The sequence below is a fragment of the Nonomuraea sp. NPDC050783 genome (assembly GCF_040802095.1).
GTDB lineage: Bacteria > Actinomycetota > Actinomycetes > Streptosporangiales > Streptosporangiaceae > Nonomuraea.
Window position 1 is genome coordinate 411783 of the sequence record NZ_JBFAHK010000006.1, and the last position, 55938, is coordinate 467720.

A 55938-nucleotide genomic window follows, 5' to 3' on the forward strand; every position below is an offset into this window, starting at 1 on the left:
ACCCGGGGCAGCTTGGCCGCCAGCACGGCCGCCATGCGCGGGTCGGGCTCGACGCAGGTCACCTCCACGCCGCGCGCGGCGAAGGCGGCCGTCGCCTTGCCGGTGCCCGCGCCGACCTCCAGCGCCGGGCCGGTCGGCGCGTACGCCACCACGTCGTCGACCAGCTCCGCCGGATAGCCGGGCCGGGCGGCCTCGTATTGGTCCGCCGCCTCCCCGAACACCACGTTACGTCCACCGTTCGTCATGAACCCGATTCTGTCCCGGCGCTCCCGGCGGCCGGCGGCCGGGCCCGCCCGCGAGCGGCCCGGGCGGGCGCGGTAGAAGAGGGGCCATGCCGTTCCACCCCGATCTCGCCAAGAAGCTGGAGCCGCTGCGCGGCCTGACCCGCGAGGGGCTGGCCGCGGACCCGGAGGCCCAGCGCCTGTTCGCCGCGTACGCCCGCGACCCGTCCCCGTGGACGATGCCGCCCGGCGTCACCGTCGAGGACCTCGCCGTCGGCGGCCCGCACGGCCCGGTCCCCGTCCGCGCCTACCGCACCCGGCGGGACCCGCGGGCGGCGCTGCTGTGGGCGCACGGCGGCGGCTTCGTCCACGGCGACCTGGACATGCCCGAGGCCCACCAGGTCAGCGCCGAGCTGGCCGCCCGCACCGGCGCGCTCGTCGTCTCGGTCGGCTACCGGCTGGCCCAGGACGGCGTACGCCACCCGGTGCCGATCGACGACGTCGAGGCCGCCTGGCGGTGGCTGACCGAGCGGGCCGCGCCCGGCGTCCGCGCCGGCCTGGGCGGGGCGAGCGCGGGCGCGGCACTCGCCCTGGCCACCGCCCTGCGCGACCGCGACCGCGGCGGCCGGGCCGCGTCGCTGCTGCTGGCCTATCCGTTCGCGCACTACCCGAACCCGGCGCTGGACGACGCCCTGGCCGCCGAGATGCGCGAGCTGCCCCCGTTCCTGCGCTTCCGCCCCGCCGACGTCGAGCGCATGGTCCGCGCCTACGTGGGCCGCATCAGCGACCTGCCGCCCGACGCGCTGCCCGGCGCGGCCCGCCTGGACGGCCTGCCCGCCACGTACATCCTGCTGTCGGAGTACGACGACCTGCGTGCCTCCGGCGAGCTGCTGGAACGCCAGCTACGCGAAGCCGGGGTGCCGGTGAGCACGTACCTCGCGCGCGGCCTGCCGCACGGGCACCTCAACCGGACCCCGGCGCTGGAGGAGGTGGACGCCTCGCTCGGCTACTTCGCCGCCGCGATCTCGTCCGCCGGCTGACCCGCCGCCGTCCCATCCGCCCCTGTCCCGTCCGCCCCTGTCCCGTCCGCCGCGGAGGGGGCGGCGGCCGGCCGGCGCAGGACGGCGAGCGCCACCGCGAACGCCGCCACCAGCAGCCCGGCCGCGATGCCGAACGCCAGCCGGTACCCGCCGGTCAGCGCCGCCGCCTGGGAGGCCCCCGCGGCCAGCAGCTCGCCGGTGCGCCCGGCCGCCATCGTGGACAGCAGCGCGACGCCGACCGCCATGCCCACCTGCTGGGTGGTGTTGAACAGCCCGGAGGCCAGCCCCGCGTCGCTCTCCCGCGCCCCGGACATGCCGAGCGTGGCCAGCGCGGGCAGCACCAGCCCGCCGCCCGCGATGAGCACCATCGACGGCAGCAGGTGGGCGGCGTACGTGGCGTCCACGGGCACCCGCGCCAGCAGCACCAGCGCCGCCGCCAGCAGCACCAGCCCCGCCATCAGGACCGTGCGGGCGCCGAGGCGGGCGGCCAGCCGGGCGGAGACGAACAGCGAGATCGAGCCGATGCCCACGGCGGCCGGCAACATCGCCAGCCCGGTCTCCAGGGCGCCGTAGCCGAGCACCCGCTGCATGTAGAGCGCGACGAGCACCTGGAAGGCGAACATCCCGGACAGGGTCAGCATCTGGGCGAGGTTGGCCCCGACGACGTTGCGCGAGCGCAGGATCCGCAGCGGCATGAGCGGCGTCCTGGCGGTGGCCTGCCGGGCGGTGAACGCGCCGAGCAGGGCCAGCGCCACCGCGCCGAGACCCAGCGTGTGGGCCGACAGCCAGCCGTGCTCCTCCACCTTGACCATGGCGTAGATGCCCAGCATCAGGCCGGAGGTGACCAGCGCCGCGCCGAGGACGTCCGCGCCGGCCCGCAGGCCGGTCCCGCGGTCGGCGGGCAGCACGCGCAGCGCGAGCGCCACGGTGGCCGCGCCGATCGGCACGTTGATGAGGAAGATCCACGGCCAGCTCAGGGCGTCGGTGAGCACCCCGCCCAGCACCTGGCCGATCGACGCGCCCGCCGCGCCGGTGAAGCTGAAGATCGCGATGGCCTTGCCCCGCTCGGCCGGTTCGGTGAACAGCGTCACCAGGATCCCCAGCACCACGGCGGAGGCCAGCGCGCTGCCCGCGCCCTGCAGGAACCGGGCGGCGATGAGCATCCAGGGGTCGCCGGCCGCGCCGGCCAGCAGGGAGGCGGCGGTGAAGACCGCGTTCCCGGCGAGGAACATCGCCCGCCGCCCGATCAGGTCGCCGAGCCGGCCGGCCAGCAGCAGGAAGCCGCCGAAGGGGATCAGGTAGGCATTGACGATCCAGCTCAGGCCGGCGGCCGTGAAGCCCAGGTCCCGCTGGATGGCCGGCATCGCGACCGTCACGATGCTGCCGTCCAGGATGGTCATCAGTCCCGTCGCGGACAGCACGCCCAGGGCCGTCCAGCGCGAGTCGAGCACGTTCGACATGGTCTCTCCCGTGTGAGGTCAACGGGAAAGACCGTAGCAGATAGTTTTGTTGTAGACGATCCTCTTCGGATTTATTTTGCGCGCTCGCGCGGCCTGCGGGTCGGCTGCGGGCTCTCGACGGGGGCGGCCAGGTGGCCGGAGACCAGGCGGTTCAGGGCGCGGACCAGGACCTCGCGCTCGTCGGCCGGCAGCGACTCCAGGGCCGCGCGGTGCACGCCGTCCACGATCTCCTGGCTGCGCCGGGCCACGGCCGCGCCCTCGTCGGTGACCGCGATGATGCGCGCCCGCCGGTCGGTGCTGGACGGCCGGCGCTCGGCGTAGCCGGCCTTCTCCAGCGCGTCCACGGTCACCACCATCGTGGTCTTGTCCATGTCGCCCAGCTCGGCGAGCTGGATCTGGGTGCGCTCCGCCTCCAGCGCGTGCACCAGCACGCAGTGCATGCGCGTGGTCAGGCCGATCTCGGCCAGTGCCGCGGACATCCGCGAGCGCAGCACATGGCTGGTGTGGTCGAGCAGGAAGGACAGGTCGGTCTCGGTACGGGCCGGAGCCATGGCGGTCATGGCTCCAGCCTACCCAAACCGTCCCGGCGCGGATTATCCGCGAGCGGACGATAGGGGGGAGCGGGCATCAGGACCGGTTCTCCGGACGGGACCCGGCCGGGAGGGCGGACCTCAGGGCCGCCTCGACGATGCGCAGCGCCTCGTCCGGGTCGAGGCCGAGGGCGGCGACGGCGGCCGCGTAACCGGCGGCGGCCACGCGGGCGCGCTCGCGTGCCTCCTCCCCGGCCGCCGTCACGAAGGACCCGGCCCGCCCCCGGGTCTCGATCAGGCCCGCCTCCTCCAGCTCCCGGTAGGCGCGCCCGACCGTGTTGACGGCCAGGCCCAGGTCCGCCGCGAGCCGCCGGATGGTCGGCAGCCGCGCTCCCACGGCCAGCGTGCGGTCCTGGATCTGCCGGGCGAGCTGGGCCCGCAGCTGCTCGAACGGCGGCACCGGCGAGCCGGCGTCGATGACGATCATCGCGGCGGTCATCGTGCTCCCACGAGACGCCGCGCCGCGGCCGCGCTGCCCGGCGTGCGGAGCTGGACCAGGACGACGGCGGCCACCCCGAGCGGCACCAGGCCGACCGAGGTGAGGCTCCACCAGGCCGGCGCCGTGCCGCACAGCAGCACCACCGGCAGCGACCAGGCCATGCCGGGCGAGACGGCCTCGTGGGCGTCCTCGATCCGCATGATCACGTCGGCGGTCAGCGAGACCTCGTCCTCGGCCACGACCGGCCGGGCCAGCAGGTCGCGCAGCTCCAGGGCGGCGGCCACGCCGACCCCCGCCAGCGCGATCAGCAGCACGACCGCCGCGTACCTGACGCGGGTGTCGTCGATCGCCAGCGCGCCGGCCGCCAGCACGAACGCCGCCGCGTGGATCCCGGCGGCGCAGGCGGCGTACGGGCGCCCGAGCAGCTCCCGCCAGCTCACCTGCACCGGATGGGCGGCGCGCCGGGTCAGCGCCGCCCCCGCCTGGCGGTCCACCCGGCGTACCCAGGACTCCAGCAGCGCCCGCCCCGCGAGCAGCGCGGCGACCAGCCCGGTCAGGGCCACCAGCGGCCAGGGCCATCCCCGCCCGGACCCGTCGGGGGTGACGGACACCAGGTTGTGCAGCTGCACCAGCGCCGCCGCCAGGATCAGCACGGCCAGCATGACGTGGTGGGCCAGCCGGGCCCGCCGCCGCACCGCCAGCCGCCTGGCCAGTAAGGGCGTCGGCGTCGCCTCGCCCAGGCCGTGCCACCCCAGCCACTCCCGTGCCCGCCGCACGTCCAGTGGACGCTCCCGTTCCGATCCGCTCGCCATCACGCGCTCCCTTTTGTCGCAAACTTTGTCTCAATATCGTGCGACAAAAGATGGGACAAAGTCAACACCCGGTCATCCGGTCGCCCCGGCTCGGCACGCTCTCCTACGCTCATGGCCATGCGCCTTTACCCGTGATCCGCGCTCAGCGGCCAGGGCCGCGGCGAGCCGCGCCGCGGAGCGCTCGACGGCGGCGTCCCAGAGCGCGTAGAGCTCCTCCGGGGTGTTGTACGCGGCCGAGGTGAAGTCCCAGTCGGGATCGGCGTCCCAGTCCGCGGTGTCCCACGGCGCGCCGGGCGGCGCGCCGGCGAGCTGCTCGGCCTCGGTGCCGGCGAGCGGCGGCTCCCACCAGTGATCGTTCTGGGGCATGCCCGTCACGGTGGACGCGGTTCCGGACGCTCCGCTTCCGGAGACGGGCGGAGGGCTGCGGCTGCTCTATGATCATGGAGTCATGAGCCCGTTGCCCACGCTGTCCGCCGAGGAGATCGCCACCGGACGGCTCCTGCTGCGCAAGGCGCGCGACGCCGACCGCGACGGCCTGGTCGAGCTGTTCACCGACCCCGAGGTACGGGCCCATCTCGGCGGCCCGCGCCCCCGGGAGGAGGTCGAGCGGTTCCTCGACGCGATCGGGACCGCCGGCGCGACCGCCGTCCCCGGCAGCTACGTGATCGCCGACCGGGCGACGGACCGCTTCCTCGGCACCCTGATGCTCGACCGCCGCCCGTCCGCCCGCCCTGGGCACCTCACCGAGGAGGGCGAGGAACTGGAGCTGTCCTACGTGCTGCGGCGCGGCGCGTGGGGCCAGGGGTTCGCCTTCGAGGCCGCCACGGCCGCGTTACGCGCCGCCGCGGCCGAGCTGCCCGACCAGTCGGTCCTGATCGTCACCCAGAGCGCGAACGAGCGCTCCCTGCGGCTCGCCGCCCGCCTCGGCTTCCGCCCCGTCGGCACGTTCGAGGAGTTCGGCGCCGAGCAGACCCTCGGCGCCGCGCGCCTGTCCGCGTTCGCGGGCGGGCCGCGGTGACGGCGGGCCGGACGGCGGCGGGCTGAGCGACACGCCACCCCAAATCCGTACAAAACTTGAATGATTCCAGTTTATGGGGATATGTTGGCTTCATGGCGTCCGACTTCGAGGCACAGTTGCGAGCCGCCTCGCTGCGCGTGACCCGGCCGCGGCTGGCGGTGCTCGCCGCGCTGCGCGACCACCCGCACGTCGACACCGACACGGTGATCTCCCTGGTACGGGCCGACCTTCCGAGCGTCTCCCACCAGGCGGTGTACGACGTGCTGCGTGCGCTCACCGACGCCGGCCTGGTCCGGCGCATCGAGCCGGCCGGCGCGACCGCCCGCTACGAGTCCCGGGTGGGTGACAACCACCACCACGTGGTGTGCCGCTCCTGCGGCGCCATCGCGGACGTGGACTGCGCCGTCGGCCACACCCCTTGTCTGACCGCCTCCGACGACCACGGCTTCGTGATCGACGAGGCGGAGGTCGTCTACTGGGGCACCTGCCCCGACTGCGCGAGCAGACGCATCGCCCAGTGATCCGGCAGTTTGGAAGGAAACAATGAGCGACACCCAAGACCACACCCCCTCCAGCGCCCAGGGCGTGGACGAGAAGGCGGCGGCCGGCTGCCCGGTCGCGCATGACTCCGTGACCGCGCACGGCAGCGAGAGCGAGAACCCGGGCATCGACTCGCCCACCCCGAAGACCGGCGGCCGCCCGCGCACCAACCGCGACTGGTGGCCCAACCAGCTCGACCTGTCGGTGCTGCGCGCCCACTCGTCCAAGAGCAACCCTCTGGGCCCGGACTTCAGCTACGCCAAGGAGTTCGAGAAGCTCGACGTCGAGGCGCTCAAGCAGGACATCGTCCAGGTCCTCACCACCTCCCAGGACTGGTGGCCGGCCGACTTCGGCCACTACGGCGGCCTGATGATCCGGATGAGCTGGCACGCCGCCGGCACCTACCGCATCCACGACGGCCGCGGCGGAGCCGGTGACGGCGGCCAGCGCTTCGCGCCGCTCAACAGCTGGCCCGACAACGCCAACCTCGACAAGGCCCGCCGCCTGCTGTGGCCGGTCAAGCAGAAGTACGGCCAGAAGATCTCCTGGGCCGACCTGCTGGTGCTCGCCGGCAACGTCGCCCTGGAGTCGATGGGCTTCAAGACCTTCGGCTTCGCCTTCGGCCGCGAGGACGTCTGGGAGCCGGAGGAGATCTTCTGGGGCCCCGAGGACGCCTGGCTCGGCGACGAGCGCTACGTCTCCGACAAGGAGATGGCGGCGGACGTCGGCGCCACCGAGATGGGCCTCATCTACGTCAACCCCGAGGGCCCCCGCGGCAACGCGGACCCGGCCGCGGCGGCGCACTTCATCCGCGAGACCTTCGCCCGGATGGCGATGAACGACGAGGAGACCGTCGCCCTCATCGCCGGCGGCCACACCTTCGGCAAGACCCACGGCGCCGCCGTCGCCGACGACCACGTGGGGCCGGAGCCCGAGGCCGCGCCGCTGGAGGCGCAGGGCCTGGGCTGGCTGAGCACCCACGGCACCGGCAAGGGCGGCGACACGATCACCAGCGGCCTCGAGGTGACGTGGACCGACCGGCCGACGCAGTGGAGCAACCGCTTCTTCGAGATCCTCTTCGGCTACGAGTGGGAGCTCACCACGAGCCCCGGCGGCGCCAAGCAGTGGGTGGCCAAGGACGCCGAGGCGATCATCCCGGACGCCCACGACCCGTCGAAGAAGCACAAGCCGACGATGCTCACGACCGACCTGTCGCTGCGCGTCGACCCGGAGTACAACAAGATCTCCCGCCGCTTCCTGGAGAACCCCGACGAGTTCGCGCTGGCCTTCGCCAAGGCCTGGTACAAGCTGCTGCACCGCGACATGGGCCCGGTCAGCCGCTTCCTCGGGCCGTGGGTCCCCGAGCCCCAGCTGTGGCAGGACCCGGTGCCGGCCGTGGACCACGAGCTGGTGGGCGAGGCCGACATCGCCGCGCTCAAGGCGAAGGTCCTGGAGTCCGGCCTGACGACCGCCCAGCTCGTCTCCACCGCGTGGGCCTCGGCCGCGAGCTTCCGCTCCACCGACAAGCGCGGCGGCGCCAACGGCGCCAGGATCCGGCTGGAGCCGCAGCGCAACTGGGAGGTCAACCAGCCCGAGCAGCTCGCGAAGGTCCTGGACGCCCTGGAGAACATCCGGCGCGAGTTCAACGACGCCGGCGGCGCCAGGATCTCGCTCGCCGACCTGATCGTGCTGGCCGGCTCGGCCGCGGTCGAGCAGGCGGCCCGCGAGGCCGGCGTGGAGGTGACGGTGCCGTTCCACCCGGGCCGCACCGACGCCACCCAGGAGCAGACCGACGTCGAGTCCTTCCGGGTCCTGGAGCCGCGCGCCGACGGGTTCCGCAACTACCTGCGTGCCGGCGAGAAGACCCAGCCGGAGGTGCTGCTCGTCGACCGCGCCTACATGCTCAACCTGACCCCGCCGGAGATGACCGTCCTCGTCGGCGGCCTGCGCACCCTCGGCGCCACCTTCGGCGGCACCCGGCACGGCGTCCTCACCGACCGGCCCGGCGTGCTCACCAACGACTTCTTCGCCAACCTGCTCTCCCCGGGCACCCGGTGGAAGGCGTCGGAGTCCGAGGAGCACGTGTACGAGATCCGCGACGCGGCCACGGACGAGCCGAAGTGGACCGCCACCGCGGTGGACCTCATCTTCGGTTCCAACTCCGAGCTGCGCGCCCTCGCCGAGGTCTACGCGAGCCAGGACGCGCGCGAGAAGTTCGTGAGCGACTTCGTCGCGGCCTGGACCAAGGTCATGGAGCTCGACCGGTTCGACCTCGCCTGACCTGCCCCGCACGCCGAGCCCGGCCGAGCCTCCGCGCCCGGCCGGGCTCGCCCGTCGATCGGCACCCCCGCCCGGACGGCCGTCCGCAGCGGCTCGGTGATCCGCCCGGCCCGATGTGGTGGAATGGTGATCACGGCAGAGAGGCGGTGCGCATGTCCGGCACGCAGCTGTACGACTCCATCGGGGCCACCTACACCCTGACCCGGCGCACCGACCCGCGCATCGCCGCGCGGATCTGGGCCGCGCTCGGCGACGCCGGGACCGTCCTGAACGTCGGGGCGGGCACCGGCTCCTACGAGCCTCCCGGCCGCTACGTCCTGGCGGTGGAGCCGTCGGCGCTCATGCGCGCGCAGCGCCCTCCCGGCGCGGCGCCGTGCCTGGCCGGGTCGGCCGGGGAGCTGCCGTTCGACGACCGGTCCTTCGACGCCGCGATGGCCGTCGCCTCCGTCCACCACTGGCCCGACCCGGTCGCCGGGCTGCGCGAGCTGCGGCGGGTCGCCCGCCGCGTGGTGGTGTTCACGCACGACACCAGCGCCGAAGGGTGGCTCCACCGGTTCTGGCTCACCCGCGACTACCTGCCCGAGGTCGCGGGCCTCCTGGCCGGGCGGCCCTCGGTGAGCGAGCTGGCCGGCGCGATCGGGGCCCGCACGGAGCCGGTGCCCGTCCCGTGGGACTGCGCCGACGGCTTCTTCGAGGCCTACTGGCGCCGGCCGGAGGCGTACCTGGACGAGAGCGTGCGCCGCGGGATGTCGGTGTGGACCAGGGTCGGGCCGGAGGCCGAGCGGCGCGCGGTGCGCGACCTCCGCGACGACCTCGCCTCGGGCCGCTGGGCCGGGCGCAACCGGGACCTCCTCGACCTCGACGAGGCCGAGCTGGGTCTCCGCCTGCTGATCGCCTGACCCGCCCCGCGCGGCGGGATCAGGAGGCGTGGGCCGCCCGGTGGGCCTCCTCCAGGGAGGTGCCGGCCAGGAGCGCCGCCATGCCGCCGGTGAAGGTGGGGCACTCCAGGGGGTCCTGGTGCGGGCAGGCCAGGCCGTGGGCGATGGCGGTGCGTACCGTCTGGATCTGGGAGATCCGCTGGTCCAGCTCGGCGAGCTTGCGCCGGTACAGCTCCCGCCAGCCGTCGCCGGCCGGCGAGCGGGCCGCGGTGAACGCCTTGACCTCCCGCAACGTGAAGCCGGCGGCCCGCAGCACCACGACCAGGCCGACCAGCTCGACCGCCGACGGCGGGTAGCGGCGCCGGCCGGAGACCCGCTCGGGCGCCGGCAGCAGGCCCAGCTCCTCCCAGTAGCGCAGGGCGGAGGTGGCGACCCCGGTGCGGCTCGCCAGCTCGCCGATCGTCAGCAGCTCGTCCATGGGGCTCCAAGCGTAGTTCCCTCGATCTCCCCTGAGAACGGGCCTCCCGCGGCCGCCGGAAAAGTGATATCACTTTGATAGCAGGCGACGGCACGGCGAAGGGACGGACGATGGCGAACACATCCGGCGGGGCCGCGCTCGAGGCCACCGTCGTGGACATGCCCGCGCCGCGCACGAGCGAGCGCCCGGTGCGGGCGGCCAACGGGTTCGTGATGGCGGGGGCGGCGACGGCGCTGGTCCTGGCGGGGACCGCGCTGCTCGTCGGGGGGATCGCCATGCTCGCCTCGGGGGCCGGGCAGGGCGGCTCGTGGGCGGTCGTCGTGAGCGTCCTGGTGATCCTGCTCGGGTCCCTCACGTACTTCGGCCTCACCGCGGTGGCGCCGGGCGAGGCCAGGGTGGTGCAGCTGCTCGGCCGCTACGTCGGCACCCTGCGCACCCCCGGCCTCCAGTGGGTCAACCCGATCACGGTGCGCCGGCGGGTGTCCACGAGGATCCGCAACCACGAGACGGACGTGACGAAGGTCAACGACGCGGACGGCAACCCGATCCAGATCGCGACCGTGGTGGTCTGGCAGGTGCAAGACACCGCGCAGGCGGTCTTCGAGGTGGACGACTTCGTGGAGTTCGTGGCCATCCAGGCGGAGACGGCCGTGCGGCATATCGCGGGCAGCTATCCGTACGACGCGCACGGCGAGCCCCGGCTGTCCCTGCGGGACAACGCCGACGAGATCAACGAGCGGCTGGCCGCGGAGATCACGGCCAGGGTGTCGTCCGCCGGGGTCAGGGTCATCGAGTCCCGTATCATCCACCTGGCGTACGCGCCCGAGATCGCCCATGCCATGCTGCGCCGCCAGCAGGCGGGCGCCGTGGTGGCGGCCCGGCAGCGGATCGTCGAGGGGGCGGTCGGCATGGTGGAGATGGCCCTGGCCAGGCTCGCCGAGCACGACGTGGTCGAGCTGGACGAGGAGCGCAAGGCGGCCATGGTGAGCAACCTGCTCGTGGTGCTGGTCGGCGACCGCGACACCCAGCCCGTGGTCAACACGGGCACGCTCTACCAGTAACCGCCGTGGAGCGGAAGAAGATCCTGCTGCGGCTCGACCCGGCGGTCCACGACGCGCTGGCCAGGTGGGCGTCCGACGAGCTGCGCAGCACGAACTCCCAGATCGAGTTCCTGCTGCGCAGGGCGCTGTCCGAGGCCGGGCGCCTGCCCGAGGGGGTGGGGCGGATCCGCCCGCGCGGACGGCCGAGGAAGGCCCCGGAGGACGGCACGGCTCAGGAGGAGGAGCAGGCGGATGGAGACGCGAGCGAAGCAGGGTGAGTCGCTGGCCCGGTCGGCCTTCCTCCTGGCCCTCGACCCGCGGAAGGAGAGGCTGACGCAGCGCGGCGAGCTGGGCCTCCTGCTGCGCGCGGCCGCCCTCGCCGAGCTGCTGCTGGCGGGCAACCTGGCGGACGAGTCGGGCAGGGCACGCGCTCTCACCGCCCCGGCCGCCGAGCCGGGCTCCCTGCGGGCCGTGGTCTGGGAGCAGATCGCGAGCTCGCCGCCCCGCTCGTGGCGGCGGTGGGTGCGCAAGGACAAGGGCAAGGCGGTCGGCGTGGTGCGCGACGAGCTGGCGGCCGCCCGGATGATCAGCGTGGAGCGGCGCCGGGTCCTGCTGTTCCCGGTCGAGCGGATCACGGCGCGCAAGGCGTACCTGTCGCGCAGGCTGGCCGAGCGCGTCGGCCGGGCCGTCCGCGGCGGCGGGCCGGTCGGCCGCCTGGACGAGGACGTCCGCGTCCTGGCGGCGCTGGCCGCGGCGGCCCGGCTCAGGACGGTGGTCCCGTCCAGGCGGGAGGCGCGTCCGCGCCGGGACCGGATCCGGCAGCTCTCCGCGCCCGTCGAGCCGATCGTGACGGCACTGCGCAGGAGCGTCGACGAGGCCAGATCGGCGAGCGCGGCCGGCTGACCCGCCGGGCCCGGGCGGCACTCCGGGCCCGGCTGACGTGCCCGTCGTCCGCCCGTGCCTCTTGACGCAACAAATGAACGCTCATTTAATTCGCTCATGGGGCGAATCGCGGGTGTGACCGCCGCGGAGACCCGGGAGCGGCTGCTGCTGGCCGCCGCCGAGGTCTTCGCCGAGCGTGGCTACGACGGCACGCGCGTCGCCGACATCGCCGCGGCGGCCGGCGTCAGCAACGGCGCCCTGTACGCCCACTTCGGCTCCAAGGCCGAGCTGATCGTGGCCGCGCTGCGCGCGCACGGGCGCCAGCGGCTGGCCAGGCTGGTCGCCGCCGATCCCGGCCGGTCGGCCACCGAGCTGCTGCTCGTCCTCGGCCGCTCGCTGCCGCGCCGCCGCGACGCGTCCGGCTACCTCATCGTGGAGGCGCTGACCGCCGCCCGCCGCGACGAGGACATGGCCCGCCCGATGCGCGACTACGTCGGCGAGCGCGCCGAGTGGCTCGCCGGGCTGGTCCGCGCCGCCCAGGACGACGGCGAGCTGGACCCCGCGCTGCCGGCGGGCGCGCTGGCCCACCTCTGCCTGCTCCTGGCCATGGGCAGCGCGCTGATCACCCCTGACCTGCACGCCGTCGACGACGAGGAATGGACGGCGCTGCTGACCCGTGTCGTCCGGGCGTTCGCCCCCGGCGGCGGACCACCACAGAGCGGAGCACCACAGTGAAACTCAAGATCGACCCGGAACGCTGCCAGGGGCACGGCCGCTGCTACGACCTGGCCCCCGCTCTGTTCGGCGAGGACGACGAGGGCTACGGCCGGGTCCTCGGGGACGGCGTCGTGCCCGAGGACGAGGCGCGGACGGCCCGCCTGGCCGTGGCCAACTGCCCCGAGCGGGCGATCGAGATCCTCTAGGGAGGCGTGGCATGTCCATCGACGACCGTTTCGTCCGGAGCTTTCAGGAGGACCGGGAGGATCAGCCCCTCGGCACGCGCAACGAGATCATCACCGGCCCCGTCGCCGACTGGGCGACCGACTTCTCCCACTTAGAGCCCGAATGGGCGGCCGATCCGTACCCCATCCAGGACGAGCTGCGCGAGCGCTGCCCGATCGCGCACACCGGCCGCTTCGGCGGCGGCTGGCTGCCCACCCGCTACGAGGACGTCGCGGCCGTCGCCTACGACACCGAGCGCTTCTCGTCCCGCTCGATCATCATGAGCAACTTCCGCCCGCCGCGCGAGATCGCCCCCGTGGGCGGCACCCCGCCCATCTCCTCCGACCCGCCCTTCCACCACGACGCCCGCAAGCTGCTGCTGCCGGCCTTCACCAAGACGGCCGTCTCCCGGCGCGAGGAGTCCACCCGGGCGTTCTGCCACGCGCTCATCGACTCCTTCGAGGGCCGCGAGGTCGTGGACGCCGCCCGCGACTACGCCCAGCACATCCCGGTACGCGTCATCGCCGACATGCTGGGCTTCCCGCAGGAGGACGGGCCGCGCTTCCGCGAGTTCATCGAGAACGCGCTCGAAGGCGTCAACCTGCCGCCCGAGGCGCGCATGGCCAACATGGGCAAGCTGTTCGACTACCTGCTCGCCCAGATCCGCGACCACGTCGACCACCCGCGCGACGACCTGACCAGCTACCTGATCGACGCCGAGCTGTACGGCCGCAAGCTGGAGGCCTCGCACGTGGCCGGCACGATGGCACTGCTGCTCATCGCCGGCATCGACACCACGTGGAGCGCGATCGGCGCGTCCCTGTGGCACCTGGCCAGGACGCCCGCCGACCGCGAGCGGCTGGTCGCCGAGCCGGGGCTGCTGCCGACCGCGATGGAGGAGTTCCTGCGCGTGTACGCGCCGGTGACGATGGCCCGGCTGGTCAAGGAGGACATGCACTGGCGCGGCGTGGACATGAAGGCCGACGACTGGGTGCTGCTGTCGTTCCCGGCCGCCAACCGCGACCCCGCCCAGTTCGAGCGGGCGGGCGAGGTGGTCATCGACCGCGCGGTCAACCGGCACGTGGCCTTCGGGCTCGGCATCCACCGCTGCGTGGGCTCCCACCTGGCGCGGATGGAGCTGCGGGTGGCGCTGGAGGTGTGGCTGGAGCGGGTGCCGGTCTTCGCCCTCGCCGACCCGGCGGCGGTGACGTGGGCCGCCGGGCAGGTACGCGGGCCGCGCTCGCTGCCCGTCCGCATCGGCTGACCGCGCCCGTCCCGCACGGGCCCGTCCCGCACGGGCCCGATCGATCGGGCGCGATCAACAGGTCGGCAGGAGGCGTCAGCCGGGCGGCAGAAGGGAAGGCTCGTCCCGGAGCCGACTGAGGAGGTAGACCATGCGCGCCCTGCGGCCGCCCGCCCGGATACCCGGCCCCGGGCCGGCCGGGGTATCCGGCCCCGGGCCGGTCGGGGTATCCGGCCCCGGGCCGGTCGGGATGCCCGGCTCCAGGTCGGTTGGGGTGCCCGGCTTCGGGCCGCCCGGGGTATCCGGCTTCGGGCCGGCCGGGGTGCCCGGCCCCGGCGGCACCCGCGCCCCGGCGGTCGCCGCCGTCCGCGTGCCCGGCGATCCCACCACCCCCGGCTGAACGGCCGGTCCGCCGCGGCGCCCCGGCGCGCGGGGCACGTTCACACGGGGTCACCCCGGCCCCGCCAAGGGTCATTCAGCGAAGAGGTGAGACACGACATGCCGTCCGTCGTACTGATCGGCACGCTCGACACCAAGGGCGAGGAGTACGCGTGGCTGCGCAACCGGCTGGTCGAGCTGGGCAGCGACGTCATCGTGGTCGACGCGGGCGTCGGCGAGCACGACCACGACCTGCTCGCCGACATCCCCGGCCGGCAGGTCGCCGAGGCGGCCGGCACCGGCCTGCGCGAGCTGCGCGAGGCCGGCGACCGGGGCGCGGCCGTGGCCGCCATGGGCGAGGGCGCCGCCGCGGTCCTGGCCGGGCTGCACGCCGACGGCCGCGTGGACGCGGTGCTGGCGCTGGGCGGCAGCGGCGGCACCTCGATCGCCGCGCGGGCCGTCCGCGACCTGCCGATCGGCCTGCCCAAGCTCATCGTCTCCACGATGGCGGGCGGCGACGTCTCGCCGTACGTGGGGGCCAAGGACGTCACGCTGATGTACAGCGTGGTCGACATCGCCGGCATCAACCGGCTCTCGCGCGCCATCCTCGGCAACGCGGCCGCCGCCGCCGCGGGCATGGCCAGGGCCTACCAGCTCGCCAAGGCCGTGCAGACCGCCGGGCTGCCGGACCGGCCGCTGGTCGGAGCGTCCATGTTCGGGGTCACCACCCCGGCCGTGGACGCCGCCCGCGAGCGGCTCGGCGAGCTGGGCTACGAGGTGCTGGTCTTCCACGCCACCGGCTCCGGCGGCCGGGCGCTGGAGGGCCTGGCCGAGAGCGGCCTGCTGGCCGGCGTGCTCGACCTGACCACCACCGAGCTGGCCGATGACCTGGTGGGCGGCGTGCTGTCGGCCGGCCCCGGCCGCCTCACCGCGGCCGGCCGCCACGGCGTGCCGCAGGTGGTCGCGCCCGGCGCGCTCGACATGGTGAACTTCGGGCCGCGCGACACCGTGCCCCCCGAGTTCGCCGGCCGCCTGCTGTACGTGCACAACCCCACCGTGACGCTCATGCGCACCACGCCGGAGGAGATGGGTGAGCTCGGCGCCCGGGTGGCCGCCAAGCTGCGCGCGGCGACCGGGCCGGCCGCGCTGTTCCTGCCCCGGCAGGGGGTCTCCGCGCTCGACGCGCCCGGCGGCGCCTTCGCCGACCCCAAGGCCGACGCCGCCTGCTTCGAGGCGATGGAGGAGGGCCTGCGCGGCTCCGCCGTCGCCGTCGAGGACCTCGACCTGCACATCAACGATCCCGCCTTCGGCCGCGCCATGGCCGAGCGGCTCCACGACCTGATCACCGGAGGTACCTCATGAACAGGCAGGACGTCCTCGACCGGCTGCGCGCCACGGTGGCGGCCGGCCGGCCCGTCGTCGGCGCGGGCGCCGGCACCGGCCTGTCGGCCAAGTGCGCCGAGGCCGGCGGCGTCGATCTGATCATCATCTACAACTCCGGCCGCTACCGCATGGCCGGGCGCGGCTCGCTGGCCGGGCTGCTGCCCTACGGCGACGCCAACCAGATCGTCGTCGAGATGGCCGCCGAGGTGCTGCCGGTCGTCCGGGACACGCCGGTGCTGGCCGGGGTGTGCGGCACCGACCCGTTCCGGGTCATGCCGTACTTCCTGGACCAGCTCAAGGCGATGGGCTTCGCCGGCGTCCAGAACTTCCCGACCGTGGGCCTGTACGACGGGACCTTCCGCCAGAACCTGGAGGAGACCGGCATGGGCTACGACCTGGAGGTCGAGATGATCCGGCTGGCCCGCGAGCGCGACCTGGTCACCGCCCCCTACGTCTTCGACGAGGACCAGGCGCGGGCCATGACCGAGGCCGGGGCCGACGTGCTGGTGCCGCACGTCGGGCTGACCACCAAGGGCAGCATCGGGGCCGGCACCGCGCTCGGCCTGGACGAGGCCGCCGAGCGCGTGCAGGCCATGCGCGACGCCGCCGCCGCGGTGCGGCCCGACGTGCTCGTCCTGTGCCACGGCGGCCCCATCGCCGAGCCGGACGACGCCGCGTACGTGCTGGCGCGCACCAAGGGCGTGTCCGGCTTCTTCGGCGCGTCGTCGGTGGAGCGGCTGCCCACCGAGCGGGCCATCACCGAGCAGGTCCGCGCGTTCAAGTCCCTGAGCCTGTAGGAGGAAGCGCCCATGCACGTCAGCCCGGACGCCGTGCCCACGATGGCCTTCGACTGGGGGTCGATCAAGTGGTTCGTGACGCCGTCGGCCGTCCCGGGGGCGGCCAGCACGCTGGGGGAGGTCATCGTCAACCCCGGCAAGGGCCACGCCCGCCACAACCACCCCGACGCCGAGGAGATCATCTACGTGATCTCCGGGGAGGGGCGGCAGACCGTGGGGGACGGCGCCGAGTTCCCGATCAGGGAGGGCGACACGGTGCACATCCCGACCGGGGTCTACCACTCGACGTACAACACGACCTGGCGGCCGCTGCGGCTGATCGTCACCTACACGCCGGGAGGAGCGGAGAAGGCCCTGGAGGCGGCCCCCGACCTCACGCTGTACGAGCCGGGCGCCGTCGCGGAGTGGCGCCGGCCCTGACCGGCGCGCTCCCGCTCACCGGGGGGCCGGGGCGAGCGCGGGCCGGTCGCGGTCGCGGGCGCCCGCGCGCAGCTCGCGACGCAGCCGCCCGGCCCGCTCCAGGTAGTGGCCGGCCAGCGTGGCCCGCCCGGCCGCCCGGTACAGCTCGCCGAGCGCCTGGGAGGCGTCCGCCTCGCCGCTGCGGTCGCCGAGCTGCTGGAAGATCTCCAGGGAGCGGCGCAGCTCGGCCGAGCCGTGCGAACGGTCCCCGCGCGCCGCGTGCAGCCCGCCCAGGCCGCGCAGCGCGTACGCGCCGCAGTGCCGGTCGCCGAGCGCCTGGAAGATGTCCAGCGCCCGCCCCTGGAGCCGCATCGCCTCCTCCGGCCGCGCCGCCAGCGTGTGCAGGCGGCCGAGCTGCATGGACACGCAGCCCTCGCGGTGGTCGTCGCCCAGCTCCCCGGCCAGCCGCAGCGCCCGCCCGAGCCAGCGGGAGGCCCGCCCGAGGTCGCGCAGCGACAGGTGGACGCGGCCGATCGCCTGCCGCGCGTACGCCTCCCCGTCGGCGTCCCCCTCGGCCAGGAACATGGCCAGGGCGTGCCGGAAGCGGCCGAGCGCCCGCAGGTGCCGGCCGGAGAACTCGTCCACCGCGCCCAGCCCGCAGATCGAGATCGCCTCGCCGCGGGCGTCCCCCAGCTCGCGGAAGATCGTCCTGGCGCGGCGCAGCATGTCGCCGGCCTCGGCGTAGCGGTCCTGGTAGAGGCTGACCTGGCCGAGGCCGCGCAGCATGGCGGCCTCGCCGCGCCGGTCGCCGGCGGCGCGGGCGGCCTCCAGCGCCAGGTGGTGGGTGAGCCGCCAGTCGTCCAGGCGGCAGTGCAGGTCGAAGTACGGGACGAGGGTCGCGGCCAGCCCCCACGCCGCCTGCGCCGCGCCCGTGCCCGCCGCCAGCCGTACCGCCTGCACCAGCGCCTCCCGCTCGGCGTCGAACCAGGTCAGCGGGTCGGCCGTGAGGCGGCCCAGCGTCTCGCGCTCCAGGCTCCACCGGGGCGCGGCTGCGGCGGGGACGGTGAACAGCGTGGTCGGCAGGCGGGCCGCGGCGTGCTCGGCGGCGCTGGTCCAGCCGCCCAGCACCCGCGCCAGGGCCTGCCGCTCGGCCTCGCCGCCCGCCGCCCGCTCCCTGGCGGTGCAGCGCACCAGGTCGGGCAGCCGGTAGCGGGGCCGGCCGAGGGGGTCGGTGCCGGCCAGGCGCAGCAGGCTGGCGTCCACGAGGGTGTCCATCACGGCGTCGCTGCGGTGCCGGTCGAGCACGGCGTCGGCCACCCAGGCGGGGACGGTCGCTGGGCCGAGCAGGCCCAGCGCGCGCAGGGCCAGCGCGGCCTCGCCGGGCAGGCGGCGGTAGCTGAGGTCGAAGCAGGCGCGTACCTCCAGGTCGCCGGCGCGCAGCTCGTCCAGCAGGGTGGTCTCGTCGGCGAGGCGCCGCCGCAGCTCCTGCAACGACCAGCCGGGGCGGGCGGCCAGCCGCGCCCCGGCCACGCGCACGGCCAGCGGCAGTCCGCCGCAGGCGGCCACGATCGCCCGCGCGGCCTCCGGCTCGGCCGCCACCCGGGCGGCGCCGGCGATCCTGGCCAGCAGCTCGCCGCCCTCGGCGGGGGTGAGCGCGTCCAGCTCCAGCAGCAGGGCGCCGGGCAGCTCGGTGATGCGGCGGCGGCTGGTCACCAGCACCGCGCAGCCGCTGCCGGGCAGCAGGGGGCGTACCTGGGCGGCGTCGGCGGCGTCGTCGAGGAAGACCAGCATGGGGCGGCCGGCCAGGAGGGAGCGGTAGAGCGTGGCGCGCTCGTGCGCGGAGGCGGGCATCGCGCCCTCGGCGACGCCCAGCGCCCGCAGCGCCTCGGCCAGCAGGTCGGCGGGGTCGGCCGGGGTCTCGGCCGTGCCGCCCAGGGCGAGGTGGAGCTGGCCCTGCGGGTAGGCGGCGCGGACGGCGTGCGCGCAGTGCACGGCCAGCGCCGACTTGCCGACGCCGGGCGGCCCGGTGACGACCGCGATCGACGGCGGCCCGCCCGGCCCCCGACCGGCGGGCGACAGCGCCCGGGTGAGCGCGGCCGACTCGGCGGCCCGTCCGGTGAAGTCCGGCACGTCGGCGGGGAGCTGGTGGGGGACGGGCGGCTGGTAGGAGGGCTGGCGCGGCACCAGAGGCAGGCCGCGCGGCGGGCCGGGGGGCCGGTGCGGGGGCTCGTCGGCGAGGACGGCGGCGTGGGCGTCGCGCAGCTCCTGCCCCGGCTCGATGCCGAGGTCGTCCACGAGCTGCCGGCGGATCTCGGTGTAGGCGTGCAGCGCCTCCGCGCGCCGCCCGCTGCGGTGCAGCGCGAGGATCAGCCGCTGCCACAGGTCCTCCCGGTACGGGTGCTCGCCGATCAGCTCCCGCAGGTCGTCCACGGCCGCCGTGTACTCCTCGCGGGCCAGCTTCGTCCCGACCAGCTCCTCGGCCGCGCCGAGGCGAGCCTGCACCAGCGCGCGCAGCCGCGCGTCCCACACCGGGCTGGCGGGCAGGTCGGCCAGCGGGGTGCCGCGCCACAGCGCCAGGGCGTCGCGCAGGTGCCCGGCCGCCTCCCCGGGCCGCCCGGCCGCGCGTGCCCGCGCCACCAGGTCCTCGAACAGCAGCACGTCGAGCTGCCCGGTCCGCAGCTCGACCGCGTAGCCGGAGGGGTGGGCGACGATCCGGCCGCCGGCCTCGCCGACCGGGCCGCGCAGGGCGCTGACGTACGTGCGCAGGTTCGCCACGGCGGACGACGGCGCGCGGGCCGGCCACAGCACCTCGATGAGCGCGTCCGAGCCGACGACCTGGTTGGCCTCCAGCAGCAGCGAGGCCAGCAGCAGCCGCGGTTTGCGCCCGGCGACGCGCAGCGCCCGTTCCGCCGTGCGGACCAGCAAGGGCCCGAGAACGCCGAAATTCGGCTGGTCAACCACTACGAACGCACCTGCTCCTCCGCCGGCGCCGGACGCCGGTTCGTGGGGTCGTCGTTCAAGCCGGCTCGGCCTTTATACCGATTTTGGATGTTCTCTGTATGCCGGATCCGCAATCTGGGTCGCCAGCGAGAGCGCAGCACCGTTCGATCCAGAAAGGATCCGTATGAGACCCACCCGGGTGCTTACGGTGGTACTTGCCCTGTCTGCCGGGCTCGTCGGCGGCCAGGCCGCCTGGGCCGCGCCGGACCCGAACGACCCGCCGGACCAGGTGGACGTGCCCGAGGTGTCCACTCTGGCCGCGCCGAGCTTCCAGCTCCCCTTCCCCTGCGGCCAGAAGTGGACCGGCAACTCCAGCAACAGCAGCGCCCACCAGTCGTACGAGATCGACTTCAACCGGGGCAGCACGGCCGACGCCGACCTCGGTGACACCGTCGTGGCCGCCGCGGCCGGCACCGTCGTGATCTCGGCCCACCAGGGCTCCACGAACGGCTACGGCAACCTGGTCAAGATCGACCACGGCGGCGGCTGGACCTCGTACTACGCTCACCTGGACACGCGCGCGGTCTCCGCCGGCGCCGCCGTCAAGCAGGGCCAGAAGATCGGCACGGTGGGCAACACCAGCAAGCCGGGCAACAACATCAGCCCCCACCTGCACTACGAGGTCCGCGAGGGCACCGGCTACCCCTCCAACATCCGCAAGGCGACCTTCGACGGCGTCACCTTCGGCTACCCGACCGCGACGGTGACGTCCAAGAACGCCTGCGGCACCACCCCGGCCAACCCGCACACTCCCGAGGAGGTGTGCGGGTCGGGTTACAAGGTGATCGACAAGGCGGCGCTGGGTTCGGCGGGCACGGTGTATCTGCTCTACAACTCGGGCAACGGTTACAACTGCGTGGCCACGATCAAGGCGACCTCGCTGGGGACGGCCACCGCGACCAGTGCCTACCTGGAGGTCCAGGGCAAGGCCCGGGTCACCGACAGCGGCAGCTTCACTTACTACGCCGGTCCGGTGCGGGCCGCCGCCGCGGACAAGTGTGTCCGGTGGGGCGGCAAGGCGGGCTCGGCCGTCTACGACAGCCCCTTCGAGCACTGCGGCTGACCGCACCCCGGCACCCCCGGCCCGGAGCGGCCGCCGCCCCCCTCCACGCACTCCGCGGCGGCCGCTCCTTCCCCCTGATCCGTTGAGGAGACAATCCGTGCAGTCCCGACTCCGCCGCGGCGCCGCCGTCCTGCTGGCCGGCACGCTGATCCCCCTGGCCGCCGCGCAGCCCGGCGCGCAGGCCGCCCTCGCGGGCGTCACCACGAGCGCAGGCACGAGCGCAGGCACGAGTGCAGGTACGGGCGCCGGCATCCTGGCCGCCGCGTTCGTCCGGGCCGCCACCGCCTACGAGGTCCCCCGCGACCTGCTGGTGGCGCTCGCCTACGCCGAGACCCATCTCGACGGCCACGGCGGCGAGCCCAGCGCCAGCGGCGGCTACGGCGTGATGCACCTGGTCAGCAACCCGTCCAACCACGCGCTGGAGCGCGCCGCCACGCTCACCGGCAAGCCGGTCGCCACGCTGAAGAGCGACCCCGCCGCCAACATCGCCGGCGGCGCCGCCGTGCTGCGCGCCCACGCCGACGAGCTGGGCCTGGGCGCCGCCGCCCGCAAGGACCCCGCCCAGTGGTACCAGGCGGTCGCCGAGTACGGCGGCGCCGCCTCGGCCGACGTGGCCCGCCTGTACGCCGACACCGTCTACGACCTGCTGGCCGCCGGCGTGCGCGCCACCACCCCCGCCGGCGAGACGGTCACCGTGCCGGCCCGCGCCGTCCAGCCCGAGCGCGGCCCGTACGCCAAGGCCAAGGACCTCGACGCGCCCAACACGCTCGCCGCCGCGGCCACCGACTACCCCGGCGCGGCCTGGGCGGCGGCCAGCAGCAGCAACTACGCCGTCTCCAGCCGCCCGTCGAGCGACGCCATCGACCGCATCGTCATCCACGTGACGCAGGGCTCCTACGCCGGCACCATCTCCTGGTTCCAGAACCCCAGCGCCAAGGTCTCGGCCCACTACGTGGTCAAGTCCTCCAACGGCGCCATCACCCAGATGGTGCGCGAGAAGGACCGCGCCTTCCACGCCGGCGACTACAACCGCCGCTCGGTCGGCATCGAGCACGAGGGCTACGTCAGCGACGCCTCCTGGTTCACCGACGCCATGTACCGCTCCTCGGCCGCGCTGACCAGGAACATCGCCGACCGCTACGGCATCCCCAAGGACCGCTCCCACATCGTCGGCCACAACGAGGTGCCCGGCGCCGACCACACCGACCCCGGCTCCCACTGGAACTGGACGACGTACATGCAGTACGTGACGGGCGGCGGCACCACCCCGGCCAACCCGCACACTCCTGAGGAGGTGTGCGGGTCGGGTTACAAGGTGATCGACAAGGCGGCGCTGGGTTCGGCGGGCACGGTGTATCTGCTCTACAACTCGGGCAACGGTTACAACTGCGTGGCCACGATCAAGGCGACCTCGCTGGGGACGGCCACCGCGACCAGTGCCTATCTGGAGGTGCAGGGCAAGGCCCGGGTCACCGACAGCGGCAGCTTCGCCTACTACGCCGGTCCGGTGCGGGCCGCCGCGGCGGACAAGTGCGTCCGGTGGGGCGGCAAGGCGGGCTCGGCCGTCTACGACAGCCCCTTCGAGCACTGCGGCTGACCCCGGACCGGTGACCCCGGACCGGTGACCCCCGCGGCCAGGTGGTCAGGCGGACAGCACGAACCCCTCGTAGCCGTCCGCCGCCACCTGGTCGCACTTCTGCCGGTAGGCGCCCACGCCGCCGGCGTACGGCATGAACACCCGCGGCTTGCCGGGGATGTTGGCGCCCATGTACCAGGAGTCGGCCCGCGGGTAGAGGGTGTAGCTCGCGACCTCGTTGACGTGCGCCACCCAGGCGTCCTCGGCCGCCGGGTCGGCGTCGATGGTGGCGATCCCGCCGGCGCGCAGCCGGGCCAGGCAGTCCGCGATCCAGTCCACGTGCTGCTCGATCGAGACGAGCATGTTGCTCAGCACCGACGGGCTGCCCGGGCCGGTGATGGTGAAGAGGTTGGGGAAGCCGGCCGTCATCAGCCCCAGGTACGCGCGCGGCCCGGCCCGCCACTTGTCCCGCAGCGACCGCCCGCCCTCGCCGGTGATGTCCACGGCCAGCAGCGGGCCGGTCATCGCGTCGTAGCCCGTGGCGTAGACGATCACGTCCACCGAGTGGTGGCCGCCCGCGGTGCGCACGCCGGTGGGGGTGATCTCCTTGATGGGGTCGCGCCGCACGTCCACCAGGGTCACGTTCGGGCGGTTGTAGGTGGAGTAGTAGCCGGTGTCCACGCAGATGCGCTTGCTGCCGATCGGGTGGTCGCGGGGGGAGAGCCGCTCGGCCACCTCCGGGTCGCGGACGATCTCGCGGATCTTGCCGCGGACGAACTCGGCGGCGACCTCGTTGGCCTCCGGGTCGATCGACATGTCGCCGTACGCGCCGAGGAAGGCGAAGCCGCCCTCGGCCCAGCGGGCCTCGAACTCCCGGGCCCGCTCCTCCTCGCCCGCCTCCAGCACCGACCTGTCGTTGAACGCGACCAGCAGCCCCACCGGCGAGGTCCGCATGTCCTGGCGCAGCGCGGCGTAGTTGGCCTTCACCCAGCGGGCCTCCTCGGGGTCCAGCGGCCGGTTCCAGGCGGGCAGGCTGAAGTTCGGGGTGCGCTGGAAGACCGTCACGTGCGCCGCCTGCCCGGCGATCACCGGGATGGCCTGGATGCCGGAGGAGCCGGTGCCGATGACGGCGACCCGCCTGCCGGTGAGGTCCACGCCCTCGTGCGGCCAGCGGCCGGTGTGGTAGCTGGCGCCACGGAAGGAGTCGGCGCCGGGGAAGCCGGGCACCCGCGCGGCCGACAGGCAGCCGACCGCCGCGATGAGGAACCCGCACTCCACCCGGTCGCCGCGGTCGGTCTCCACCCGCCACCGGCGCGTGCTCCCGTCGTAGGCGGCCCTGGTCACCCGCGTCCCGAACCGGATGTCGCGGCGCAGGTCGAAGCGGTCGGCGACGTGCTCGGCGTAACGCAGGATCTCCGGCTGGGACGGGTAGCGCTCGCTCCACTCCCACTCCTGCTCCAGGTCCTCGTCGAAGGAGTAGGAGTACTGGACGCTCTCGACGTCGCAGCGGGCACCGGGGTAGCGGTTCCAGTACCAGGTGCCGCCGACGCCGTCGCCGGCCTCGTAGACCCGCGCGGACATGCCGAGGCCGCGCAGCCGGTGCAGCATGTACATGCCGGAGAACCCGGCGCCGATCACGACGGCGTCGTACCGGGCGCCCGGCTCCCCGCCACCGCCGCCCGCCGTCACGACAGGCTCCTGACCACGGCCTCGCCCACCGCCGTCAGGCCCGCCCGGCTGCCGGGCAGCACGTTGACCATCGTGAAGAAGCCGTGCATCTGGCCGGCCAGCCGCTGGTGCTCGACCGGCACCCCGGCCTGGCGTAGCCGCTCGGCGTACGCCTCGCCCTCGTCGCGCAGCACGTCGTGCTCGGCGGTCAGGACGAGCGCGGGCGGCAGCCCGGACAGGTCGGCGGCCCGCAGCGGCGAGGCGTCCGGGTCGGCGCGTACGGCGTGGTCGGGCGCGTAGTGGTCCCAGAACCAGATCATCGAGTCCCGGCTCAGCAGGAGCTGGTTGTCCGGGTCGGTGTAGGAGGCGTTGTCCAGGTCGCAGTCGGTCACCGGGTACACCAGCACCTGCATCCGGATCGGCGGCCCGCCCTCGTCGCGGGCGCGCCGCGCCACGACCGCCGCCAGGTTGCCGCCCGCGCTGTCGCCCGCCACCACGACCGGCAGGCCGGGGAACGCCGCGGCGGCCCAGACCAGCGCGGCGCGGGCGTCGCGGACGGCGGCCGGGAAGCGGTGCTCGGGAGCCAGCCGGTAGTCCACCAGCACCACCGCGCAGCCGGTGCGGGCGGCCAGCTCGCGCCCCAGCGTGTCGAACTCGTCGAGGGCGCCGACCACCCAGCCGCCGCCGTGGTAGTAGACGATCACGCCGCGCGGCGTCGCGGACGGGACCAGGACGCGCGCGCCGAACGAGCCGCCGTCCTCGCCCGCCACGACGGCCTCCTCGACGCGGTGCATGCCGGGGCCCGCGCCGTACAGCTCGCGCAGCGCGCCGAGGGTCAGGCGCGCCTCCTCGGGGGTCATCTCGTGCAGCGGCTTGACGCCGCTCTCGCCCATGTGCTTCAGGAACTGGACCGTCGCTTCGTCAAGGGACATGGACGCCACCTCACGCGGGAGCCAGGAGCGATGCGCATCACCCCGTCATGATGCTCAACGTAGGATGCGCGCCCCGGCCCGTCAACGGACGCTTCCCGTCCGATTCCGCGGGCCCGGCCAGAGCGGACGATCATGCCGTGGCGCAGATCCACCGGCCGGTCGGCGGCGAATGGAACACAGGCGAATGGAACACAGGCGAATGGAACACGGTGGAACGCCTCTCCACGGGAGCGGGGGAAGGAACGCCGAAGCATGAGGAGGTCCGGTGTGTCACGACTCCAGTTCGTCCGCAACGCGCGTCGGGGCCGGCGGCGGGCCGCCGGAGCGGTTCGGCCGGGACGTCGCGGCGCTGCTCGACGGCCCCGTCGGCGCGGACACGCTGCGCATGCTCTGGGACGCCACCCAGGGGGACCGCGCGCTGGCCGGTGAGCTGATCGGCGTCGGGCGCGAGCTGGGGGTGCTCGCCCGCCACGGGGGCACGTGGAGCTGGGCGCCCGGGCTGGGCTGCCGGGCCGTCCGGCTGGCGGAGCTGATCGAGGCCCGGGCCGAGGGGCTGGAGAGCCCGCAACTGGAGGCGCTGGAGAAGCTCATGGGCCCGCTCAGCCGGCCGTGCGCCGCGCTCGCGCGGATCCGGCGCGACCGGGTGGCTCCCAGCACGCTGACCCCGCGCGAGCGGGACGTCCTGCGGCTGCTGGGCGAAGGGCTCAGCCCGGCCGCGATCGCCAGGCGCCTGGGGCTGTCACCGCGTACGGTGACCAAGCACCAGGAGCGGCTATACCGCAAGCTGGGCATCTCCGACCGGGTCAACGCCGTGCTCGCCGCGCAGCGGCTCGGGATCGTGCCCGAACCCCCGTGAAGGGCCCAGTGAAGGGTCACGTGAAGGGTCACGTGAAGAGCCGCGTGAAGGGCCCCGTGAAGGGTCGCCCGCCCCACCGCCGAGCCCGTGGAAGCCGCGCTGGTGGTACAGCAGCGGGGGCCCGCCGTGCACGGCCGCCCGCCGTACCCGGCCGATGACGATCGTGTGGTCGCCGCCGGCCACCAGCGCGTCCACCGAGCACGACAGGTGGGCCAGCGCCCCGGGCACCACGGGCAGCCCGTCCATCAGCGTGTACGGCACGGCGGCGCGCGCCCGGCGCGGGCCGGCGCACCGGCGGGCCACGTCGGCCTGGTCCTCGGCCAGCACGGTGACCGCGAAGCGGCCGGCCGCGGCGAACACCGCGTGCGACCCGGCGTCCCTGGACAGGCAGAACAGCACCAGCGGCGGGTCGAGCGAGAGCGAGCAGAGCGACCCGATGGTCACCATGCGCGGCAGGCCGCCCTCGTCGAGGGTCGCGACCACCGACACGGCCGTGGCGACGGTGGCCAGCGCGTCGCGGAAGCCGTCCGCCGCCACGAGCGGCTCGTGCCGGCGGGCGGGCCCGCCGTTCGCGCGCCGGCCGTCCGCCCCGTCCGCCCCGGCGGCAACGGCGGGAACGGCGGGGACGGGCGGGGGAGTGGACGCGGGCAGGGCCATCGCTCACACCTCGGCCAGGAGTCTTCTGCAGCGGTCGCGGGCGGGCTCCAGCTCGGCCGCGTCCGCGCCGGGCAGCGACAGGGCGGCGTCGAAGTCGGCCAGCGCCTGGCGGTGGCGGCCCGCCGCCTCATGCGCGAGACCGCGGTTGAGCAGCAGGTCGGGGTCGTCCCCCAGCAGCTCCAGCGCCCGCGTCAGGTCCTCGGCCGCGCCCTCGGGACGTCCCAGCCTGAACCGGGCCACCGCCCGGTTGACCAGCGCCGCCGCGTAGTCGGGCGCGGTGGCCAGCGCCGCGTCCAGCCGGTCGGCCGCCCGCCGCGCCTCGCCGCGCTCCAGCTCGATCAGCCCGTGCAGGCACAGCAGCTCCGCGTCGCCGGGCCGGGCCGCCAGGCCCGCCGTCACGTCGGCCTCGGCCGCCGCCAGGTCGCCGAGGTCGAGCAGCAGCTCCGCCCGCCGGAACAGGGTGGGCCCGTCGTCGGGCTCCATCTCCAGCACGTGGCCGAAGTCGGCCAGCGCGCCGGCGGTGTCGCCCGCCTCCACCCGGCAGGTCCCCCTGTTGTAGTACAGCTCGGGGTAGGGCGGCGCCGTCGCGACCGCGCGGTCGTAGTCGGCCAGCGCGGCGGCCAGGTCGCCGCGGCGGCGCGAGATCCGGGCGCGCTCGCTCAGGTAGTCGGTGTAGTACGGGTCCAGCTCGATCAGGCGGGTGAAGCCCTCGTGGGCCGCCTCGTGCCGGCCCAGCGCGGCCAGCAGCCGGGTCCTGTTGTAGAGGAGCTGCGAGCGGTGCACCACCCAGTCGCCGGGCTCCAGCTCCCGGTCCAGCCGGGCGATGCCCGCCTCGATCAGCTCCAGCGCGCGTCCCAGGTTGCCGCGGTGCATCTCGATCAGCGCGAGCGCGTTGTCGTTGAAAACCTGGCGGGTGGTGCGCTCGACCGGGTCGGGCAGCAGGGCGGAGATCGCGACCGCGTTGTTCTGCCAGGCCAGCGCCGTCTCGTGGTCGCGCGGGGTGAAGAACCTCGTGTAGAGCATGGCGATGCCGTAGCTGGTGATCATGTGGGCGCGCGGGTCGGTGTAGCGGGTGCGCAGGTCCATGTAGAGCGCGTACGACTCGTCGAGCCGGTGCAGGGGGACCAGCGCGTTGGCCGCCAGCGAGGTGAACAGCCGGAAGTCGTCCGGGTGCGCCACCGGGTCGGTCACCCGCCTGCCGCGCAGGCCGAAGTCGGCGGTCGCGGCCGAGAACCCGATCTCGGCGCTGACCCGCAGCGCGTCGGCCAGCGCCGCCCGGCCGCGCCCGCCGGGGTCGCCGCCGCGTTCGAGATGGTACGGGATCGCCCCCATCCTGAGGCCGTAGCCGGCGCCGGGGGCCAGCTCGGCGGCCCGCCGGTCGTGCAGCTCGCGCCGGAGCGCGGGGTCGGCGGCCTCGTAGGCGGCCAGCTCCGCCGGGTCGTCACTGGTCCCGTCGGACCACACGAACGCCCGCACCAGCTCCGCCCCCGGCCACCCGCCCCCGCCCTCCGGCCCTCCGACTGCCGCCGGACCGGCGGCCCGACCGACGGTCGAGTCGGCGGCGGGATCGGCGGCCGGACCGACGGGCGGATCGGCGGGCGGATTAGCGTCGGTCGGGCCGGCGTCGGTCGGGCCGGCCTCGATCGGGCCGGCCTCGATCGGGTCGGCGTAGCGTTCCAGTGCCGTCGCGAGCTGGTCGCCGACCCCTTCGCGGCGGCTCCCGGCCACCACCAGCAGCTCCCGCGGGTCCGCCCGCCGCAGCAGCAGCGCGGCCAGCTCCTGCGTGCTCTCCTCGGCGGCGTGCAGGTCGTCGAGGACCAGCACCGGCGGCACGTCCGCCAGCCGCGCGTACTCGATCAGGAACGTCACCACGCCCTGACTCACGCACCGGATCATCTGCGCCCCGTAGAAGCGGGTGCGCTGCTCGAACGGCCCGGTGAAGGCGAGCTGCCGCGGCCCCGGCCCGATCACCTCGGCCAGCTCGGGGAGCCCGTACAGGAGGGAGACCCGGTGCCGCTCGACCAGCTCCGGCCACCGCGCGAACGCCTCGGGCAGCACGGCGCGCAGCACCGTGTCCACCCCGGTGTAGGGGCCGCGCAGCCGCTGATGGCAGCCGGCGACGATCGCGGGCCGGTACGCGGCGGCGGCCCGCAGCCGGTCGGCCCGGCGCTCACCGGCGATCCACACATGACGCATGTCAGCTCACTTCCTCGGTGGTGGCGGCGACCGGCCGCCTGCGCTTGCGCCGGGCCAGGTACGCCGGAAGCAGGAACGAGACGCTCAGCAGCGCCAGCCCCAGCACCCCGTCCCAGAACGCCAGGCGCAGCGGCCCCTGCCGCACGCCGTCCGCCGCGATCTGGAGGTACTGCACGACGACGGGCACCGAGCCGAACACGGCGATCAGCACCATGACGGTGACGCCGAGCCCGATGAACGGCCCGTACCACCGGCCCACGCGGCGGTCGTGCTCGCTCCACTGCCGCTCGTCCACCAGCCGCCCGGTGCGGCCGAGCAGCCGCCAGAGGCGGTTGCGCAGCAGCGCCGTGCTGGCGTCGTGCAGGTCGTGGCAGTTGAGCGCGGTGGCGAAGACGTAGTACAGGTCGGTACGCAGGTAGAGCTGGAACTGCCAGGCGAAGCGCACCACCACGGTGAAGGCCAGCGCCAGCGCCACCCGGCCGGTCATCGAGAACGCGCCGCCCGGCTGCCGGGTGAGATCCGCGACCAGCACCAGGGCGGCGAACACCACGAGGTCGCACGCCATCCCGGCCAGGAACGGCAGGTATCTCTTCGCGCGCGGCACGCTCAGCAGCCCGTTCATCCGCGTCTCGAAGACGACGTACAGGTACCTGTTGCTCACGCCGAGCCTGCTGCGCAGCCCGAGCCGGCGGCCGGCGAGCATGTGGAAGGCCTCGTGCAGGAAGATCAGCGGGAGCTGCCCGAACATGATCCCGATCTGGACGACCAGCAGGCGGTCGGTGAAGAAGATGTTCCCCGGGCGCGGTGCGAGCGCCGGGTCGCGGGCGACGGCCAGCACCGCGAGGGCGAACAGCGCGGCGTACAGCAGCCAGGCGGGCGGGGAGAACACCGCCCGGCCGAGCCGGCGCAGCGGCAGGCGCCCGCCGGCCGGCTCCGGCGTGCCCTCGGTGCGGACGAACCCCAGCTCGTGCAGGGTCTCCAGGAACTCCGCGATGTCGACGGGCTCGCCGAAGGTGTCCTCGTACCAGCGCGCGGCGCGCTCGGGAGGCACGCCCTTGATCATTTCGCGGAGCAGGGCGGCGCCGTCGGCGGGCAGGACCGCGTACGCGTCGGCGTCGGCCCTGCCGACCACCACCTCGTCGCCCTCAGGGACGAAACTCAACTCGTGAAAAGCAACCGCGGCGTCGGCCATGCGCATTCTCCGTGGTCCAGGAAAAGGTCCGGTCAAATGCCCGGGAAAAGACCCGCGAAAAGACCTCCGAAAGGGCTGCGAAAAGGTTCCGCGGAAAAGGCGGGGCCGCGCGCCCGGAGCGCGCGGCCCCTGTCATCCCCGGATGGCCGTCAGTTGCTGGCCGGGTAGGGGCAGGAGCACGCGGCGCTCGTCAGGCGGACGTCACCGGTGCGGCGGACGGAGATCTTCTTGATCCGGGTGGTCGACTTCATGGGAACCTCCTGGGTCGGATATCGCCGGATTTCGGCGACAGCACAAAGAATGCACGCCCGCGGAGTTCCCGCCCATTAGCAAAATTGCGTACGCCGGTCGCCCGCGATATTCCGCCCGCCATTCATGGAATCCCGCCCGGCCGTACCGGGAATTTCGCCGGTCCGGCCTCCGGACGCCCTGCCGCCGAAACGTTCGGCTCTGGCGCCGATCGTCAGGCGGGCGGCGGGGCGGTGCTTCCGCGGATCACCAGATCGGTGCCCAGCTCCACCCGGCTCTGCGTCAGCGGCTCGCCGCGCGTCAGGCTGACCAGCATGGCGGTGGCCGTGGCCGCCATCTCGGTGAGCGGCTGGCGGACCGTGGTCAGCGGCGGGATCGCCCACCGCACCTGCGGCAGGTCGTCGAAGCCGATCACGCTCAGCTCGCCCGGGATGCGCAGCCCCAGGTCGTACGCCGCACGGTACACGCCCATCGCCTGCCCGTCGTTGCAGGCGAAGATCGCGGTCGGCCGGTCGGGCAGCCGCAGCAGCCGGTGTGCCTGCGCCCGCCCGCCCGCGACCAGGAAGTCGCCCTCGCAGATCAGCTCCGGGTCCACCGGCACGCCCGCCTGGTCCAGCGCGGCCCGGTAGCCGTCGAGCCGGGCCCGGCTGGACAGCGCGTGCTCGGGGCCGGTGACGATCGCGATGCGCCGGTGCCCCAGCTCCAGCAGGTGGCGGGTGGCCGACAGCCCGCCGCTCCAGTTGCTCGCCCCGACCGACGGCAGCCGATGGCCGGGGTCGCCGCTCGGGTCCAGCAGGACGAGCGGGATGTCGCGGGCGTCGAGCTGGTCGCGCTGCTCGCCGGTGAGCCCGGAGAACACGGCGATCACCCCGCTGGGCCGCCGGCTCAGCACGCCCTCGATCCAGCCCTTGCCCGGCGTGTGCCGGTGCTGCAGCTCGGAGAGCACCACGGCCAGGTCGTGCTCGCGGGCCACCTGCTCCACGCCCTTGATGATCTCGATCGGGTAGTCGCCCTCCAGCGCGTGGAAGACCAGCTCGATCAGGGCGGCCGGGCTGACGCGCCGCTTCTGCCGCCGGTAGCCGTGCTCGCGGATGAGGCTCTCCACGGCGGCGCGGGTCTCGGGCGCCACCTCCGAGCGGCCGTTGACCACCTTGGACACCGTCGCCGCGGACACCCCGGCCAGCTCGGCGAGCTGCGCGATGGTGAGGGGCCTGGAGGTGGCGGCGCACATACGGAAAGTCTAACGCCGCTCTTTTCGGCGCTTCCGCCGATCGTACGGCCTGCCTCCCGTCCTTCCCGGGGCGCTCCCCGCCGCCGCGCCCGGGAAACGCCTGCTTGGCGATCGGCCCCGGCACCGAAAACCCGGCACCGAAAGACCGGCACCGAAAGACCGGCACCGAAAGACCGGCACCGAAAGGCTCGGCACTGAAAGGCTCGGCACCAAAGATCTGGTGCCGAAAGACCCGGTGCGGAGGCCCGCCGACCCTCCGCGACGGATCGGCCTCCGCGACGGATCGGCCTCCGCGACGGATCGGCCTCCGCGACGGATCGGCACGCGCGTGAACCGTTCAGCGCGCCCTCCCGGGTCTCGCGGGCCACCCCGCCGCTTCTCTCCGCTTCTCCTCGCCCCGCCGCGAGGAGCAGCCGACCGCCCCGACCCATCCTCCGGGCGGCAAATTGCCAGCGGCCTCGACCGCCTTTGTTTCCGGAAAGTTTCCGGCAATTTGTCGTCATCGGCGATCCCGATTGGCGCTGTGACCCGCGCGAACGCCAACAACTCGCTCAGCAACTCCTCAGCAGCCCACCCCTTGACAGGGCTCATACCGCCCCATAAGTTGCCGCAATATTAACGGATCTCAGTAAAAGTTTCGGTTTGTTTCGGCCGGAAGGACGGCATGAGGGGCCAGCTACCCATCGACGACACCAGCCCCGCGGTCGGTGAACGCCCGCCCTGGCGGGACCCGCGGCTGCCCCCGGCCGAGCGGGCCGCCGCGCTCGTCCCGCTCATGACGCTGGAGGAGAAGGTCGCCCAGCTCGTCGGCGTCTGGGTCGGCGCCGACGCCTCCGGGGGAGGCGTCGCGCCGCACCAGGAGGAGATGGCGGGCGTGGAGTTCGCCGAGGTCATCGCCGACGGGCTCGGCCAGCTCACCCGCCCGTACGGCACCGCGCCCGTGGACCCCGTGGCGGGCGCCCGCTCGCTGGCCGCCTCCCAGGCCCAGGTCGTCGCCGCCAGCAGGTTCGGCATCCCGGCGCAGGTCCACGAGGAGTGCCTGACCGGGTTCGCCGCCTGGCGGGCGACCGTCTACCCGGCGCCGCTGAGCTGGGGCGCCTCCTTCGACCCCGAGCTGGTCGAGCGCGTGGCCGGGCACATCGGCCGCTCGCTGCGCGCCGCCGGCGTCCACCAGGGCCTGGCCCCCGTCCTGGACGTGACCCGCGACTACCGCTGGGGCCGCACCGAGGAGACCATCGGCGAGGACCCCTACCTGGTGGGCACCGTCGGCGCCGCGTACGTGCGCGGCCTGGAGGGCGCCGGCGTCGTCGCCACCCTCAAGCACTTCGCCGGGTACGCCGCCTCCCGCGGCGGCCGCAACCACGCCCCCGTCGCGATGGGCCCGCGCGAGCTGGCCGACACGGTGCTCCCGCCGTTCGAGATGGCGCTGCGCCTCGGCGGAGCCCGCTCGGTGATGAACTCCTACACCGAGCTGGACGGCCTGCCCGCCGCCGCCGACGAGCGCCTGCTCACCGGCCTGCTGCGCGAGGAGTGGGGCTTCACCGGCACGGTGGTCAGCGACTACTTCGCCGTCCGGTTCCTGGAGCGGCTGCACCAGGTGGCGGACGGCGCCGGGGACGCGGCCCGGCTGGCCCTGCGCGCCGGCATCGACGTCGAGCTGCCCACCGTGGACACCTTCGGCGCCCCGCTCGTCGAGGCGGTCAGGGCCGGCGAGGTGGACGAGGCGCTCATCGACCGCGCGCTGCACCGGGTGCTGGTCCAGAAGGCCCAGCTGGGTCTTCTCGACCCCGATTGGCAAGCGCTTACCGGCGATCCGGCGCAGCTCCGCCTGGACGACGAGACCGGCCGCGAGCTGGCCCTGCGCCTGGCCCGCGAGGCCGTGGTGCTGCTGCGCAACACCGGCGGCGTCCTGCCGCTGGCGCCCGGCCGCCGGGTCGCCCTGGTCGGGCCGGTCGCCGACGACCCCCTGGCCATGCTCGGCTGCTACACCTTCCCCGCGCACGTCGGCCCGCACCCCGAGCACGGGCTGGGCGTCGAGGTCCCCTCGCTGCGCGAGGCGCTGGCCGCGCTCGTGCCCGATCTGGCCTACGCGCCGGGCTGCGACATCACCGGCGACGACGCCTCCGGCATCCCCGCCGCCGTCGCCGCGGCCGCCGGGGCGGAGGTGTGCGTGCTGGCCGTCGGCGACCGGGCGGGCCTGTTCGGCCGCGGCACCTCCGGCGAGGGCTGCGACGCCGCGGACCTCGCCCTGCCGGGCGTGCAGGGCGAGCTGGTCCGGGCCGTGCTGGCGACCGGCACACCCGTGGTGCTCGTGCTGCTGGCCGGCCGCCCGTACGCGCTCGGCCCCGGGACCGACGCGGCCGCCGCCGTGGTCTGCGGCTTCTTCCCCGGCCAGCGCGGCGGGCAGGCGGTGGCCGAGGTGCTGACCGGCGCGGTGGAGCCGTCCGGGCGGCTGCCGGTCAGCGTGCCGCGCCACGCCGGCGGGCTGCCGGCCACGTACCTGTCGCCGCCGCTCGGCCGCCGTACCGAGGTCTCCTCGGTGGACCCGACGCCCGCCTACCCGTTCGGGCACGGCCTGGGTTACACCACCTTCGACTGGAGCGGGGCCGGCGGCCCGGCCGAGTGGCCGGTGGACGGCGAGGTCACCGTCGGCATCACCGTCCGCAACACCGGCGAGCGGGCCGGGACCGAGGTCGTCCAGCTCTACCTGCACGATCCGGTCGCGCAGACCACCCGGCCGGTGGTGCGCCTGGTCGGCTACGCCCGCGTCGCGCTGGAGCCGGGGCGGGCCGCCCGGGTGGCCTTCACCGTCCCGGCCGACCTGGCCTCCTTCACCGGGCTGAGGGGCCGCAGGATCGTCGAGCCCGGCGACGTCGAGCTGCGTTTCGGCCGCTCCAGCGCCGACCCGGCCGCGGTCGTGCCGCTGCGCCTGACCGGCGCCGAACGCGAGACCGGCCCCGGCCGCGCGCTGCTGGCCACGGCGACCGTCACCCCGATCGCCACGCCGGAGGAGGCAGCGGCGCCGGAGGAGGCAGCGGCGCCGGCCGAGGCCGCGACACCGGCCGAGGCAGCCGCGCCGACCGAGGCAGCGACACCGGCCGAAGCCGTCACGCCGGAGGAGGCCGTCGTACCGGAGGAGGCCGTCGTACCGGAGGGAGCGGCATGAGCACGACCCTGGACACCCCCGAGATCGCCGAGGCCGGCCCCCCGCCGGGCCGCCGCGGGCGCGCCCGGCCGGGCACCTGGCGGCACGCGCTGCGCCGCGACTGGCAGCTCTACACGCTGGCGGCCCTGCCGCTGCTGTTCTTCGCGGTCTTCCGCTACCTGCCGATGATCGGCAACGTCATCGCCTTCCGCCGCTACGAGCCGGGCGGCAGCCTGTTCGGCGAGTCGTGGGTGGGCCTGCGGTACGTGAAGATGTTCCTCGGCGACCCCACGTTCTGGAACGTCTTCACCAACACCCTGATCCTCGGTGGCCTGACCCTGCTGTTCACCTTCCCGCTGCCGATCGTGCTGGCGCTGCTGCTCAACGAGGTGCGCAACCGGAAGGTCAAGCGTTTCCTGCAGTCGGTGTCGTACCTGCCGCACTTCCTGTCGATGGTGATCGTGGCCGGCATCGTCATGCAGATCGTGGCCGTGGACGGGCCGGTCAACCAGCTCGTCAAGGCGCTCGGCGGCGAGCCGACGGCCTTCATCCAGAAGCCCGAGTGGTTCCGTACGATCTTCGTCTCCTCGGAGGTCTGGCAGACCGTCGGCTGGGGGACGATCCTCTACCTGGCCGCGCTGACCACCATCGACCAGCAGCTCTACGAGGCCGCGCGGATGGACGGGGCGAGCAGGTGGCGCCAGATCTGGCACGTCACCCTGCCCGGCATCCGGCCCACGGCGATCACGCTGCTGATCCTCAACATCGGCACCTTCATGGCCGTCGGCTTCGAGAAGGTGCTGCTGCTGTACAACCCGCTGACGTACCCCACGGCCGACGTGATCTCCACCTACCTGTACCGGATGGGCGTGGAGTCCAGCAACCTCAGCTACGCCGCCGCGATCGGCCTGTTCGAGGCGCTGGTCGGCGTGGTGCTGATCGTGTCGGCGAACGTGATCTCCCGCCGCACAGTAGGGACGAGCCTGTGGTGACCATGGACCGCACCCGCGGCTACCGCGTCTTCCAGGGGATAAACGCCGTCATCCTGACCGGCGTGGTGATCGTGACGCTGTACCCGTTCGTCAACATCATCGCGCGCTCGTTCAGCGAGGAGCGCTACATCGTCGGGGGCCAGGTCAACCTCGTCCCGCGCGGATTCAACGTCGGCACCTACAAGCTCGTCGTGTCGGACCCGATGTTCTGGACGAACTACCGCAACACAGTGATCTACACCGTCGTGGCCACGGCGATCGCGATGACGCTGACGACCTGCTACGCGTACGTGCTGTCGAAGAGGCACCTCAAGGGCCGCACGTTCCTCATCTGGGTGGCCGTCTTCACCATGATCTTCTCCGGCGGCCTGATCCCCAACTACGTGCTGATCAACAGCCTCGGCATGACGAACACCATCTGGGCCATCGTCCTGCCCAACGCCATCAGCGTCTTCAACCTGCTGGTGATGAAGACGTTCTTCGAGGGCCTGCCGAGCGACCTGGAGGAGGCCGCCGCCATCGACGGCCTCAACACCTACGGCATCCTGTGGCGGATCGTGCTGCCGCTGTCGAAGGCGGTCCTGGCCACGATGGTGCTGTTCTACGCGGTCTCGTTCTGGAACTCGTGGTTCACCGCGTTCCTCTACCTCAACGAGGGCGACCTGTTCCCGGTGACCATCTACCTGCGCAACCTCATCGCCGGCGCGACCGGCGCGGAGGCCGCCGGCGCCGGGATCGCCGAGGCCTCGGCCGCCGCCGCCAACATCCAGGCCGTGACGATCATGCTCACCGTGCTGCCGATCCTCGCGGTCTACCCCTTCGTCCAGAGGTACTTCGTCTCCGGAGTCATGCTCGGCGCCGTCAAGGGCTGAGCCGTCCCCGTCCCTTCGCACCACACAAAGGAAGCCCCCCATGCGCGACATCTCACGGCGTCAGGCGATCGTCGGACTGGGCGCCTTCACGCTCCTGCTCGCCGGCTGCGGCGAGGACGAGGCTCCGAAGAAGGCCGCCGACGTGTCAGGCAACAAGGCCGCCGCGATGGCCAACTACGGCGTCAACCAGCAGTTCAAGGCGACCGAGCCGATCTCGTTCGACGTCCTGTACAACAACCACTCCTTCTACCCGAACAAGAACGACTGGCTGCTGTGGCAGGAGCTCACCAAGCGCACCAACGTGACGCTGAAGCCGGTGGAGGTGCCGCTCAGCGACTACGAGAAGAAGCGCGGCCTGCTCGTGGGCTCCGGCCAGGCGCCGCTCATCATCCCCAAGACCTACCACCCGCAGGAGGAGGCGTTCGTCTCCTCGGGCGCGATCCTGCCGGTCAGCGACTACTTCGATCTCATGCCCAACCTCAAGGACAAGATCGCCAAGTGGAACATGAACCCGGACATGGACACCCTGCGCCAGGCGGACGGCCGCATCTACCTGCTGCCGGGCCTGCACGAGGAGGTCTGGGTCGACTACTCGCTGGCGATCAGGACCGACATCCTGGACAAGCTCAAGCTTGAGGTCCCGAAGACCTGGGACGACCTGTACACCGTCCTGAAGGCGATGAAGGCGGAGTACCCCGACCTGTACCCGATGACCGACCGGTGGGGCGTGCCGACGCCGGGCGGCAACCTGCTCAAGCTCGTCGCCCAGGCGTACGGCACCAAGGGCGGCTGGGAGTACCAGCACGCGACCTTCGACACCGCCACCGGCAAGTTCGTCTACACCGGCGCCATGCCGCAGTACAAGCAGATGATCGAGTACCTGGCCAAGCTGGTGAAGGAGAAGCTGCTCGACCCGGAGAGCTTCACCCAGCAGGACGAGCAGGCCAAGCAGAAGTTCAACTCCGGCAAGTCGTTCGTCATCAGCGCCAACGCCCAGACGATCATCAACGACCACCGGCCGACGCTGACCAAGCTCGTCCCCGACGCCAAGATCGTCAAGATCCCCGTCCCCGTCGGCCCGGTCGGCGAGTACAAGATCGGCACCCGGCTGGAGAACGGAGTGATGATCTCCAAGAAGGCCCTGGAGAACAAGAACTTCGTCGCCATGATGCAGTTCATCGACTGGCTCTGGTACTCCGACCAGGGCCAGGAGTTCGCCAAGTGGGGCGTCGAGGGCGTCACCTACACCAAGGACTCCTCCGGCACCTACACCCTGGCCAAGGACGTCGACTTCGTCGGCCTCAACCCCGGCGCCCCCAAGCACCTGCAGAAGGACTTCGGCTTCTCCAACGGCGTCTTCGCCTACGGCGGCACCACCAAGCTGCTCAACTCCACCTTCTCCCAGGAAGAGCTGGAGTTCCAGAAGGTGATGAACGCCCGCAAACCGTGGCCGATCGAGCCGCCGCACCCGTTCAACGAGGAGGAGCGCGAGCAGGCCACCCTCTGGGAGACCCCGCTGAAGGACTACGTCACCCAGCAGACGCTCAAGTTCATCCTCGGCGAGCGCGACCTCGGCGAGTGGGACGCCTACGTCAAGGAGCTGGAGGGCAAGAACACGACCTCCTACGTGAACCTCGTCAACACCGCCTACGAGCGGTTCAAGAAGGAGCACAGCTGATCCCATGAGTCCCATGAGTCCCATGAGGGCAGTGGTTCCGGACCGCGCCCAGGGGCGGCTGCCGGACGCCTGGCGCCACTGCGTCGGCACCGGCCGCTTCGACCTGGCACTGCGGCGCGACTATCAGGAGTCGCTGGCGCTGGTCCAGCGGGAGATCGGCTTCCGGCACATCCGGGGGCACGGGCTGCTGAGCGACGGGGCCGGGGTGCACCGGCCGTACGAGCACGCCGGGGAGCGGCGGGTGCGCCACGCGTTCACCTACGTGGACCAGGTCATCGACGCCTACCTCGACCTCGGGATCCGGCCGTTCCTGGAGCTGGGCTTCATGCCGTCCGAGCTGGCCTCCGGCGAGCAGACCGTCTTCTGGTGGCGCGGCAACGTCACCCCGCCGCGCTCCTGGAGCGAGTGGGCGGAGCTGGTCCGGGCCACGCTGGCGCACCTCGTCGACCGCTACGGCCTCGACGAGGTGCGTACCTGGCCGATCGAGGTGTGGAACGAGCCCAACCTCAAGGAGTTCTGGCAGGACGCCGACGAGGCCGCCTACCACCGCCTGTACGAGGTGACCGCGCACGCCGTCAAGGAGGTGGACGCCGGGCTGCTGGTCGGCGGCCCGGCCGTCTCGCCCGGCGCGGACGAGTGGATGACGCGCTTCGCCGAGTTCGTCACCGCGCGGGACGTGCCGCTGGACTTCGTCAGCCGGCACGCCTACAGCTCGGGCCCCGCCCAGCACGTGCCGTTCGGCGTGTACCAGACGCTCATGCCCGCCTCGGCGCTGCTGGAGCAGTTCGCCACGCCGCGCAGGCAGCTCGCCGGCGGGCCGCTGGCGGGCGTGCCGGTGCACGTCACCGAGTTCAACTCCTCCTACCGGCCGGACAACCCGATCCACGACACCGCCTTCCACGCCGCCTACCTGGCGCCGGTGCTGGCCGGCGGGGGAGAGGTGTGCGACTCCTTCGCGTACTGGACCTTCTGCGACGTCTTCGAGGAGACGGGCGTCCCGACCTCGATCTTCCACGGCGGGTTCGGGCTGCTGACCCACCGGCAGATCAAGAAGCCGACCTACCATCTGTACGCGTTCATGGCCCGGATGGGCGAGGAGGTGCTGGCGCGCGGCGCGGACCACCTCGTCACCCGGCACGGCGACGGCCGGGTGAGCGTGCTGGCCTGGGCGCCCGCGGACGTCACCGGCGGCACCCCGGTCAGCGGGCACGCCGTGCGGCTGTCGGTGCCGGTCGGGCCCGCCGGGTCGGCGTTCCTGCTGCGCTCGTCGGTCGGCGAGGAGCAGGGCAACGCCTGGGCGGCCTGGTGCGAGATGGGCCGCCCGCGCTCGCCCCGGCCGCGCGAGCTGGAGGTGCTGCGGGAGGCGGCCGAGCCGGCGCGCTCGCACCGCGCGCTGCCCGTCGCGGACGGCCGCGTGGAGCTGGACCTGCGGCTCGGCGCGCACGAGGTCACGCTGGCCGAGCTCACGCCGGTGCGGCGGGACGAGACCCCGCCGTGGTGGGACGACCGCCGGCTGCTGGGCCTCGGCGAGGAGGAGAACGCATGAGCACGCGGGCGAGCGGAACGGCTGGGGGGACGGTGGCAGAAGGGACGGTGGCCGGGGGGATGGCGGCCGGGCGGGGCTTCGGCGAGGGCCCGCTCTCGCGCGCCGCCGCCCTGATCTACACCCTGCTGGTGGTCGAGGCCCTGTTCCTGGTCACGACCGCGCCGGGGCTGGCCGCGCTGACCCTGCTCGGCGGGGACGCGAGCAACGTGCCGCTGGCGGCGCTGTGCGCGCTGCCGCTGGGCCCCGCCCTGTCGGCCGCCCTGTACGCGCTGAGCCGGCGCGGCCGGGACCTGGCCGACCTGCACCCGGCGGCGGCGTTCTGGCGCGGCTACCGGGCCAACGCCGCCGGGGCGCTGAAGATCTGGGCGCCCTGGCTGGCCGGCATGGCCGTCGTCGGGACGAACCTGGCCAACTTCGCCGCCGCCGGCCTGCCCGCCTGGTGGGCGGCGCTGCTGGTCCTGGTCGCGCTCGGCGGCCTGCTCTGGGCCGGCAACGCGCTGGTGATCACCTCCCTGTTCGCCTTCCGCGCGGTGGACGTGGCCCGGCTGGCCTCCTACTTCCTGCTGCGCCGCCCCAGGGTCGCGCTCGGCAACGTGTCCCTGCTGGTGGCGGCGGCCGGCGTCACCCTCGTCGGCACCGAGCTGCTGACGGCGGCGCTGGCCGCCGCGTTCGCCGCGCTGCTGCTGCGCAACGGCCGGCCGGTGATCGCGGAGGTCCGGGAGAAGTTCACCGCCTGAGCCCGTTGCCGAGCCTGAGCCCGTTGCTGGGCCTGAGCCCGTTCCTGGGCCGCCCTCAGTAGATGTGCCGCCCGCGCGCGTCCGGCACCCCCGACTTGCGGAAGAAGTAGGTGTTGACCTGGTCGCGCCACTCCTCGGCGCAGCGCTGCTGCTCGGCCAGCAGTTCCGCGACGCGGGCGTGCAGCGCCGGGTCTACCAGGCCCGAGCCGTCCAGCTTGTCCCAGTGCGCCCGCATCGCGACCACCTCCTCCACCCCGGCGAAGTGGGTGTCGTAGATGTGCTGGATGACGGTCGAGCCGCTGCGCAGCACGTGACCGTAGGGGACGTGGTGGAAGAAGAGCAGCAGCTCGTCCGGGCACCGCCCGGCGGACTCGTACACCTCGGACCACGGCCGCGGGTACTGGCCGGTGAGGCCGGTGCCCGTGGCCCGCGTGCGGTCCACGCCGACGCCGTCGCGGTCGGCGAAGTGGTAGGTGCCCCACGGTGTGTACTCGTAGCCGTCCACGTCCGGGCCGTAGTGGTGGCCAGGGCGGACCATGAAGCCCACGCCCAGGGGCGCCGTGTAGCGCTCGTAGGTGCGCCACGAGCCGTCCATCATCGCGTGCAGCGTGCCGCGCAGCCCGGCGGCGGTCTCCGGGAACGTCAGCCCCGCCCACTCGTCGAGGATCGCGGCCGGGTCCAGGCGCGGGTCCCAGGCCAGGCGGCCGAAGGCGTACAGGTTGGCCTGCGCCAGGGGATGGCCGGTCCAGTACGGGTCGTCGCCGGCGTTGGAGACCGCCACCAGCCCGCCGCCGCCCACGGCCACGTCGGCGACCGTCCGCCCGCCCTCGTCCTCCCCCCAGGGCCGGAAGGACAGGATCTCGCTCCACATCGGCGCCAGGTAGCACACGTGCCGCTGCTGGCCGGTGTACTCCTGCGTCACCTGGAACTCCACCGCCAGCTTCGTGGCCGGCATGGCGGCGATCACCGGCGAGACCGGCTCGCGCGGCTGGAAGTCCATCGGGCCGTGCTTGACCTGAAGGATCACGTTGTCCGCGAACCGCCCGTCGAGCGGGGCGAAATGGTCGCAGGCGGCGCGGGCGCGGTCGGTGGAGCGGTCGCGCCAGTCCTGGCGGTGGTCGTAGACGAAGGCCCGCCAGTGCACCACCCCGCCGTACGGGGCCAGCGCGGCGGCCAGGACGCCGGCGCCCTCGGCGTGACTGCGGCCGTACCCGAACGGGCCCGGCTGCCCCTCCGAGTCGGCCTTGACCACGAACCCGCCGAAGTCCGGCACCGCCGCGTACACCCGTTCGGCCGCCGCCGCCCACCACCGGCGCACGTCCTCGTCGAGGGGGTCGGCGGTGGGCAGCCCGCCGAGGGTGACGGGGGAGGCGAAGCCGATCGACAGGTGCACGCGGATCCCGTACGGGCGCAGCTCGGCGGCGATGGCCACCACCTCGTCCAGGCGGTCGGTCAGCAGGCGGGCCTCGGTGGCGTGCACGTTCACGTTGTTGATCGCGACGGCGTTGATCCCGGTGGCGGCCAGCAGCCGGGCGTAGGCCCGCACCCGCGTCAGGTCCTCGCGCAGCACGCCGTCCCGCCAGAACAGCGAGCCGCCCGCGTAACCGCGCTCGACCTGGCCCATCACCGGATGCACGTCGATGTTGTCCCAGTGGTCGAGCATGCGCCGGGCGGCGGCGGGCGCGTGCCGCTCGACCGGCCGGTCCGCGCCGAAGGCCGCCTCGCCCAGCCGGACCAGGTGGAACAGGCCGTACAGCAGCCCGGCCGGCGCGCCGGCCACCACCGTGGTGACGCCGTCGCGGCGGGCCAGCGCGTATCCTTCCGCGCCCAGGGGACCGGCCTCGGCGGCGACCGCGCGCGCCGTCCCGGGCAGGCCGTCCGCGCCGGCCAGGGCGAGCACGCATCCGGCCGCGCCACCGTCGCCGCCGCCGTCCCTGTCCCCGCCCCCGAACCGGGCGCGGGCCGCCGCCACCTCCTCGCGTACCGTCTCCACCAGAGCCCCGTCGCCGAGCACCGGGACCCGGCGCGAGCCGATCGCCCGGAACGCCTCCGGCGGCAGCCACGCCGGGTGCACGTCGGTCAGATCAGGAATGGTCACGAGGCTCCTCCGGTGCTGCCACCCATCACGATGATCGGTCCGAATCTACCGAAAAGGGATGAACCTTCGGTCGCCCGGCCGCCCGGCCACCCGCCCGTGACATGGCGCCGGCCGCGCCGCGCGGACCGTCCGTCCCGGGTATTGCCCCCTCGCGGGCGCCCCGATTGGCAGTAATCTGCCTACGGGGAGCGAGGGCGACGGAGTGGGAGGCGCCAGAATGATCGATCTGTGGCTGTCCACCCGCCGGCTCTCGGGGGTCGAGATCGTCGAGGTCGGCGGCGAGCTCGACGCGGTGACCAGACCGCAGCTCCACCGGCTCCTGGGGGGCTACTTCCAGGGGTCGTCCGGCGAGCGGGTGGTCCTCGACCTGAGCGACGTCACGTTCATGGACTCCGGCTCGCTGGGGCTGCTCATCGACCACTACAAGCGCGCCCAGGCCGCCGGGGGCCGGCTGGTGCTGGCCAACGTCTCGCCGTCGCGGATGCAGGTGCTGTGGCTCACCGGCCTGGCCGACTGGCTGCCCCTCTACTCCGACCTGGACTCCGCGATCCTGGCCCTCAGCCGGTGACGAGCGCGTTGACGACCAGCGACTCCTCGCCGGCCGGGCCGGTCATGCGCAGCGACACCTCCCACGTGCCCGGCATCGGGAACAGCTCGCCCTCGGCGGTGAAGCGGCCCGGGCCGGTCCGGCGGGCGGGCAGCTCGGGCGTGGCGTGGCCCATGCCGGTCATCACCGCCGAGACCGCCACCGTGTCCGGCTCGCCGGAGAGCATGTCGATCTCGACCCTGATCCGGCCGGTGGCCGGGCGGTCGATGACGACGGCGGCGGTGTAGGAGGAGCCCGCGACCGTCGCCCGCAGCGGCTCGGCCGTCATGCCCCGCCCCACGATGAAGATCACCACGGCGGCGGCGACGAGGGCGAGGGCGATCAGCGGCTTCTTCACCGCGAGCCCTCCTGCGCGGCGACCTCGACCGTGAACGGCACCGTCACGACGCGGTCGGCCAGCGCGTACTGGGTCCAGGCGAGGTAGCGTCCGGGCTCGGGGAAGCTGAAGGTGAAACGCAGCCGGGGGCCGGGCGAGCTCATCTCGTGCACGTGGCCGAGGAAGGAGCCGTCGAGGCTGCGTACGATCAGGTGGCCGGTCATGCCCAGCCAGGGGCGTACGGGGCCGACGGCGTCCAGCTCGATCGTGGCGGGGCGCCCGGCGACCGGGGCGGCGGGCTGGAGCCTCGGCGCGCCGGCCGCACTCGCGCCGCCGCCCGCGTCCGGGGTGCCGGCGCCCGCGTCGGGGATTCCCGTGTCCGCGTTCGGGGTGCCCGTGTCCGCGTCCGGGATTCTCGTGTCCGCGTTCGGGGTGCCCGCGCCCGTGTCCCGGGCGCTCGTGCCGCCGACCTCGAAGGACGCCGCCAGGAGCTGGGTGCCGGAGTCCTCGCGTTCCAGCTCGGTGTGCGCCAGGTAGCGGCCGGGACGGTCGGCGCGCAGGCGCACCTCCAGCCGTCCCGGAGCCGTGCGCAGCGGGTGGACGTGGCGGAAGTAGCGCCCGTCCTCGCTGGTGACGATCAAGTGCGCGAGCGCCTCGTCGTGGACGGTCAGGTCGTCGGCGGGCCGCCCGGTGGATCCGTCCACGAGGTCCAGCCGCAGCGTGAACTCCTCGCCCGCGACCGGCCGCGCCGGCACCGTACGCGCCCGCTCCTGCACGAACGGCCGCCCGCCGCCCCGCAGCGCGGTGACGACCGGCGCGGCCCCGTCGGGCGGCCCCGGGGGCACCATCGGCTCGAACACGATCACCATGGCCGCCACGGTCACCCCCGCCGCGGCCCCGCCCGCCACCGCCATCGCCGGGCCCGGCCGCGACAGCGCCCCGGTGAGCAGCCCGCCCACCAGCAGCAGCCCCGCCACGAAGAATCCGCCGTAGATCCAGAACTCCGCCGTGGAGCCCCGCTCCACCAGCACGCGGAACGGCACCACGGCGCTCTCGCCGCCCGCGCGCAGGGTGAGCACGTGCGGCCCGGTCCGCTCCACGCGCAGCTCGGTGTAGCGGGGGTCGCGGGCCGCCGTCGCCCGGCCGGTCACCGTGCGCCCGTCCTCGGCCGAGCGCACCTCCAGGGCGACCGGCAGCCCGGCGACCGGCTGGTAGGCGACGATCCCGATCCGCAGCGGCCCGGGGACGCGGGAGGTCCCCTTGACCACGACCGTCAGCTCCGTCCCGGCGATCGTCTGGGCGATGCGCAGCTCCGCCCCGGCGGAGACGTTGTGCGCCGCGGCCGGGGCGGCACCGGCCAGCACCAGGACGGCGGCGAGCACGAGCAGCCGGACGAGCCTCATGCCTTCTCGACGCCGGCGCCGGCGCCCGCCGCCGCACCGGGCCCAGCCCCGGTGGCCCCAGCCCCGGTGGCCCCAGCCCCGGTGGGCTCAGCCGCGGTGGGCTCAGCCGCGCCGGACGGGACCACGCCGGACGGGACCACTTCGGCGGGGACCATCGGGTTGGGCAGGAACAGCGCCCCGAGGACCAGCCCGATCAGCCCGGCCACGATCGGCGCGCCGGTCCACAGCTCCGGCACCGCCGGGAGGCCGCCGCCCGTCGCCGAGGCCACGCCGATGTACAACGACCACGTGGCCAGCCCCGACAGCCCGGCGAAGGCCCAGTAGGCCGAGCGCCGCGCTCCGGACGGCCGCAGCCACCGGATCAGCAGGTCGCTCACCAGGCCGCCCGCCACGACGGCCAGCAGGACCGGCACGTTGCGGAAGCCCGTCTGCGCGCCGGACATGAGGGTCGCGATGGCGTACATGAGGGTCACGCCGCCGAACGGCAGCTCCCAGCGGCGCAGGAGCAGCAGCACAGGCGCCAGCAGGACGACGTTGCTGATGACCATCGCGGTGGCCAGCCGCTCCGCGCCGCCGTCGTCCAGGACGGAGAACGCCTCGACGACGCGCGCCGGCCGCCACTGCATGGCGTCCCCATAGGACAGGAACAGCGACACCAGCGTCGTGGCGAACGCCAGCCCGACCAGCGCCGGCAGCAGCCGCCCCAGCGACGGCCGCGGCCCCACGTCCGGGGCGTTCCAGACCGAGCGCAGCGGCGTGGTGATGATGAGCAGCATCGTCGTGATCAGCCCCAGGTGCGACGGGCTGAACAGGATGTCGACGGTCGTCTCGATGCCGAGCAGCGTGTGCCACATCATGTCGGCGAAACCGAACGCGGCGAATGCCGGAATCGCCACCAGCCCCGCCAGATATCCGCGCGGCACGGCGGCGACCCCTTGCCGCCCCGCGCGCACGTTGCGCCACGCCTGCCAGATGATCCAGGCGGATACCGCCGCGAATCCCGAATAAAAAGCCGCGTGCCAGGGCGTGAAGAACGTCTCCAGCTCGCTGAGGTTGGTGTGCGCCCAGGCGTCGATCATCAGGCCGATGCCGAACCACACTCCGAGCAGCGCCGTGACGAGATCCGTACGGGGTGACACCCAGGTACGGGGCTCACCCGTGTCCACGATCAGGCGTCGTAAGCCGGCATTCGCCAAAGCCATCATGAGCTCCCTTCTCCGGGTTCGATCTTTCCAGACGCGGCGTAAAAGCGAGCAGTCGAATTCCGCTCCGCGCGTGACCTCAAGTAATGGCGATATCGCAACCCGTGTAAAGAGCGCCGAGCGTTTCCACGAGATGACGGATTGTCGATTTCCGGATCGGCGGGACCGTTCCGGCTGTGACGCAGATCACGAAAAATCGCGGTCACGATCGTTCCACCGGGGCCGTCATCACAGTGCCCCGCCCGGGGCCGTACGGAGAAGAACCACCGCAAGAATTGAAGGAGCACGAGGAAATGACGCACACCGATCTGCGCAGGGCCGTCCAGGGACGGGTGCTGCTGTCCGGCGACGACGGGTTCGAGCAGGCGTCCAGGCCGTGGAACCTGTCGGTCGAGCAGCGGGTGGCCGCCGTCGTCGAGGCGGCCGGCGCGGACGACGTGGCGGCGGCCGTCGTGTACGCCCGCTCGGCGGGGCTGCCCGTGGCCGCCCAGCCGAGCGGCCACGGCGCCTCCGGCACGGCCGACGGCGTGATCCTGCTGCGCACGGGCGGGCTGGACGAGGTGCGGGTGAACGCGGAGGAGCGCACCGCCCGCGTCGGAGCGGGCGCCCGGTGGGGCCAGGTGCTGGCGGCGGCCGGGCCGCACGGGCTGACCGGCCTGGCCGGCAGCAGCCCCGTGGTCAGCGTGACCGGCTACACGCTCGGCGGCGGGCTGAGCTGGTTCGGCCGCAGGCACGGCTTCGCCGCCGACAGCGTGCGGGCCTTCGACGTGGTCACCGCCGACGGCGAGCGGGCCCGGGTCACCGCGGAGTCGGATCCCGACCTGTTCTGGGCGCTGCGCGGCGGCGGCGGCGGCGACTTCGCGCTGGTGACGGCCGTCGAGTTCGACCTGTACCCGGCGCCCGCCCTGTACGGCGGCCGGGTCATGTGGCCGGGCCACCGCGCCCGCGAGGTGTTCGACGCCTTCCTGGAGATCACCGCCGAGGCGCCGGACGAGCTGACCCTGTGGTTCAACCGCGTGCAGTTCCCGCAGGCCCCGGCCATGGTCGGGGTGGACGCCGCCTTCCTCGGCGAGGAAGCCGACGGCCGGGCGCTGCTGGCCCGCCTCGACAAGATCGGCGATGTGATCGTGGACAAGCGCGGCCCCGTCGCCGTGGCGAACCTGGGCGACATCACCGCCGAGCCCACCGATCCCACGCCCGGCCGCTCCCGCGCCGAGCTGCTCACCCGGCTGGACGAGACGGCCGTCGCGCCCCTGCTGGAGCAGCCGGTCGCGCCGCTGATCGCGGTGCAGGTCAGGCACCTCGGGGGAGCGCTGGCCGCCGAGCGTCCCGGCGCGGGGCCGAGCGGGCCGGTCGCGGAGCCGTACCTGCTCTACATGCTGGGGGCCGCCGTCAACCCCGAGCTGTCGGAGGCCGTCGGCGCCCGGCAGGCGGCCGTCGCCGGGGAGCTGGGCGGGCTGGTCAGCGGGCGCAAGCCGTACACGATGCTGGCGGGCGGCGAGCGGGCCGAGGCGGCCTTCACCGCCGAGGCCGTCGCGCGGCTGCGGGAGATCAAGCGCGCCCGGGACCCGCAGGGCGTGCTGCGCGCCAACTTCCCCGTCCTGGACTGACACCCTTATAAATCTACATTGTAAAGGAGCGCCGCTGGTCCACCCATCAACAGGGGATAATCGCCGGTATGCGGTTCGGGATCCTCGGCGAGACGCGAGCCTGGCACGACGACGGGACCGAGGCGCCGCTGGGCGGCCCGGCCCGCCGCGCGCTGCTGGCGCTGCTGCTGCTCCGCCCCGGCGAGGTGGTGCCCGCCGACCGGCTGGCCGGCGGGATCGGCCCGGACGCCGAGCCGTCGGCGCACGCGCTGCACTCCCAGGTGTCGCGGCTGCGCGCGGCCCTGAGACCGGCCGCCGCCATTGAGCGGACCGGCCCCGGCTACCGCATCCTGGTGGCGCCCGAGGACGTGGACGCCTGCCGCTTCGAACGGCTGGCGGCCGAGGGCCGGGCGGCGCTGCGCGACGGCGACGCCGCCGGCGCGGTACGGCTGCTGCGCGCGGCCCTGGAGCTGTGGCGGGGGCCCGCTCTGGCCGGCCTGCCCGACGCGGAGGACCCCCGGGCCGCCGCCGCCCGCCTGGAGGAGCTGCGGCTGTCCGCGCTGGAGGACCGGATCGAGGGGGAGCTGCGGCTCGGCGAGCACCGGGCGGCGGTGCCGGAGCTGCGCGAGCTGACCGGCCGGCATCCGCTCCGCGAGCGGCCCGCGGCGCTGCTGATGCGGGCGCTGGCGGCCGGGGGCGGCCAGGCCGAGGCGCTGGCGGTGTTCGAGGACGTCCGGCGGCGCCTGGCCGAGGAACTGGGCGCCGACCCGTCGGCCGAGCTGGTCGCGCTGCACCGGGAGCTGCTGAGCGCCGACCCGTCGCCGTCGCCGGCCGCTCCGCCCGCCCAGCTGACCTCGTTCGTGGGCCGCGCCGGGGAGGTGGCCGAGATCGCCGCGCTGCTGCGGGTGGCGCGGCTGGTCACCCTGACCGGGCCGGGCGGCGTCGGCAAGACCCGGCTGGCCATCGAGGTCGCCGCCGTCGCGGGTGGCGAGGTGTGCTTCGCGGAGCTGGCCGCGGTCCGCGACGGCGCCGGGCTGCCGCAGGCCCTGCTGGACGCGCTCGGCCTGCGCCACGACGGGCTCCAGCTCGGCGGCGGCCCGCGGGCGCCGCTCGACCGGCTGGTCGCGGCGCTGTCGGAGCGCGCTCCGCTGCTCGTCCTGGACAACTGCGAGCACCTGATCGACGAGGCCGCCGCGCTGGCGGCGCGGCTGCTGGCGGCCTGTCCCCGGCTGCGCGTCCTGGCCACCAGCAGGGAGGCGCTCGCCGTCACCGGCGAGCACGCCTGGCAGGTACGCCCGCTCGACGGCGCGGCGGCGGCCCGCCTGTTCACCGACCGGGCCGCGGCCGCCCGCCGCGGCTTCGCCGCCGACCCCGGCCTGGTCCGGCGGATCTGCGCGGCCCTCGACAACCTGCCGCTGGCCATCGAGCTCGCGGCGGCGCGGCTGCGCACCCTGGACGTCCACGAGCTGGCCGCGCGGCTGGACGACCTGCTCGGCGTCACGTCCCGGGGGAGCCGCGCCGCCGACCGGCGGCACCGCACGCTGCGCTCGGTCGTCGCCTGGAGCTGGGACCTGCTGTCCCCGGCCGAGCAGCGGGCCGCCCGCCGCTTCACGGTCTTCGCCGGCGGCGCCACCGTACGGGCCGCGCGGCAGGTGTGCGGGGCCGACGGCGAGACGCTGGAGTCGCTGGCCGACAAGTCGCTGCTGGAGGTCGCGGGCGACGGCCGGCTGCGCATGCTGGAGACGATCCGCGCGTACGGGGCCGAGCGGCTGGAGGAGTCCGGCGAGGGCGAGGCGGCCCGGCGCGCGCACGCCCGGCACGTCCTCGACCTGGTACAGGCGGCTGACGCGCACCTGCTGCGCGCCGAGCAGCTCGCCTGGCTGCCGGTCCTGGCCGCCGAGCACGGCAACCTGCTGGCGGCGCTGCGGTGGGCGGCCGGGGCGGGGGAGAGGGAGCTCGCCCTGCGGCTGCTCGGGGCGGCTTCGACGTACCTGTGGATCCGGGGCGCGTCCGCCTCGGTCGCGCCCCACGCGATCGCGCTGCTCGCGCCGGGCGAGGTCACGCCGGAGCGGCCCCCGCCACTGCCACTGCCGCCGTCCCCGTCCGGGCTCGGCGAGGAGTACGCGGTGTGCGTGCTGCTGGCGGCCTCCGTCCCGGCCGGCCGGCCGGTCTGGCGGCGGCACCGCGCGGCGGCGGGTCGGGCGCTGGCCGCCGCGTGGCCGGGCGACCGGGCCGGCCGTCACCCGGCGGCCCTGCTGCTGTGGCTGATGCGCAACGCCGGAGAGAACGCTCCCCGGGAGGCGTTCGCGCTCGTGGCCGCCCAGCGCGACTGCCCGGACCCCTGGGCGCGGGCCGTCGCCTGCTACCTGGCGGGGTTCGACGCGCTCGGCGCGAGCCTGACCGTCGGGGGCGCGGACGGGAGCGGGGACGGGGGCGCGGACGGGGGCGCGGACGGGGGCGCGGACGGGGGCGCGGACGGGGGCGCGGACGGGGGCGCGGACGGGGGCGCGGACGGGGGCGGGGAGGCGGCGCGCGCGGCCGAGGAGTTCTTCCGCGGCGCGGAGGAGGGGTTCCGGTCGCTCGGCGACCGGTGGGGGCTGGCGCTCACGCTGGACGTTCTCGCCGGGCTGGCGAGCGGGCGCGGCGACCACGCGCGGGCGATCGCCCTGACCGACCAGGCTCTCGTGCTGACCGACCAGCTCGGCGCGGCCGAGGACCACGCCGACCTCCTGGTCAACCGCGCCGACCACCTGACCGCCGCCACCGGCCCCGCCGCCCCCGCCACCGGCCCCGCCGCCGCTCCCGCTTCCCCCGGCCCCGCCGGCCCGGTCGCCCTCGCCACCTCCTCCGCCGGTCCTGTCACCCGCGCCGCTCCCGCCGGTCCTGCGGCCCCCGTCGGCGGTGGCGGGCCGGTCGCGGCTCGGGCCGATTACGTGCGGGCGGCAGAACTGGCCCGCCGTGCCGGCAGCTCGACCGGCCTGGCCGCGGCCCTGCGGGGCCTCGGCGACCTCGCGCTGCGGGACGGCGACCCGTCCGAGGCCGAGCGCCTCTACGCCGACGCGCTCGACCACAACGACCCGCACTGGGTGCGGAGCCTCGGCACCCAGGTACGCGCCCTCGCGGGCCTCGCCAGGACCGCCGAGGCCCGCGGCGACCACGCCACCGCCCGGGCCCGCTACCGGCAGGCCGCCGGCACCGCCGCCGCGATGAGCCCTTCCGTCCCGGACGCGCTGCGCCTGCTCGGCCTGCCCGCCCAGGTCGCCGCGGCCATCCGCGAGAGCGGCGAGCCCGAGGTGAGCGAGCGGTGAGCCCGTGGTGAGCCCGTGGTGAGCCCGTGGTGAGCGTTCTCCGGCACGCTCGGCCGCATGAGGAACCGCAACGTGCTCATCTCCGGCGCCTCCGTCGCCGGCCCCGCCCTGGCCTACTGGCTCCACCGCCACGGCTTCACCCCGACCGTCGTGGAACGCGCCCCGGCCCTGCGCGACGGCGGCCACGCCGTCGACTTCCGCGGCCGGGCGCACCTGTCGGTCCTGCGCCGCATGGGCGTCCTGCCCGCCCTCGAACGCGCCCGCACCGGCACGGGCGCGACCTGGTACGTCAACGACGCCGGCAGGCCACTGGCCAAGCTGCCCGCCGACCTGTTCGCCGGTGACCTCGAGGTCCTGCGCGGCGACCTGTCCCGCATCCTCTACGAGGCCACCAGGCAGAGCACGGAGTACGTCTTCGGCGACTCTGTCGCCTCGCTCGCCGAGGACGCCGACGGGGTGGACGTCACCTTCGAGCGCGCCGCGCCGCGCCGCTTCGACCTGGTGATCGGCGCCGACGGCCCGCACTCCACCACCCGCCGCCTGGCCTTCGGCCCGGAGGAGCGGTACGTCAGGCACCTGGGCGTCTACTGCGCGATCTTCACCACCGCCAACCACCTGGGCCTCGACCACACCGGCCACGCCTACCGCACCGCGGGCAGACTGGTGGCGATGTACAGCGCCCGCGGCAACACCGAGGCCAAGGCCCTCTTCTATTTCGCCTCGCCACACCTGGGCCTCGACCGCCGCGACACCGCGCGCCAGCAGGACCTGCTCGCCGAGCGGTTCGCCGGCAACGGCTGGCAGAGCGACCACCTGCTGCGCGAGATGCGGCACGCGCCCGACTTCTACTTCGACGCCGTCGGCCAGGTCCGCATGGACTCCTGGTCCCGCGGCCGGGTCGCCCTGGTCGGTGACGCCGCGTACTGCCCGTCCTCGCTGTCGGGGATGGGCTCCGGGCTCGCCGTGGTCGGCGCGTACGTGCTGGCGGGCGAGCTGGCCGCGGCCTGCGGCGACCACCGGGTGGCCTTCGCGCGCTACGAGCGGGAGATGCGCGCGTACGCCGAGGGCTGCCAGGAAATGGGCGACGGGATCGCCAAGCTCATGGTGCCCGGCAGCCATCTGGTGGCCGCGCTGCTCAACCGGTATTACCGGGTCATGCCGTACCTGCCGGGCAGGAAGCTGCCCGCCAGGATGGCCCGCAGGGCCGCCGAGAACGTCACGCTGCGCGACTACCCGGCCCCCGTCGTCCGCTGACCTGCCGTGGCGGCTGAAAGTTTCAGCGCGAATCCGCAGGTCGGTCGTCGCCGCGTCCGCGCGCAGGTTGACGGTCCGAGCGCCGGGCTCAAAGCTCGCACGGGACGACGGAGTCGTGCACCAGGGCCTGTTAGCGCTACCACAAAGGGGAGAAGCCGTATGAGACGCCTGGCCGTCCTGCCCCTCCTGCTGCTCACCGGGTTCCTGCTCCCGCTGCGCGGGGCCGCCGCCGACACCAACGTGGCCCGCTCGGCCACGCCGTCGGCCTCCTACACCTCGCCCTGGGAGAGCGTCGCGGCGATCAACGACGGCATCGACCCGCCCTCCTCCAACGACACCGTCAACCGCCGCTGGGGCACCTGGCCCCAGACCGGCTCGCAGTGGGCCGAGCTGACCTGGAGCTCGGCCCAGAGCATCAGGTCCGCCGACGTCTACTTCTTCGACGACGGCGGCGGCGTGCGCGTCCCGGCCTCCTGGAAGCTCCAGTACTGGACCGGCAGCGCCTACGCCGACATCTCCGCCGGCTACCCCGTCGTGGCCAACGCCTACAACACCGCCACCTTCTCCCAGGTCAGCACCACCCGCCTGCGGGTCGTGCTGCAGAGCGGCCAGGGCTCGGTCGGGCTGCTGGAGGTACGGGCCTTCGCGCCGGACCAGGGCGGCGGCACCGGCACCTGGAACCCGCCCGCCGCGCTCGTCACTCCCCTCGACGAGGTGTGGCGGCACGTCGAGAGCACGTACCCCAACCTGTACGGCTTCCGCAACTACGGCTGGGACCAGATCATGGCCAACCGCGGCTCGATCAACTACTGCGTCCGCTGGGACTCCCCGGCCACGGTCACGGCCGCCCAGCGCGACCAGATCCACGCCGCGCTGGCCCGCCAGTTCAAGAAGTGGATGGACGTGGTGGCCGGGCACAACGGCTGGCCGTACGCGAACGTGCCGCTCAAGGTCGTCGGCTGGGCCGTGCGCGACCGCGCCCAGCTCCAGTGGAGCGACACCAGCGTGGACGTCTACGTCAACGACATCCGCGAGGACGCCCCCCAGTGCGCCGAGCCGTGCGGCCGCTTCTTCAACCAGAGCGGCACCTACCCGAACTGCCCCGGCGGCGCGTCCCACCACTACGACATGTCCCTGTGGCTGACCACCGGCTTCTCCGGGGGAGCGGGCGGCGACTGGGGGCAGCGGGTCGGCAGCGAGTACTACATGTCCAACCTGAACACCGGCAACATGCACATCCTGCTGCACGAGATCGGCCACTCGTTCGGGCTGGACGACTTCTACGACTGGACGCCGAGCGGCGTGTGCTGCTTCCTCATGAAGGCCGGCAGCGCGACGTCGATCACCGACTTCGACGCGTGGATGTTCCGCGACTGGTGGCGCCACCTGAAGAGCCGCTACGGCCTGTGAACCGCCGCGGCCGGGGTGAGTGCGTCAGTCGCGCCGCAGCGCCGACAGCCCCCACAGCTCGGCGATGCGCCCGCCGCGCACCCGGAAGATCTCCAGCATGGTAGGCGGCTCCTGCCCGGGCACACCGTGGACGCTCGTGCGCACGGCGGCCCGGTCGCCGTCGACGAGCAGGTCCTCCACCTCGACCCGGGCCTCGGGGAAGGTCTCGTGGAAACGCCGCCAGGACTGGACGACGGCGTCCGGGCCGGTCGTGCCCAGGGGGTGGCTGCGGAAGTCGGCGGTGAAGAGGTCGAGCGCGGCCTCGTGGTCGTGGGCGTTGAACGCGGCGTACATGCGGCGGGCGGTCGCCCGCACATCGCCGGTCCCGCCGGTCTCGCCGGTCCCGTCGATCTCGCCGGTCTCGGGCGTCATCGGGTCTCCTGTGCCGTCTGTTCCGGTGTGGTCATGTTCGTACGCAGCCGTCGCAGGATCTCCAGGAAGCCCTCGCGCTCGCGGCTGGTGACACCGGCCAGCAACCGCTCCTGGTACGCCTGGTGGGCGCGTTCCAGCTCGGCCGCGGCCCGCTCGCCCTCGGGGGTCAGCGCGGCCAGCGTGTAGCGGTTGTCGGCCGGGTCGAGGCGGCGTGCGGCCAGCCCTTCCGCCTCGAACTCCTTGACCAGCCGGGTCACCGTGGCCCCGTCGAGCCCCAGCGCCCGGCGCAGGTCGCTGTGGCTGGTCTCGCCCTCGCGCCGCAGCCGGATCAGCACCTGCACCCGGTGCGGGCTCATGCCCACGTGCCGGGGGAACGCCTGTCGCAGCTCCGTGCAGATGCCGCCGAGCTCCCGGAAGAACCTGTCCTCGTCCGTCTCGTGCCGCACCCACCCTTTATATCGTCAACTCTTGACATCATCAACAGATGAGGCCGGGCCGGCCAGAAGGGCCGCCGTTATCGCCAGCGCCGCCCCCCACGACCCACCCCTGCCGTTCCCCTGCCGTTCCCCTCCCGGCGGCGGGGAGGCTAGATCGTGACGGGCACGCGCACGCCGGTGCGGGCCGACTCCAGGGCCGCCGTCACCATCGCCAGGCTGCGGATGTTGTCGTGGCACTCGCCCTGTGGCGCCCGCCCGGTCCGCAGCCCCGTGACGAACTCCGCCAGCCCCTCGGCCAGCCCGGTGTAGCGGCGGGGCCGCTCCGGGTGGGGGTCGTCCTCCCGCTTGTACGCCCGCACCACCTCGCCCTTGGCCGGCTCGGCCACCGGGTCGCCCTCGCCGTCCCAGCGGGCGGTGCCGCGCGTTCCTGCCGCCCGCCAGGAGCCCGTCCAGGACGTCGGCAGGCCGGGCGCCGACCAGCTGCCGGTGAAGGTGTAGCGCAGCCCGCCGGTCATCTCGAAGATCGCCGTCGCCGAGCAGGCGCCCGGGTACCAGGTCCACGCCGGGCGGAACGACTCGCAGTACACCGCCACCGGATCGGCCCCCGACACCGCCCGCGCCGCGTCGAACAGGTGGATCGCCATGTCCTGCAGCAGCGGGTGCTCCAGCGTGGACAGGAACGCCGCCCCCCGGTACGGCATGAAGAACTCCGAGGTCATCAGCCCGAGCGGCCCCAGCTCGCCCACCGTGCGCCGGAAGGCGACCAGGCCGCGCATGTGCCGGCGGTTCTGGCTGACGGCGAACAGCCGCCGCGACTCCTCGGCCGCGCGCACCATCGAGCGCGCCTCCTCCAGGGTGACCGCCATGGGCTTCTCGCTCAGCACCGCCGCCCCGCGCCGCAGCGCGGTCACCGTCACCTCGTGGTGCGCCTGCGGCACCGTGCAGTTGACGACGAAGTCGGGCTCCTCGCCCTCCAGGATCCCGGCCAGGGACGTGCCGGCGGGCAGGTCGTCCAGGCCCAGCTCGCGGGCGGCCTCGCGGGCCCGCCCGGCCACCACGTCCACCCAGCCGGCCAGCTCGACGCCGGGGTGGGCGAGCAGCTCGGGCGCCCACTGCCGGCCGATGAACCCGGCCCCGGCCACCACCGCCCGCAGCGGCCGGTCCTCCTCCACGATCGCGAACGTCATCGCGCTCCCTACCAGGTGATCGGGGTGTGAGTGTTGCGCAGCGGCTCGCCGGCCCCGCCGTCCGGGGCCGCCCACAGCACGGCGTTGGCCAGCACCCGCCGCACGTCCGGATGGTGGTAGACCGGATACTCCTGGTCGCCGGGGCTGAAGTAGAAGATCCGGCCCAGGCCGCGCCGGTAGCAGCAGCCGCTGCGGAACACCTCGCCCCCGGCGAAGCCGCTGATGAAGACCAGTTCGTCGGGCTCGGGGATGCCGAACGGCTCGCCGTAGGTCTCCTGTGCCTCGATCACCAGCGGGCGGGGGACG

51 protein-coding genes (2 of these 51 running past the window's edge) are annotated in these 55938 nt (G+C 74.1%); 29 read left to right on the plus strand and 22 right to left on the minus strand.

Annotated features, from left to right (window positions below; translation table 11 throughout):
* Nucleotides 1-245, minus strand: partial view of a trans-aconitate 2-methyltransferase gene (locus AB0H75_RS19390; RefSeq protein WP_367797881.1) — the 5' end (the start) only. 505 nt of this gene lie to the left of the window's left edge; 245 of the gene's 750 nt are visible here — the first part of the coding sequence; it begins with the start codon at nucleotides 243-245; its stop codon lies off the left edge, out of view.
* A gap of 86 nt (nucleotides 246-331) precedes the next feature.
* Between AB0H75_RS19390 and AB0H75_RS19395 the strand changes: the two genes are divergently transcribed.
* Nucleotides 332-1261, plus strand: coding sequence for an alpha/beta hydrolase (locus tag AB0H75_RS19395; RefSeq protein ID WP_367797883.1), 930 nt, complete (start codon nucleotides 332-334; stop codon nucleotides 1259-1261).
* Here AB0H75_RS19395 and AB0H75_RS19400 read toward each other — a convergent pair.
* The 5 genes from AB0H75_RS19400 to AB0H75_RS19420 all read right to left on the minus strand — a co-directional run bounded on the left by AB0H75_RS19400 (nucleotide 1228) and on the right by AB0H75_RS19420 (nucleotide 4928).
* A complete protein-coding gene (locus tag AB0H75_RS19400) occupies nucleotides 1228-2721 on the minus strand; it encodes an MFS transporter (RefSeq protein WP_367797885.1) in 1494 nt (497 codons plus the stop codon). The genes AB0H75_RS19395 and AB0H75_RS19400 overlap by 34 nt on opposite strands.
* 71 nt (nucleotides 2722-2792) lie before the next feature.
* A complete protein-coding gene (locus AB0H75_RS19405; RefSeq protein ID WP_367797887.1) occupies nucleotides 2793-3281 on the minus strand; it encodes a MarR family winged helix-turn-helix transcriptional regulator in 489 nt (162 codons plus the stop codon).
* Between the two features lie 67 nt (nucleotides 3282-3348).
* Nucleotides 3349-3738 (minus strand): GntR family transcriptional regulator, encoded by a 390-nt coding sequence (locus AB0H75_RS19410; protein WP_367798195.1) that lies wholly within the window; start codon nucleotides 3736-3738, stop codon nucleotides 3349-3351.
* An 8-nt stretch (nucleotides 3739-3746) separates the two neighbouring features.
* Nucleotides 3747-4562, minus strand: coding sequence for a hypothetical protein (locus AB0H75_RS19415; protein ID WP_367797889.1), 816 nt, complete (start codon nucleotides 4560-4562; stop codon nucleotides 3747-3749).
* A gap of 72 nt (nucleotides 4563-4634) precedes the next feature.
* Nucleotides 4635-4928: a hypothetical protein gene (locus AB0H75_RS19420; protein WP_367797891.1), complete on the minus strand. Its 294-nt coding sequence runs from the start codon at nucleotides 4926-4928 to the stop codon at nucleotides 4635-4637.
* A gap of 82 nt (nucleotides 4929-5010) precedes the next feature.
* Between AB0H75_RS19420 and AB0H75_RS19425 the strand changes: the two genes are divergently transcribed.
* The 4 genes from AB0H75_RS19425 (at nucleotide 5011) to AB0H75_RS19440 (ending at nucleotide 9299) form a co-directional block, all read left to right on the plus strand.
* A complete protein-coding gene (locus tag AB0H75_RS19425) occupies nucleotides 5011-5580 on the plus strand; it encodes a GNAT family N-acetyltransferase (protein WP_367797893.1) in 570 nt (189 codons plus the stop codon).
* A gap of 92 nt (nucleotides 5581-5672) precedes the next feature.
* Complete coding sequence (locus tag AB0H75_RS19430) at nucleotides 5673-6101, plus strand: Fur family transcriptional regulator (RefSeq protein ID WP_367797895.1); 429 nt, start codon at nucleotides 5673-5675, stop codon at nucleotides 6099-6101.
* 22 nt (nucleotides 6102-6123) lie between these two features.
* The gene (katG, locus tag AB0H75_RS19435; RefSeq protein WP_367797897.1) at nucleotides 6124-8400 is read left to right on the plus strand and encodes a catalase/peroxidase HPI; all 2277 of its coding nucleotides are present in this window, start codon (nucleotides 6124-6126) and stop codon (nucleotides 8398-8400) included.
* Nucleotides 8401-8552: 152 nt separating this feature from the next.
* Entirely contained in the window at nucleotides 8553-9299 is a 747-nt protein-coding gene (locus AB0H75_RS19440; protein WP_367797899.1) for a class I SAM-dependent methyltransferase, read from the plus strand.
* A gap of 19 nt (nucleotides 9300-9318) precedes the next feature.
* Here AB0H75_RS19440 and AB0H75_RS19445 read toward each other — a convergent pair whose 3' ends face one another.
* Nucleotides 9319-9756: a MerR family transcriptional regulator gene (locus AB0H75_RS19445; RefSeq protein ID WP_367797901.1), complete on the minus strand. Its 438-nt coding sequence runs from the start codon at nucleotides 9754-9756 to the stop codon at nucleotides 9319-9321.
* 110 nt (nucleotides 9757-9866) lie between these two features.
* Between AB0H75_RS19445 and AB0H75_RS19450 the strand changes: the two genes are divergently transcribed.
* The 10 genes from AB0H75_RS19450 to AB0H75_RS19495 all read left to right on the plus strand — a co-directional run bounded on the left by AB0H75_RS19450 (nucleotide 9867) and on the right by AB0H75_RS19495 (nucleotide 16841).
* Nucleotides 9867-10817 (plus strand): SPFH domain-containing protein, encoded by a 951-nt coding sequence (locus AB0H75_RS19450; protein WP_367797903.1) that lies wholly within the window; start codon nucleotides 9867-9869, stop codon nucleotides 10815-10817.
* Between the two features lie 5 nt (nucleotides 10818-10822).
* Complete coding sequence (locus AB0H75_RS19455) at nucleotides 10823-11074, plus strand: hypothetical protein (RefSeq protein WP_367797905.1); 252 nt, start codon at nucleotides 10823-10825, stop codon at nucleotides 11072-11074.
* Nucleotides 11049-11699 (plus strand): GPP34 family phosphoprotein, encoded by a 651-nt coding sequence (locus AB0H75_RS19460; RefSeq protein WP_367797906.1) that lies wholly within the window; start codon nucleotides 11049-11051, stop codon nucleotides 11697-11699. The genes AB0H75_RS19455 and AB0H75_RS19460 overlap by 26 nt, the downstream gene beginning before the upstream one ends.
* 96 nt (nucleotides 11700-11795) lie before the next feature.
* Nucleotides 11796-12413, plus strand: a complete 618-nt coding sequence (locus AB0H75_RS19465; RefSeq protein ID WP_367797907.1) for a TetR/AcrR family transcriptional regulator — start codon at nucleotides 11796-11798, stop codon at nucleotides 12411-12413.
* Nucleotides 12410-12601: a ferredoxin gene (locus AB0H75_RS19470; protein ID WP_367797908.1), complete on the plus strand. Its 192-nt coding sequence runs from the start codon at nucleotides 12410-12412 to the stop codon at nucleotides 12599-12601. The genes AB0H75_RS19465 and AB0H75_RS19470 overlap by 4 nt, the downstream gene beginning before the upstream one ends.
* 11 nt (nucleotides 12602-12612) lie before the next feature.
* Nucleotides 12613-13884 carry a cytochrome P450 gene (locus AB0H75_RS19475; protein WP_367797909.1) on the plus strand — a complete coding sequence of 424 codons (1272 nt, stop codon included), beginning with the start codon at nucleotides 12613-12615 and terminating at the stop codon, nucleotides 13882-13884.
* A gap of 130 nt (nucleotides 13885-14014) precedes the next feature.
* Nucleotides 14015-14263 carry a hypothetical protein gene (locus AB0H75_RS19480; RefSeq protein ID WP_367797910.1) on the plus strand — a complete coding sequence of 83 codons (249 nt, stop codon included), beginning with the start codon at nucleotides 14015-14017 and terminating at the stop codon, nucleotides 14261-14263.
* A 98-nt stretch (nucleotides 14264-14361) separates the two neighbouring features.
* A complete protein-coding gene (locus AB0H75_RS19485; RefSeq protein WP_367797911.1) occupies nucleotides 14362-15603 on the plus strand; it encodes a Tm-1-like ATP-binding domain-containing protein in 1242 nt (413 codons plus the stop codon).
* A complete protein-coding gene (locus AB0H75_RS19490) occupies nucleotides 15600-16421 on the plus strand; it encodes a phosphoenolpyruvate hydrolase family protein (RefSeq protein ID WP_367797912.1) in 822 nt (273 codons plus the stop codon). The genes AB0H75_RS19485 and AB0H75_RS19490 overlap by 4 nt, the downstream gene beginning before the upstream one ends.
* A 12-nt stretch (nucleotides 16422-16433) precedes the next feature.
* Nucleotides 16434-16841 (plus strand): cupin domain-containing protein, encoded by a 408-nt coding sequence (locus AB0H75_RS19495; RefSeq protein WP_367797914.1) that lies wholly within the window; start codon nucleotides 16434-16436, stop codon nucleotides 16839-16841.
* Between the two features lie 15 nt (nucleotides 16842-16856).
* Here AB0H75_RS19495 and AB0H75_RS19500 read toward each other — a convergent pair whose 3' ends face one another.
* Complete coding sequence (locus AB0H75_RS19500) at nucleotides 16857-19745, minus strand: BTAD domain-containing putative transcriptional regulator (RefSeq protein WP_367797916.1); 2889 nt, start codon at nucleotides 19743-19745, stop codon at nucleotides 16857-16859.
* Nucleotides 19746-19968: 223 nt separating this feature from the next.
* Between AB0H75_RS19500 and AB0H75_RS19505 the strand changes: the two genes are divergently transcribed.
* Together AB0H75_RS19505 and AB0H75_RS19510 are read left to right on the plus strand one after the other, a co-directional pair.
* Complete coding sequence (locus AB0H75_RS19505; RefSeq protein ID WP_367797918.1) at nucleotides 19969-20883, plus strand: M23 family metallopeptidase; 915 nt, start codon at nucleotides 19969-19971, stop codon at nucleotides 20881-20883.
* A 97-nt stretch (nucleotides 20884-20980) separates the two neighbouring features.
* Nucleotides 20981-22480, plus strand: a complete 1500-nt coding sequence (locus AB0H75_RS19510; protein WP_367797920.1) for an N-acetylmuramoyl-L-alanine amidase — start codon at nucleotides 20981-20983, stop codon at nucleotides 22478-22480.
* A 45-nt stretch (nucleotides 22481-22525) separates the two neighbouring features.
* Here AB0H75_RS19510 and AB0H75_RS19515 read toward each other — a convergent pair whose 3' ends face one another.
* Nucleotides 22526-24148, minus strand: a complete 1623-nt coding sequence (locus tag AB0H75_RS19515; protein ID WP_367797922.1) for a flavin-containing monooxygenase — start codon at nucleotides 24146-24148, stop codon at nucleotides 22526-22528.
* Nucleotides 24145-25059, minus strand: a complete 915-nt coding sequence (locus tag AB0H75_RS19520) for an alpha/beta hydrolase (protein WP_367797924.1) — start codon at nucleotides 25057-25059, stop codon at nucleotides 24145-24147. Before AB0H75_RS19520 ends, AB0H75_RS19515 begins: the two co-directional genes overlap by 4 nt.
* Before the next feature lie 265 nt (nucleotides 25060-25324).
* On the opposite strand from AB0H75_RS19520, the gene AB0H75_RS19525 reads away from it, so the two are divergent.
* On the plus strand, nucleotides 25325-25915 hold the full coding sequence (locus AB0H75_RS19525) for a response regulator transcription factor (protein WP_367797925.1): 591 nt from the start codon (nucleotides 25325-25327) through the stop codon (nucleotides 25913-25915).
* On the opposite strand, the gene AB0H75_RS19530 is transcribed toward AB0H75_RS19525, so the two are convergent.
* The 4 genes from AB0H75_RS19530 to AB0H75_RS19545 form a co-directional block, all read right to left on the minus strand.
* Nucleotides 25832-26572 (minus strand): flavin reductase family protein, encoded by a 741-nt coding sequence (locus AB0H75_RS19530; protein ID WP_367797927.1) that lies wholly within the window; start codon nucleotides 26570-26572, stop codon nucleotides 25832-25834. The two genes, AB0H75_RS19525 and AB0H75_RS19530, sit on opposite strands and share 84 nt — an antisense overlap.
* 3 nt (nucleotides 26573-26575) lie before the next feature.
* Nucleotides 26576-28768, minus strand: a complete 2193-nt coding sequence (locus AB0H75_RS19535) for a tetratricopeptide repeat protein (RefSeq protein WP_367797929.1) — start codon at nucleotides 28766-28768, stop codon at nucleotides 26576-26578.
* 1 nt (nucleotide 28769) lies between these two features.
* Entirely contained in the window at nucleotides 28770-29930 is a 1161-nt protein-coding gene (locus AB0H75_RS19540) for a hypothetical protein (RefSeq protein WP_367797931.1), read from the minus strand.
* Nucleotides 29931-30423: 493 nt separating this feature from the next.
* Entirely contained in the window at nucleotides 30424-31440 is a 1017-nt protein-coding gene (locus AB0H75_RS19545) for a LacI family DNA-binding transcriptional regulator (RefSeq protein WP_367797933.1), read from the minus strand.
* A gap of 664 nt (nucleotides 31441-32104) precedes the next feature.
* Here AB0H75_RS19545 and AB0H75_RS19550 point away from each other — a divergent pair.
* Genes AB0H75_RS19550 through AB0H75_RS19575 form a run of 6 tightly spaced genes read left to right on the plus strand, consistent with a single transcriptional unit; the run spans nucleotide 32105 to nucleotide 40410 of the window.
* Nucleotides 32105-34606, plus strand: coding sequence for a glycoside hydrolase family 3 N-terminal domain-containing protein (locus AB0H75_RS19550; protein ID WP_367797935.1), 2502 nt, complete (start codon nucleotides 32105-32107; stop codon nucleotides 34604-34606).
* Nucleotides 34603-35577, plus strand: a complete 975-nt coding sequence (locus tag AB0H75_RS19555; protein ID WP_367797937.1) for an ABC transporter permease — start codon at nucleotides 34603-34605, stop codon at nucleotides 35575-35577. Before AB0H75_RS19550 ends, AB0H75_RS19555 begins: the two co-directional genes overlap by 4 nt.
* Before the next feature lie 2 nt (nucleotides 35578-35579).
* Nucleotides 35580-36449: a carbohydrate ABC transporter permease gene (locus tag AB0H75_RS19560; protein ID WP_367798196.1), complete on the plus strand. Its 870-nt coding sequence runs from the start codon at nucleotides 35580-35582 to the stop codon at nucleotides 36447-36449.
* A 40-nt stretch (nucleotides 36450-36489) separates the two neighbouring features.
* The gene (locus tag AB0H75_RS19565; protein WP_367797939.1) at nucleotides 36490-38127 is read left to right on the plus strand and encodes an extracellular solute-binding protein; all 1638 of its coding nucleotides are present in this window, start codon (nucleotides 36490-36492) and stop codon (nucleotides 38125-38127) included.
* Between the two features lie 22 nt (nucleotides 38128-38149).
* Complete coding sequence (locus tag AB0H75_RS19570; protein WP_367797941.1) at nucleotides 38150-39673, plus strand: hypothetical protein; 1524 nt, start codon at nucleotides 38150-38152, stop codon at nucleotides 39671-39673.
* Entirely contained in the window at nucleotides 39670-40410 is a 741-nt protein-coding gene (locus AB0H75_RS19575; protein ID WP_367797942.1) for a hypothetical protein, read from the plus strand. The genes AB0H75_RS19570 and AB0H75_RS19575 overlap by 4 nt, the downstream gene beginning before the upstream one ends.
* Before the next feature lie 55 nt (nucleotides 40411-40465).
* Here the strand turns inward: AB0H75_RS19575 and AB0H75_RS19580 are convergent, their stop codons facing one another.
* Nucleotides 40466-42508: an alpha-glucuronidase gene (locus AB0H75_RS19580; protein WP_367797944.1), complete on the minus strand. Its 2043-nt coding sequence runs from the start codon at nucleotides 42506-42508 to the stop codon at nucleotides 40466-40468.
* A gap of 217 nt (nucleotides 42509-42725) precedes the next feature.
* Between AB0H75_RS19580 and AB0H75_RS19585 the strand changes: the two genes are divergently transcribed.
* Nucleotides 42726-43076, plus strand: a complete 351-nt coding sequence (locus AB0H75_RS19585) for an anti-sigma factor antagonist (RefSeq protein WP_367797946.1) — start codon at nucleotides 42726-42728, stop codon at nucleotides 43074-43076.
* On the opposite strand, the gene AB0H75_RS19590 is transcribed toward AB0H75_RS19585, so the two are convergent.
* Genes AB0H75_RS19590 through AB0H75_RS19600 form a run of 3 tightly spaced genes read right to left on the minus strand, consistent with a single transcriptional unit; the run spans nucleotide 43066 to nucleotide 46000 of the window.
* Nucleotides 43066-43452 (minus strand): hypothetical protein, encoded by a 387-nt coding sequence (locus AB0H75_RS19590; protein WP_367797948.1) that lies wholly within the window; start codon nucleotides 43450-43452, stop codon nucleotides 43066-43068. The two genes, AB0H75_RS19585 and AB0H75_RS19590, sit on opposite strands and share 11 nt — an antisense overlap.
* Entirely contained in the window at nucleotides 43449-44834 is a 1386-nt protein-coding gene (locus AB0H75_RS19595; RefSeq protein WP_367797950.1) for a hypothetical protein, read from the minus strand. The genes AB0H75_RS19590 and AB0H75_RS19595 overlap by 4 nt, the downstream gene beginning before the upstream one ends.
* Nucleotides 44831-46000: a hypothetical protein gene (locus AB0H75_RS19600; RefSeq protein WP_367797952.1), complete on the minus strand. Its 1170-nt coding sequence runs from the start codon at nucleotides 45998-46000 to the stop codon at nucleotides 44831-44833. Before AB0H75_RS19600 ends, AB0H75_RS19595 begins: the two co-directional genes overlap by 4 nt.
* Nucleotides 46001-46329: 329 nt before the next feature.
* On the opposite strand from AB0H75_RS19600, the gene AB0H75_RS19605 reads away from it, so the two are divergent.
* From AB0H75_RS19605 to AB0H75_RS19620, 4 genes are all read left to right on the plus strand, one after another.
* Nucleotides 46330-47646 carry an FAD-binding oxidoreductase gene (locus tag AB0H75_RS19605; protein WP_367797954.1) on the plus strand — a complete coding sequence of 439 codons (1317 nt, stop codon included), beginning with the start codon at nucleotides 46330-46332 and terminating at the stop codon, nucleotides 47644-47646.
* 68 nt (nucleotides 47647-47714) lie between these two features.
* A complete protein-coding gene (locus AB0H75_RS19610; RefSeq protein WP_367797956.1) occupies nucleotides 47715-50933 on the plus strand; it encodes a BTAD domain-containing putative transcriptional regulator in 3219 nt (1072 codons plus the stop codon).
* A gap of 57 nt (nucleotides 50934-50990) precedes the next feature.
* Entirely contained in the window at nucleotides 50991-52187 is a 1197-nt protein-coding gene (locus AB0H75_RS19615; RefSeq protein WP_367797958.1) for an FAD-dependent monooxygenase, read from the plus strand.
* A gap of 159 nt (nucleotides 52188-52346) precedes the next feature.
* Nucleotides 52347-53597 (plus strand): hypothetical protein, encoded by a 1251-nt coding sequence (locus AB0H75_RS19620; protein WP_367797960.1) that lies wholly within the window; start codon nucleotides 52347-52349, stop codon nucleotides 53595-53597.
* Nucleotides 53598-53621: 24 nt separating this feature from the next.
* On the opposite strand, the gene AB0H75_RS19625 is transcribed toward AB0H75_RS19620, so the two are convergent.
* The 4 genes from AB0H75_RS19625 to AB0H75_RS19640 all read right to left on the minus strand — a co-directional run.
* Nucleotides 53622-54008, minus strand: coding sequence for an ester cyclase (locus AB0H75_RS19625; protein WP_367797962.1), 387 nt, complete (start codon nucleotides 54006-54008; stop codon nucleotides 53622-53624).
* Nucleotides 54005-54454 carry a MarR family winged helix-turn-helix transcriptional regulator gene (locus AB0H75_RS19630; protein WP_367797964.1) on the minus strand — a complete coding sequence of 150 codons (450 nt, stop codon included), beginning with the start codon at nucleotides 54452-54454 and terminating at the stop codon, nucleotides 54005-54007. The genes AB0H75_RS19625 and AB0H75_RS19630 overlap by 4 nt, the downstream gene beginning before the upstream one ends.
* Before the next feature lie 140 nt (nucleotides 54455-54594).
* Complete coding sequence (locus tag AB0H75_RS19635) at nucleotides 54595-55632, minus strand: Gfo/Idh/MocA family protein (RefSeq protein ID WP_367797966.1); 1038 nt, start codon at nucleotides 55630-55632, stop codon at nucleotides 54595-54597.
* Between the two features lie 8 nt (nucleotides 55633-55640).
* Nucleotides 55641-55938 carry the 3' end of a ThuA domain-containing protein gene (locus AB0H75_RS19640; RefSeq protein ID WP_367797968.1) on the minus strand. The gene runs 488 nt beyond the window's last position, so 298 of the gene's 786 nt are visible here — the last part of the coding sequence; its start codon lies beyond the right edge, outside the window — the gene reads right to left on this strand; its stop codon occupies nucleotides 55641-55643.

Bases quoted from the DNA above. Each gene is read 5' to 3' on its own strand.
- AB0H75_RS19395 (WP_367797883.1), top strand. From the start codon at position 332: ATGCCGTTCCACCCCGATCTCGCCAAGAAGCTGGAGCCGCTGCGCGGC.
- AB0H75_RS19400 (WP_367797885.1), bottom strand. From the start codon at position 2,721: ATGTCGAACGTGCTCGACTCGCGCTGGACGGCCCTGGGCGTGCTGTCC.
- AB0H75_RS19405 (WP_367797887.1), bottom strand. From the start codon at position 3,281: ATGACCGCCATGGCTCCGGCCCGTACCGAGACCGACCTGTCCTTCCTG.
- AB0H75_RS19410 (WP_367798195.1), bottom strand. From the start codon at position 3,738: ATGATCGTCATCGACGCCGGCTCGCCGGTGCCGCCGTTCGAGCAGCTG.
- AB0H75_RS19415 (WP_367797889.1), bottom strand. From the start codon at position 4,562: ATGGCGAGCGGATCGGAACGGGAGCGTCCACTGGACGTGCGGCGGGCA.
- AB0H75_RS19420 (WP_367797891.1), bottom strand. From the start codon at position 4,928: ATGCCCCAGAACGATCACTGGTGGGAGCCGCCGCTCGCCGGCACCGAG.
- AB0H75_RS19425 (WP_367797893.1), top strand. From the start codon at position 5,011: ATGAGCCCGTTGCCCACGCTGTCCGCCGAGGAGATCGCCACCGGACGG.
- AB0H75_RS19430 (WP_367797895.1), top strand. From the start codon at position 5,673: ATGGCGTCCGACTTCGAGGCACAGTTGCGAGCCGCCTCGCTGCGCGTG.
- katG (WP_367797897.1), top strand. From the start codon at position 6,124: ATGAGCGACACCCAAGACCACACCCCCTCCAGCGCCCAGGGCGTGGAC.
- AB0H75_RS19440 (WP_367797899.1), top strand. From the start codon at position 8,553: ATGTCCGGCACGCAGCTGTACGACTCCATCGGGGCCACCTACACCCTG.
- AB0H75_RS19445 (WP_367797901.1), bottom strand. From the start codon at position 9,756: ATGGACGAGCTGCTGACGATCGGCGAGCTGGCGAGCCGCACCGGGGTC.
- AB0H75_RS19450 (WP_367797903.1), top strand. From the start codon at position 9,867: ATGGCGAACACATCCGGCGGGGCCGCGCTCGAGGCCACCGTCGTGGAC.
- AB0H75_RS19460 (WP_367797906.1), top strand. From the start codon at position 11,049: ATGGAGACGCGAGCGAAGCAGGGTGAGTCGCTGGCCCGGTCGGCCTTC.
- AB0H75_RS19465 (WP_367797907.1), top strand. From the start codon at position 11,796: ATGGGGCGAATCGCGGGTGTGACCGCCGCGGAGACCCGGGAGCGGCTG.
- AB0H75_RS19475 (WP_367797909.1), top strand. From the start codon at position 12,613: ATGTCCATCGACGACCGTTTCGTCCGGAGCTTTCAGGAGGACCGGGAG.
- AB0H75_RS19480 (WP_367797910.1), top strand. From the start codon at position 14,015: ATGCGCGCCCTGCGGCCGCCCGCCCGGATACCCGGCCCCGGGCCGGCC.
- AB0H75_RS19485 (WP_367797911.1), top strand. From the start codon at position 14,362: ATGCCGTCCGTCGTACTGATCGGCACGCTCGACACCAAGGGCGAGGAG.
- AB0H75_RS19490 (WP_367797912.1), top strand. From the start codon at position 15,600: ATGAACAGGCAGGACGTCCTCGACCGGCTGCGCGCCACGGTGGCGGCC.
- AB0H75_RS19495 (WP_367797914.1), top strand. From the start codon at position 16,434: ATGCACGTCAGCCCGGACGCCGTGCCCACGATGGCCTTCGACTGGGGG.
- AB0H75_RS19520 (WP_367797924.1), bottom strand. From the start codon at position 25,059: ATGTCCCTTGACGAAGCGACGGTCCAGTTCCTGAAGCACATGGGCGAG.
- AB0H75_RS19530 (WP_367797927.1), bottom strand. From the start codon at position 26,572: ATGGCCCTGCCCGCGTCCACTCCCCCGCCCGTCCCCGCCGTTCCCGCC.
- AB0H75_RS19535 (WP_367797929.1), bottom strand. From the start codon at position 28,768: ATGCGTCATGTGTGGATCGCCGGTGAGCGCCGGGCCGACCGGCTGCGG.
- AB0H75_RS19545 (WP_367797933.1), bottom strand. From the start codon at position 31,440: ATGTGCGCCGCCACCTCCAGGCCCCTCACCATCGCGCAGCTCGCCGAG.
- AB0H75_RS19550 (WP_367797935.1), top strand. From the start codon at position 32,105: ATGAGGGGCCAGCTACCCATCGACGACACCAGCCCCGCGGTCGGTGAA.
- AB0H75_RS19555 (WP_367797937.1), top strand. From the start codon at position 34,603: ATGAGCACGACCCTGGACACCCCCGAGATCGCCGAGGCCGGCCCCCCG.
- AB0H75_RS19560 (WP_367798196.1), top strand. From the start codon at position 35,580: ATGGACCGCACCCGCGGCTACCGCGTCTTCCAGGGGATAAACGCCGTC.
- AB0H75_RS19565 (WP_367797939.1), top strand. From the start codon at position 36,490: ATGCGCGACATCTCACGGCGTCAGGCGATCGTCGGACTGGGCGCCTTC.
- AB0H75_RS19570 (WP_367797941.1), top strand. From the start codon at position 38,150: ATGAGGGCAGTGGTTCCGGACCGCGCCCAGGGGCGGCTGCCGGACGCC.
- AB0H75_RS19575 (WP_367797942.1), top strand. From the start codon at position 39,670: ATGAGCACGCGGGCGAGCGGAACGGCTGGGGGGACGGTGGCAGAAGGG.
- AB0H75_RS19585 (WP_367797946.1), top strand. From the start codon at position 42,726: ATGATCGATCTGTGGCTGTCCACCCGCCGGCTCTCGGGGGTCGAGATC.
- AB0H75_RS19595 (WP_367797950.1), bottom strand. From the start codon at position 44,834: ATGAGGCTCGTCCGGCTGCTCGTGCTCGCCGCCGTCCTGGTGCTGGCC.
- AB0H75_RS19605 (WP_367797954.1), top strand. From the start codon at position 46,330: ATGACGCACACCGATCTGCGCAGGGCCGTCCAGGGACGGGTGCTGCTG.
- AB0H75_RS19610 (WP_367797956.1), top strand. From the start codon at position 47,715: ATGCGGTTCGGGATCCTCGGCGAGACGCGAGCCTGGCACGACGACGGG.
- AB0H75_RS19615 (WP_367797958.1), top strand. From the start codon at position 50,991: ATGAGGAACCGCAACGTGCTCATCTCCGGCGCCTCCGTCGCCGGCCCC.
- AB0H75_RS19620 (WP_367797960.1), top strand. From the start codon at position 52,347: ATGAGACGCCTGGCCGTCCTGCCCCTCCTGCTGCTCACCGGGTTCCTG.
- AB0H75_RS19625 (WP_367797962.1), bottom strand. From the start codon at position 54,008: ATGACGCCCGAGACCGGCGAGATCGACGGGACCGGCGAGACCGGCGGG.
- AB0H75_RS19635 (WP_367797966.1), bottom strand. From the start codon at position 55,632: ATGACGTTCGCGATCGTGGAGGAGGACCGGCCGCTGCGGGCGGTGGTG.